The organism is Rubellimicrobium mesophilum DSM 19309, from assembly GCF_000600335.2.
Lineage (GTDB): Bacteria > Pseudomonadota > Alphaproteobacteria > Rhodobacterales > Rhodobacteraceae > Rubellimicrobium > Rubellimicrobium mesophilum.
Map to the genome: position 1 here is coordinate 109205 of NZ_KK088604.1, position 45310 is coordinate 154514.

Consider the following 45310-nt stretch of genomic DNA (forward strand, 5'->3'; position numbering starts at 1 on the left):
CGGGAGGAGCAAAATCGTGAGCGACGCGCCGGGCAACGCGGCGGGAGACGGGGTCGCGGCCGCGCCTTCCCCGGACGTGGAACGCCCCGGAAAGCCGACCCTCAAGACCATCGCGGGGCTGACGGGCCTCGCGGTGGCGACGGTGTCGCGCGCGCTCCACGACGCGCCGGACCTCAGGCCCGAGACCAAGGCGCTGGTCCGCAAGGTGGCCGAGGAGCTGGGCTATGTCCCGAACCGCGCGGGCCTGCGCCTGCGGACGGGGCGCACGCAGGTCATCAGCCTCGTCATGTCGGCCGAGCACGACATGATGAACAACACGGCGCGGCTGATCTCCTCGCTGGCCGGGGCGCTGCGGGGGACGGCGTTCCACCTCAACGTCAGCTACTTCTTCCCCGGCGAGGACCCGATGAAGCCCATCCGGCACATCGTGGAGATGGGCCTCGCCGACGCGGTGATCTTCAACCAGACCCAGCCCGAGGACCAGCGCGTCGCCTGGCTCCTGGGGCGGCACTTCCCCTTCGCCACCCATGGGCGGACCAACTGGGCCGAGCGCCACGCCTGGGCCGACTTCGACAACGCCGCCTTCGGGGAGATCGCGGTGCGGCGGCTCGCCCGCGCCGGGCGCAGGCGGATCGGGGTGATCGCGCCGCCGCTCGACCAGAACTACGCGCGGGACACCGTGGCGGGAGTCGCCCGCGCGGGCCAGGAGACCGGCGTCGAGTCGCAGGTCCTCGCGGGAGTGTCGAGCGACAGCGCCTCGGCCCTGGTGCGCGAGGCGGTGGCGCGGGCGCTGCCCCTGGGGTTCGACGGGCTCATCGCCTGCTCCACCAATTCGGCCATGGCCGCGGTGGCGGCCATCGAATCGCAGGGAATGCGGCTCGGGCGCGAGATCGACCTCGTGGCCAAGGAGGCGATCCCGTTCCTTACCCTGTTCCGGCACGAGATCATGGTCGTGCAGGAGGACGTGGGCCGCGTGGGCGCGGTGCTGGCCCGCGCCGTCATCCGTGCCATAAGGGAGCCCGAGGCGCCTCCGCTCCAGGACCTGGAGGTGCCGCGCGACGATTTCGACAACAAGGACACGACACCATGACGAGCCAGATCAAGGGCCCGGGGATCTTCCTCGCGCAGTTCGCCGGGGACGCCGCGCCGTTCAACTCGCTGAAGGGCATGGCCGAGTGGGCCGCGGGCCTGGGCTACCGGGGCGTGCAGGTCCCCACCATCGACCCGCGCATCCTCGACCTCGACCGCGCGGCCGAGAGCCAGGACTACTGCGACGAGGTGCAGGGCCTCTGCCGCGAGGCGGGCGTGGAGATCACCGAGCTGTCCACGCACCTCCAGGGGCAGCTCGTGGCGGTGAACCCGGCCTACGACATCGCCTTCGACGCCTTCGCGCCCAAGTCCCTCCACGGCAACCCCAAGGGGCGGCAGGAGTGGGCGGTGGAGCAGGTCAAGAAGGCCGCCGTCGCCTCGCGGCGCCTCGGCCTCGACGCCCATGTGGGCTTCTCGGGGTCGCTGGCCTTTCCCTACCTCTACCCCTGGCCGCAGCGGCCCGAGGGGCTGGTCGAGGAGGCCTTCGCGGAGCTCGGGCGCCGTTGGGTCCCGATCCTCGACGTCTATGCCGAGAACGGGGTGTCCTACGGCTACGAGATCCATCCGGGCGAGGACCTGTTCGACGGGGCGACCTTCGAGATGTTCCTCGACGCCGTGGGCGGGCACGTCGCGGCGACGATCAACTACGACCCGAGCCACTTCCTGCTCCAGCAGCTCGACTACCTCGCCTTCATCGACATCTACCACGAGCGGATCACGTCGTTCCACGTCAAGGACGCGGAGTTCAACCCGGACGGGCGGCAGGGCGTCTATTCGGGCTACCAGCCTTGGATCAACAGGGCCGGACGGTTCCGGTCCTTGGGCGACGGGCAGGTGGACTTCAACGGCATCTTCTCGAAGCTCACGACCCACGGCTACGACGGCTGGGCGGTGCTGGAGTGGGAATGCGCGCTGAAGTCGCCCGAGCAGGGCGCGGCCGAGGGGGCGCCCTTCATCGCCGCGCACCTGATCGACCGGGCCGAGCGGGCCTTCGACGACTTCGCCGGGGCGGAGCGGGACCAAGCCACGATCCGGGCGATGCTCGGGCTCTGAGGGGGGTGAGGAACATGGCAGAACGACGCCTGAGGCTGGGCATGGTGGGCGGCGGACGGGGGGCCTTCATCGGCGCCGTCCACCGCATCGCGAGCCGGATCGACGATCGGTGGGAGCTGGTGGCGGGGGCGCTGTCCTCGGACCCCGAGAGGGCGCGGGCCTCCGGGGCCGACCTCGGCATCGCGCCGGACCGGGCCTATTCGGACTTCCGCGAGATGGCGCGGGCCGAGGCGGGCCGCGAGGACGGGATCGACGCGGTCAGCATCGTGACGCCGAATCATATGCACGCGGACCCGGCCATCGCCTTCCTGGAGGCGGGCATCCACGTCATCTGCGACAAGCCGCTGGCCGCCGCGCCCGAGCAGGCGCAGCGGATCGCGGACGCGGTGAAGGCGTCCAGGGCCCGGTTCGTGCTCACGCACAACTACACGGGCTATCCGCTGATGCGGCAGGCGCGCGAGATGATCGCGGCAGGCGACCTGGGGGAGCTCCGGCTCGTGCAGGCCGAATACGCGCAGGACTGGCTGACCGAGAGCGTGGAGGCCACCGGCAACAAGCAGGCCGCGTGGCGGACGGACCCGACACAGGCCGGGGCGGGGGCGCTGGGGGACATCGGCACCCATGCGTTCAACCTCCTCAGCTTCGTCTCTGGACTCAGGCCCGAGGCGCTGCTGGCCGATCTCCAGAGCTTCGGAGCCGGGCGGCTGGTGGACGACAACGCCCATGTGCTGCTGCGCTTCCAGGGCGGGGCGCGGGGGATGCTCTGGGCGTCGCAGGTCGCGCCGGGGAACGAGAACGGGCTGCGGCTGCGCATCTACGGGACCAAGGCGGGCATCGAGTGGGGGCAGGAGAACCCCAACGTGATGACCTTCGCGCCGCTGGGCGAGCCCAAGCGCATCCTGACGCGCGGCGGCGCGGGCCTGGGCGGCGGGTCGAGCCAGTCCACCCGCGTCCCGCCGGGGCATCCCGAGGGCTATCTGGAGGCCTTCGCGACGATCTACACGGACGCGGCGGACCTGATCCTCGGGACGAACGACGGGGCGCTGCTCCCGAACATCGACTCGGGGCTGGAGGGGATGTGGTTCATCAACGCCTGCCAGAGGTCGTCGCAGGCGGGCGGCGAATGGGTCGGACGGTGACGGCCTGACGAGGCGTCGCGGGGCGGGGCCGTCGCGCCCCTGCCCCGCCGTTCCCTGCCTTGCCCGCGGAGGCGAGCCGCCTCCCGGCCCCGCCTAGCTTCCGTCGGCCGGCTGGTCGGGCTGGCCGGGCGCGGGCGCGCCATTGGGCACCACGCGTCCCGGGATCTCCTCGCGCCGCTGGCCCTTGTCGGACCAGGTGCGGATCGCCTCCAGGGCCTCCTCGGCGGTCTCGACGTAGCGGAAGAGGTCGAGGTCCTCGGGCGAGATCGTGCCGGACTCGGCGAGCTTGGGCCAGTTGATGACCTCCTCCCAGTAGGCGCGGCCGAAGAGGAGGAAGGGGACCTTGGCCATGCGGCCGGTCTGGATCAGGGTCAGCGCCTCGAACATCTCGTCCAGCGTCCCGAAGCCGCCGGGGAAGACGCAAACGGCCTCGGCCCGCATGAGGAAGTGCATCTTGCGGATCGCGAAGTAGTGGAAGTTGAAGCACAGGTCCGGCGTCACGTAGGCGTTGGGCGCCTGCTCGTGCGGGAGGACGATGTTGAGGCCGACGCTGCGGCCCCCGGCCTCCTGGGCGCCGCGGTTGCCGGCCTCCATCACGCCGGGGCCGCCGCCGGTGGCGATGACGCCGCGCCGCCCCCGGGTCTCGGCCAGCGACGCCTCGGTGGCGAGCTGGGCGAAGCGGCGCGCCTCCTCGTAGAAGCGGGAGAGCGAGGCCAGCATCGGCGTGGTGGCCTTGTGGGCGTTGGCCGCGTCGGGGATGCGGGCCCCGCCGAAGAGGACGATGGTCGTCTCCACCCCCGCCTCGTCCAGCATGAGCTGGGGCTTGAGGAGCTCGAGCTGGAGCCGCACGGGGCGCAGGTCCTCGCGCAGGAGGAACGCGTCGTCGATGAAGGCCAGGCGGTAGGACGGCGCGCGGGTCTGCGGCGTGGACGGGATCTGGGCGGCGGTCCGGGTGTCCACCACGCTGTCGCGCATCGGATGGGTCCGGGGGGCGGGCTCGGTGACCTCGCGGGTGGGCTGCGCGGCGCCGAGGGCGTCGGCGTCCTGGGCGGCGGATGTGAGGGGGCTTTCGGTCATCGACTCGTCCTTGTCTCTTTGGGGCCACATGGCACGGATCGCGGAAAAACCAAACCCGGGGCGCGGCCGCCATGGTTTCGTCCGGTTCCTGCGGGAGGCTGGGCCGGGGGAGGGCGATGGCGATGGCGGACTGGGAGTTCACGACCGAGGGGTTCCGCGACCCGGAGGAGGTCCGGCGCAGGCACGTCAACGGCCTGGGGGGCGCGAGGCTGGCAGGGGCGCTGCGGGCGCATCTGGACGCCTGGGGCCTGCCCTGCGGCGAGGTCTACCCCGAGGACTTCGGCTGGGCCTTCGAGGCGACGGGGCCGGAGGGCCTCCACCTCTGCGCCGTGGCGCTGGAGCCCGGCGCGGGCGGGGTCCTGACCGGGCACGCGCTGACCGACAAGCGGCGGACGGTGCTGGACCGCCTGCTCGGCCGCCGCCGCGAGGCGCCGGACGAGGCCGTGCCGCTGGCGATCGAGGCGTTCCTGCGTGGCCATCCGGAGATCCGCGACCTCGCGTGATTGCGTGGCGAAGCCCTGGCGCCTATAGGCCGCTCTCGACACGCACCGGAGGTCCTGCCCATGTCCCACGCCGCCCTCGAAGCCGCCATCGACGCCGCCTGGGAGGATCGCGCCTCCCTCACGCCGTCCACGAAGGGCGAGGTCCGCGACGCCGTGGAGACCACGCTGGAGGCGCTGGACTCCGGCTCGCTCCGGGTGGCGGAACGGGGCGCGGACGGGCAGTGGACCGTCAACCAGTGGGCCAAGAAGGCGGTGCTGCTGTCGTTCCGGCTGAACGACATGGCGATGCAGGAGGGGGCGCCGCAGGGGGCCTCGTGGTGGGACAAGGTCGACAGCAAGTTCAAGGGCTGGGACGAGGCGCGCTGGCAGCAGGCGGGGTTCCGCGCGGTGCCGGGCTCCATCGTGCGGCGGTCGGCCTTCATTGCCAGGGGCGCCGTGCTGATGCCGTCCTTCGTGAACCTGGGGGCCCACGTGGGCGAGAACACCATGGTGGACACCTGGGCGACCGTGGGGTCCTGCGCGCAGATCGGGGCGAACGTGCACCTCTCGGGCGGGGTCGGCATCGGCGGCGTGCTGGAGCCCATGCAGGCCGGCCCGACGATCATCGAGGACGACTGCTTCATCGGCGCGCGCTCCGAGGTGGTCGAGGGCTGCATCGTGCGGCAGGGCTCGGTCCTGGGCATGGGGGTCTTCATCGGCAAGTCGACCAAGATTCTCGACCGCGCGACCGGCGAGGTGACCTACGGCGAGGTGCCGCCCTATTCCGTCGTCGTGGCGGGGTCCCTGCCCTCCTCGGGCGGCGTGAGCCTCTACTGCGCGGTGATCGTGAAGCGGGTGGACGCGCAGACCCGCTCCAAGACCGGGATCAACGAGCTCCTACGGGACTGAGCCCGACCCGCGCGACCGACGGCCCGGACTGTGTTACGCTGCGTCAGGCCCGGCACGAGCCGGGCCGGACGTCAGAGGGAGGGCCCATGTCCATGCAGGTGATCGGCGCCGGCCTTGGCCGGACGGGAACGTATTCGCTGAAGCTCGCTCTCGAACGGCTGGGGTTCGGCCCCTGCTACCACATGGAGGAGGTGCTGGCGCGGATGGACGAGCGGGTGCCGCTCTGGACCGCGGCGGCACAGGGGAGGCCCGACTGGGCGACGATCTTCCGGGGCTACGGCAGCGCCGTGGACTGGCCGGTGGCGGCCTTCACCCGCGAGCTGGCCGAGGCCTATCCGGCGGCGCGGTTCGTCCTCACCGTCCGCAGCCCGGAGAGTTGGGTGGCGAGCTTCGGCGAGACGATCGGGAAGCTCATGGACGGGACGCCGCTGCCGCCGCCGATGCAGGACTGGCTGGCCATGGGGCGCGCGGTGCTGGCGAAGAGCGGCGTCCATGCCGGGCTGGACCGCGAGGGGCTGCGGGCAGCCTTCGCCGCGCATACGGAGGCGGTGAAGGCGGCGGTCCCGGCGGAACGGCTCCTGGTCTTCGAGGTCAGGGAAGGCTGGGCGCCGCTCTGCGCCTTCCTGGGCGTGCCGGTGCCGGACGAGCCCTTCCCGCGCACGAACGAGCGGGAGGAGTTCTGGCAGAGGATCGCCGACAGCGCCCCGGCGGCCGCGACGGAAGGCGCGGGGGCGGCCTGAGCCGTCAGCCGGCCAGGACGCGGGATATGACCTCCTGGAGGTCCCGCTCCTGGAAGGGCTTCTGCAGGAGAGGCTGGCCCGTGAAGCCGTCGGGCAGGCCCGCCGCGCCGTAGCCGGTCGCGAAGGCGAAGGGGATGCCGCGACGGCGCAGCTCCTCGGCCACCGGCACCGTGTTCTCGCCCGCGAGGTTCACGTCGAGCAGCGCGGCGTCCACGGTCTCGGTCCCCAGGAGGTCGAGCGCCTTGTTCACGCGGGCGGCGGGACCGACCACGGTGGCGCCGCCGTCCATCAGGATGTCCTCGATCAGCATGGCGACGATCATCTCGTCCTCCACCACGAGGATGCGCTTGCCGGCGAATCCCGCGCCGGTCCCGTCCTGGGTCATCGTTGTCCTCCCCCACCGATGCGGCCAGCCCAACGCGAGCGGGGCCGGAGGTGGAGCCCCCGGCCGTCCCTGCCCGCGATCCTCATGGCCGCCGCTGCCATGCCATGAGGATACAGCATAGGGCCTCGGCGGGGCGGAGCAATCGTTGACCTAGCGTCGACCGATGCGCGGCTCGGTCCCCGCGAGGAGGCGGGCGATGTTGGCGCGGTGGCGGACCAGGATCAGCGCGGCCAGGGCGATGGCGAGGACGACGACCTCGCCGCGTCCGAGGAGGACGGCCCAGAGCGGCGAGAGGACCGCCGCCACCAGGGCCGAGAGCGAGGAGATGCGGAGAAGCGCCGCCGTGGCGGCCCAGGTGGCGCAGGCGGCGAGGCCGACGGGCCAGGCGACCGCGAGGAGCAGGCCGAGGGCGGTCGCGACGCCCTTGCCGCCCCTGAAGCCGAGCCAGACCGGGAAGCAGTGGCCGAGGAAGGCCATGGCGCCCGCGAGCTGGGCCGCGTCCTCGGGCGCGACGGCGCGGGCGAGGAGGACCGCCAGCGCGCCCTTGCCGCCGTCGAGGAGGAGCGTGGCAAGCGCGGCGCCCTTGCTGCCGGTCCGCAGGACGTTGGTGGCGCCGATGTTGCCCGAGCCGATGGAGCGCACGTCGCCCAGGCCCATGGCGCGGGTCACGAGGACGCCGAACGGGATGGAGCCCAGGAGGTAGCCGAGGACGGCCCAGAGGAGGAGCGTCGTGGCGGGGGAGACGATCTCGGGCATCAGGCCCCTCCGACGCGGCGGCCCGCGACCCATGTGCCCCTGACGCGGCCCTGGAGGCGGGCGCCGTCGAAGGGGGTATTCTTGGACTTGGACAGCATCCGCCAGCGGTCGAGGACGAAGGGCGCGTGCAGGTCGAAGAGGACGAGGTCGGCGGGGGCGCCCTTGCGGAGCCGTCCGGTGGGGAGGCCGAGGCAGCGCGAGGGGTTCAGCGACAGGGCGCGGAAGAGCTGCGGGAGCGAGAGGCGACCCGCGTGGACGAGGCGGAGGCTCGCGGGGAGCAGCGTCTCGAGGCCCACGGCGCCGGGGGCGGCGCCCTCGAAGGGGAGGCGCTTCGATTCCTCGTCCTGCGGCGTGTGCATGGAGCCCAGGGTGTCGATCAGGCCGGAGGCCAGGGCCTCCACGGCGGCCTCGCGGTCCTCCTCCTGCCGGAGGGGGGGCACGAGCTTGAAGAAGGTGCGGTAGTCGCCGACGTCGAAGTCGTTGAGCGTCAGGTGGTGGACCGAGATGCCGGCGGTGACGTCGAGGCCCTGCTCCTTGGCGCGCAGGAGCGAGGGGAGCGACGCGGCGGTGGTCACCTGGTCGGCGTGGAGGCGGGCGCGGGTCATCTCGAGGAGCGCGAGGTCGCGTTCGAGGCCGATCCGCTCGGCCATGGGGCTCACGGCGGGGAGGCCGCGGAGGCTCGCGAACTTGCCGCTGGTCATCACCGCCCCGCGCGAGAGGCCGGGGTCCTGGACATGGGTGACGACGAGGGCGCCGAGGCCACGCGCGTAGGTCAGGGCGCGGGCGAGGACGCGGGTGTCCTCGGTCACGCGGTCGCCGTCGGTGAAGGCCACGGCGCCGGCGTCGCGGAGGAAGGCGATCTCGGTCATCTCGCGCCCCTCGCGGCCCTTGGTCAGGGCCGCCATGGGGAGGACGTGGACGGGGCTGTCGGCGGCCGCGCGGCGGGCCACGAACTCCAGCGTCTCGGGCGTGTCGATGGCAGGGAGCGTGTCGGGGCGGGTCACGATGGTGGTGACGCCCCCGGCGGCGGCGGCGAGGCCGGCGGAGCGGAACGACTCCTTGTGACGCTCGCCGGGCTCGGAGACCTTGACGCCCCAGTCGACGATGCCGGGAGCGAGGTGCTTGCCGTTGCCGTCGATCACCTCGTCGAAGTCGCCCTCGGGGTCGGGGGGGAGGAGGTCGGCGATGAGGCCGTCCTCGATGAGGAGGGCGCCGGGCTGGTCCGTGCCGCCCTCGGGGTCGATCAGGCGGACGTCGCGGATCAGGGTCCGTGTCATCGGCCTCTCCTCCCCCTGGCTGGACGCGCCTCCCCTAGCCCCGCGAGGGTTGGGCCGCAAGGCGGCTACTTGGGCGGGAGGGAGGCGACGAAGGCGGTTGCGGCGTCGAGGACGCGGGCCCGGAGCGCGGGGTCGGCGGCGAGGCCCGGCGGGAGGCGGACCCAGCCCTTCATGGAGCGGGTGCCGGACATCGGCGTGGTCACGCCGGGGAGCGCGAGGGCCCAGCCTTCGTTGCCTCGGCCGAGGCGGGCGAGAAGGCCCTCATGGCTCGCGCAGGCGAGGAGGTTGCCCCGGAGGAGGAAGGCGAGGCTGCCGAACATGGTGGTCTCGGTGATGCCGTCGCGGGTGGTGAGGTCGGCGCGGAGACGCTGTTCGAGGTCGCGGTCGCGCATGGCGAGGTCCACGAAGCGGTGAGTCGGCGGAACCTTAGCACGGCGAGAACATTATAGGAACAACAGCATGGAGACAGCATCATGGCGCAGGCCAAGGCGCATCACGACGAGCACAACACCAAGGTCCACCCCGAGGGAAACGCGCAGAAGGACCCGGAGACCTGGGTCACGGGCGACGAGCCGATGACGGGGGCGCAGGCGTCCTACCTGCGGACGCTCTGCGAGGAGACGGGCGAGGAGTTCGACGAGGGGCTGTCGAAGGCCAAGGCCTCGGAGATGATCGACCGGCTGAAGGAGAGGTCGCCGAGGCTGAACGGGGGCTGAGGGGGGCCCTGCCCCCGCGCTGCGCGCTTCCCCGGGTTATTTGGGGTCAGAAGACGGGATGAGGTCCTCGGCCCCCTGCCCCTTGGCCCGGCGGAGTCCGGGCGTGGAGGGACAGGGGGCGTGGACCCCGAGTCGGAGCGTTCTCCGCCCGCCGGGTTGGCACGGCGGGGCGGAGCGGCCTCCGGTCCCACGCCGCCGGGGGCCAACCCGGCCGGCGTGGGGGGCGCGTGTTCGACGCGCGGCGGCCGGGTCTTTGCGAGGCCGTGCCATGACCTCTCCCAGTGGGGCGCGATGCCTAACCGGAGGACGACGCCAGGACCCCCTGGAGGTGTCATCGCCGCTCCCGCCCCTCAAAGAGCTCTCGCCCGGGGGAACCGGTCCCGGGCTTGGTCGGCCATCTGGAGCGAGCCCGCGCGGAGGTCCGACCAACCATGGCCCTCCGCGCGGGGGAGCGGCTTTCAGATGCCTCCGGGAACACCTCGCCGGCCTGCACCCGTGCGGGTGGTCTCGGGTCCGGGAGGATCGGCCGGGGGTGCCGCTCCTGATCTCGTGCCGTCAGGGTGCCGGGGGCGGGTTAACGAATGGTGAATGGGGCGTTCGGTGGGGGGTGGGGCGACGCAACACCCTGGAGGCAAGTCGCTGATCCGGCGAGGGAAGTTGCTCGGCGGGGGTGTTGCGTCGCCCTTGGTGGGTGGGCGCCAACCCACCACGAATCAGTCGATGCGGGACGCTCGATTCGGGTCGGGAATGGTGGGTTGCACCCACCCTACGGGACTACGGCGTTCAGGGCAGGATACCGCGCCAAAGTGGCTCGTGGCTGCCTTGGTGGTTGGGCAGGCCGGGCTTGGTCAGACAGCCCTTAGGCTCGACGTAGCTGTCGATGCGGCGGACGGGTTCCTCGCGCCAGGACAGGTTGAAGGCCCAGTAGGTCGGGAAGAAGAACATTTCTGAATAGGGCAGATGGTCGTGAATCCACCAAGCGAGGCGCTGCCAGTCGCCAGGGGCTTGGAAACGGTCCCAGAAAGATGGGACAACGATACAAGCCGTAGCGCCCATTCGGCCCTCGGCGTCGCGCTGGTCCCAGATATGGGCGGCACGGTTCGCCTCGTTGGAAGCGCAGTTGTAGCCCTTCTTGTTGTCCCTCATCGCCTGGGACCCGAAGCCGTTCACCTCGGGCGAGCGGTAGGCGGAGCGGATGGCGATACGGCCGAAGGCATCTTGAAGAGGCTCGAGGAGTTCCTCGCAGAGCCGGGTGCCGGCGGCGATGGCTAGGTCGGGGTCGTCTGGGACATTGGCGAAGCCATGGATCGCGGCGATGTCCGAGAAGAGGAAGTCGCGCACGAAGAATGATTTCGACAGTCGGACACGACCGAAGTCGCTGAGGGTCTGAACGGAGGTAGGCTTGCGCATGGTCGGACCTGAGGGAGTGATCCCGTTTCCATGCGCCTTTGCCCTCGGTGGGCTGAAGGCTCTGCTTGCAGATCTGACTGATCTAGCGCCCTAGTGGGTTTTGAAGGCCACGCCCTCACCGCCCGAACAGGCACCTACCCCTCCCCCACCGCCTCCCGCCCCCTCGCCTTACGGAGGTTCCGCGCCAGGAGGTCCATCGCGGCCATGCGCACCGCCACGCCCATCTCCACCTGGGTCTGGATCACCGAACGGTTGATGTCGTCGGCCAGCGTGCCATCGATCTCCACGCCCGCGTTCATGGGGCCGGGGTGCATGACGATGGCGTCGGGGCGGCGTGGGCGAGCTTCGCCGCATCCAGGCCGTAGAGGTGGAAATACTCGCGCTCGGAGGGGACGAAGCCGCCGTCCATCCGCTCCTTCTGGAGGCGGAGCATCATCACCACGTCGCAGCCCTCAAGGCCCTCCTCCATGGAGGAGAAGACCTCGCAGCCGAAGGCGTCGATGCCGGCGGGCATGAGGGTCGGCGGCGCGACGAGGCGGATGCGGTTCTCCATCTTGTGGAGGAGCAGGATGTTGGAGCGGGCCACGCGGCTATGGGCGATGTCGCCGCAGATGGCGATACTCAGGCGGTGGAGACGGCCCTTGCGGCGGCGGATCGTGAGGGCGTCGAGGAGCGCCTGGGTCGGGTGCTCGTGCCGCCCGTCGCCGGCGTTGAGGACGGCGCAGTTCTGGACCTTCTGGGCGAGGAGGTCCACGGCGCCGGACATGGGGTGACGGACCACGAGGAGGTCGGGGCGCATGGCGTTCAGCGTCAACGCGGTGTCGATCAGGGTCTCCCCTTTCTTCACCGAGGAGGCGGCGACGCCCATGTTCATCACGTCCGCGCCGAGCTTGCGGCCGGCGAGCTCGAAGCTCGACTGCGTGCGGGTCGAGGGCTCGAAGAACATGTTGACCTGGGTGAGGCCCGAGAGCGCGTCCCCGGCGGGGAGGCCCTTGCGGTTGCGCTCCGCGTAGGAGTCCGCGAGGTCGAGGAGGGTGGTGATCTCCTGCGGGTGGAGGGGCTCGATGCCGAGGAGGTGGGACTGGCGGAACATGGGCGGCACCTCCTGAGGATCGGGGGTCGTTTACGTCAGGCGCTCCAGGCCTGCCAGAGGAGGCGGAGGGCGAGGGCCACGGAGGTGACGACGAGGAGCGGGCGGATCACGCGGGCGCCCACCCGGACGGCGAGGCGGGAGCCGACCTGCGCGCCGGCGAACTGCGCGACGCCCATCGAGAGGCCGACGATCCACCAGGGCTGGGCCACGAGGGCGAAGACCAGCATGGAGCCCACGTTGGAGGCGAAGTTGAGGAGCTTGGTGTGGGCGGTGGCCTTGAGGAGGCCGAAGCCGCGCAGGGTCACGAAGCCGAGCATGAAGAACGAGCCCGTGCCCGGCCCGAGGACGCCGTCGTAGAAGGCCATGCCGGGGACGAAGGTGGCGTCGAAGGTCCCCTCGCTCATCCGCTGGTGCCGGTCGTCGTCGTTCAGGCCCTTCTTGAAGGCGAAGTAGAGGGCCACGCCGATCAGCAGGATGGGAAGGACGGCGCGGATCGCCTCGGCGGGGAGGTGGGAAGCGACGAGCGCGCCGCCGCCGCCCGCGAGCAGGGCCAGGAGCGCGGGGAAGGCCTGGGTGCGGGGCTCGACCTGACCGGCGCGGGCGTAGTGGAGCACGGCGGAGGCGGTGCCGAACATCCCTTGCAGCTTGTTGGTGGCGAGCGCCGTCACGGGGGGCGCCCCGGCGAGGAGGATCGCGGGGAGGGCGAGAAGGCCGCCGCCGCCCGCGATGGAGTCGATGACGCCCGCGATGAAGGCCGCGAGGACGAGGAGCAGGAGGATCTCGGGGCCGATGGGGAGCATCAGGCGAACTCGTCGCGCGCGTAGCCCTGGAGGTAAAGGAGTGCCGTGAGGTCACCGTGGTTGACGCGGAGGCGGCACTCGGCCTGCACGGCGGGCTTGGCGTGGAGGGCGACTCCGGTCCCGGCGAGGCGGAGCATCCCGAGGTCGTTCGCGCCGTCGCCCACGGCGAGGACGTCCTGGGGGGCGAGGCCGAGGCGGCTCGACACCTCGGTCAGGGTGGCGACCTTGGCCTCGCGGCCGAGGATGGGCTCCTGCACCTCTCCGGTGAGGCGGCCGTCGGCGGAGAGGAGCGTGTTGGCGCGGGCCTCGTCGAAGCCGAGATGGGCGGCGACGGGACGGGCGAAGCTCAGGAAGCCGCCGGAGACGAGGACGGCATGGGCGCCGTGGGCCTTCATGGTGGCGAGGAGCGTGGCCCCGCCGGGCATGTAGGTGATGCGGTCGCGGAGGACCTCCTCGATGACGGCCTCGGGGAGGTCCTTGAGGAGGGCCACGCGCTCGCGAAGCGCGCCCTCGAAGCCGATCTCGCCGTTCATGGCGCGGGCGGTGATGGCGGCGACGTGCTCGCCGACCCCGGCGACGACGGCCAGCTCGTCGATGCACTCCTGCTGGATCATGGTGGAGTCCATGTCGGCGAGGAGCATCCGCTTGCGCCTGTTGGCGGCGGGCTGGAGGAGGAGGTCGATGCCCTCGGCCTGCAGCTCCTCCCACAGGTCCCGGAGGTCGGCGGGCTCCTCGGGCAGCGGGAGCTCGGCGGCCTCGCCCGGGGCCAGCCAGCGGACCTCGCCGCCGGACCAGCGGGCGCGGATGGCCTCGGGCAGCGCGCGGGGCAGGCCGCCGGGGGCGGCGATGAGGGTGGCGGCGAGCATAAGTTTCCGATCGTAGTCGCGGCCCCCGCAGCAGGGGCGCGTTCGCGGCGGATTAGACCCATTTGGCGACTTGCGGAACCCCGGCGGGGCGCTCTACCCCTTGCGGCGGGACACCCCTCCCCAACGAGGGGCTTTTACCTGGAAGGGTAGCACATGACGCTGCAAGAGCCGCAGGCCAAGCCTGCGAACCCGCGTTTTTCCTCGGGCCCCTGCGCCAAGCCCCCCACCTGGAGCACCGACGCGCTGAAGGACGCCAGGCTCGGCCGGTCGCACCGCGCCGCCGAGGGCAAGGCGCGGCTGAAGCGCGCCATCGACCTCACGCGAGAGGTGCTGGCGGTGCCGGACACGCATCGCATCGGGATCGTGCCGGCCTCGGACACGGGCGCCGTGGAGATGGCGATGTGGACCATGCTGGGCGAGCGGCCCGTGGAGATGGTCGCCTGGGAGTCGTTCGGCGAGGGTTGGGTCACGGACGCCGTGAAGCAGCTCAGGCTCGACGCGCGGGTGCACCGGGCGGATTACGGTAAGATCGTCGACATGGCGTCCTTGGACTACGACCGCGACGTGGTCTTCACCTGGAACGGCACGACCTCGGGCGTGCGGGTGCCGTCGGGGGACGTGATCCCGGCCGACCGCAAGGGGCTCACGATCTGCGATGCGACCTCGGCGGCCTTCGCGCAGGAGCTGCCGTGGGACAGGCTCGATGTGACGACGTTCTCCTGGCAGAAGGTCATGGGCGGCGAGGCGGCGCATGGGGTTCTCGTGCTCGGTCCGCGCGCGGTGGAGCGGCTTGAGAGTTACGTGCCCGACCGGCCGCTGCCGAAGATCTTCCGGCTCACGAGCAAGGGAAAGCTGATCGAGGGGATCTTCCAGGGCGAGACGATCAACACGCCCTCGATGCTCTGCGTCGAGGACTGGATCGTGGCGCTGGAGTGGGGGAAGTCGGTCGGGGGCCTTGAGGGGCTGATCGCGCGGGCGGATGCGAACGCCAAGGCCGTCTGGGACTTCTGCGACGCGCGGCCTTGGGTCGCGAACCTCGCGGAGGACGCAGGCACGCGGTCGAACACCTCGGTGTGCCTCAGGTTCACCGATCCGCGCATCGCGGACGGGGCGGCGTTTGCGAAGGCCGTGGCCAAGCGGCTGGAGCAGGCGGGCGCGGCTTGGGACGTGGGCGCGTATCGCGATGCGCCTCCGGGCCTGCGGGTCTGGTGCGGGGCGACGGTGGAGCTGGCGGACGTGCAGGCGATGCTGCCGTGGCTCGACTGGGCATTCCATGCCGAGATCGAGAAGGTCGCGCAGGCGGCATGAGGTGCATGGCGGGGTGAACCCCGCCCTACGGGTGCGAGATCGCGCGCCCGGTTCCCCCTTCGTAGGGCGGGGTTCACCCCGCCACCCCCAAAATCAGGATTCATGGAGCCCCACATGGCCCCCCGCGTGCTCATCTCGGACGAACTCTCGACCGCCGCCGTGCAGATCTTCAAGGATCGCGGCGTCGAGGTGGACTACCAACCCAAGCTCGGCAAGGACAAGGACGCCCTCCTCGCCATCATCGGCGACTACGACGGCCTCGCCATCCGGTCGGCCACCAAGGCGACCGAGAAGCTGATCGCCGCCGCGGCGAACCTCAAGGTCATCGGGCGGGCGGGGATCGGGGTGGACAACGTGGACATCCCGGCGGCGTCGAAGAAGGGCGTGATCGTGATGAACACGCCCTTCGGGAACTCCATCACCACCGCCGAGCACGCCATCGCCATGATGCTGGCGGTGGCGCGGCAGATCCCGGAGGCGAACGCCTCGACCCATGCCGGCAAGTGGGAGAAGTCCCGCTTCATGGGCGTGGAGCTGACCGGCAAGACGCTGGGCGTGATCGGCGCGGGCAACATCGGCGGGATCGTCTGCGACCGGGCGCGGGGCCTCAGGATGAAGGTGATCGCCTACGACCCCTTCCTGTCGGAGGAGCGGGCGGACCAGCTCGGCGTCGAGAAGGTGGAGCTGGAGGACCTGCTGCACCGGGCGGACTTCATCACGCTGCACGTGCCGCTGACGGACCAGACCCGCAACATCCTGTCGCGCGAGGCCATCCAGAAGCTGAAGCCGGGCGTGCGCATCGTCAACTGCGCGCGGGGCGGCCTCGTGGACGAGGAGGCGCTGGCCGAGGCGCTGAAGTCGGGGCACGTCGCCGGCGCGGCCTTGGACGTCTTCGCGGTGGAGCCCGCGACGGCCTCGCCGCTGTTCAACCTGCCGAACGTGGTCTGCACGCCGCACCTCGGCGCCGCGACGACCGAGGCGCAGGAGAACGTGGCGCTCCAGGTAGCCGAGCAGATGTCGGACTATCTGCTGACCGGGGCGGTGACGAACGCGCTCAACATGCCCTCGGTGACCGCCGAGGAGGCCAAGGTGATGGGGCCGTGGATCCGGCTCGCGGGGCATCTGGGCAACTTCGTGGGGCAGATGACCGACGAGCCGATCAAGGCGATCAACGTGCTCTATGACGGGGTCGCGTCGACGATGAACCTCGCGGCGCTGAACTGCGCGGTGATCGCGGGGATCATGCGGCGGGCGAACCCGGACGTGAACCTCGTCTCCGCGCCGGTGATCGCGCGCGAGCGGGGCATCCACGTGAGCACCACGCGGCAGGACCAGACCGGGATGTTCGAGGGCTACGTCAAGGTGACGGTCGTCACGGACGCGCGCGAGCGGTCGGTGGCGGGGACGGTCTTCTCGGACGGGAAGCCCCGGTTCATCCAGATCAAGGGCATCACCGTCGATGCCGAGATCGGGGCGAACATGGTCTACACGACGAACGAGGACGTGCCGGGGATCATCGGGACGCTCGGTCAGACGATGGGCGAGAACGGGGTCAACATCGCGAACTTCACCCTGGGGCGGAGCCAGCGCGGCGGCGAGGCCATCGCGATCCTGTATGTGGACGACCCGGTGCCGGAGCCGATCCTCGACAAGCTGCGGCGGACAGGGATGTTCCAGCAGGTGAAGGCGCTGGCCTTCGACATGGCGTGACCGCGGCCTAGGCCAGCGCGAGCGGCGATTCGTTGTAGCATTCGAGCAGGTGGGCGGGGTCGCGGTAGACGGCGACCGCGCCCGCCGACTTGAGGGAGGCCTCGGTGAAGCCCCCGAGAGGACGCCGAGGAACGGGTAGCCCGCCGCGCGGGCGGCCTCGGCGTCGTAGGGGGTGTCGCCGATCACGATGGCCGTCGCGGGGTCGGAGAGGCCCAGCTTCCGGAAGGCCGCCTGGAAGATGTCGGGGAAGGGCTTGGACCGCTCGGCCTCCTCGGAGGTCGTCTCGGCGTCGAGGAGGTCCTTGATGCCGAGCAGTTCCTTGTGGTGGGCGACCTCCTCGGGCTTGCCGGAGGTGGCGAGGGCAGTCCTGAGGCCGTCGACGCGGAGGCGCTCGAAGAGGTCGCGGACCCTGGGAAAGGGCTGGACGCGGGGCATGTAGTCGCGGGTGAAGAGCTCGGCGCGGGCCTTCTCCATCTCTTCCTGGCGTTCGGCGAGGAACTCCGGCGGGACGAGGCCGGGGAGGAGCTGGTCGCTGCCCTTGCCGATGTGGCGGCGGATCTCGTCGTAGGTGGCGGAAAGGCCGAACCACTGGAAGATGTCGAGCCAAGCCTGGGCGTGGAGGTCGACGGTGTCCACGAGCGTGCCGTCCACGTCGAAGATGACGGCCTGGGGTCGGGGCATGATGGGTCTCCGGGGCTGGTAGGCAGCCCAACCGCCGGGCGCGCGGGCTGTTCCCGTCAGTAGCCGGTCATTTCGAGGTAGCCCACGCCCTTGTGGGAGCCGGTGATGGTGATGGGGCCCTCCCAGTAGGGGACGGAGGTCGCCATCCAGCTCTGCGGATTGAGGGCCTCGACCGTCACGTCGAGGCCGTGGTCGGGGAGCGTGACGTGCCAGCGGGTCGGGACCTCGCGGCCCTCGACCTCGGTGGTGTCCTCGGGCTCGGCGGTGAAGGCGCCGTTCGGGTAGGGCGTGGGGGTGCCGTCGGCGGCGATCCAGGTGGCGACGGCGTAGGGCTCGCCTTCGGTGGCGCGCAGGCGGTAGCCCATGACGCGCTCGCCCCCGTCGAGGACGAGGGCGAACCAGTCCCAGCCGACCTGCCGGTCGGTGAGCGGCTGGGAGGACCATTCGCGGTCGAGCCAGGCGGTGCCGGTGACGGGCACGTCGCCTTGGGGGAGGTGCAGGGTCCCCTGGATCGCGAAGAAGGGCTGGGAGTAGTAGTGGCTGGCCTGCCCGTCCTCGGACTTGACGGAGTAGCCGTGGTCGCCCTGGAGAACGACGGGGCCCTTGGCCGTCAGGTCCATGTCGTAGCCGATGTCGGTGCCTTGGGCGGTGAGGGTGGCGGTTTCGAGGTCGTCGCCGGTGAGGCGCCATTCGTCGATCCAGGCGTCGAAGGGGTCGAGCGCGACGCCCGCCTGCCCGGTGCCGCCGCGCGCGAGGCGCTCGGCGACGTAGTGATGGTCGGGCGTGGTGACGGCGGCGTGGGCCATCCAGAGCTGGTCCGTGTCGGCCTCGCCGGGGGCGAGGGCGGAGCGGAACAGCGTCCATTGCAGGCCGTAGGGAGTGCCATCCTCGGCGGAAAGGTTGGCCGTGACGTACCACCACTCGATGCGGAAGTCGGGGTGGGGGCCGTGGTCCCTGGGGAAGCTGAACTCGTAGGCGGGGTCGGGGAGCGCGTAGCCCTCGGCGCTCTGGCCGAGGCCGGCGAAGCCCTGCCCCTGGGCGGCGAGGGGCCAAAGGGCGAGGAGGGCTCTTCGTAGGGTGCGCTTCAGCGCACCGGGCCAGCGAGCGCGGCGGGCGGCGGATGGTGCGCTGAAGCGCACCCTACGGGGGCGCAACGGGTCAGCGCTCATCCGAGAACACCTTGAGGAGGAGCGAGGGCGGGACCCTCGCGAGGCGGATCGCGGGCCAGAGGGCAGCCGCCGCCGCGGCGAGGAGGGCGAGGCCGAGGAGGCGGAGCCAGTCCAGCGGGAAGAGGAACATCGGGAGCTTCCAGCCGAAGGCCTCGACGTTGACCACCGCGAGGAGGACCCAGGCGAGGGCGAGGCCGAGGGGGAGCGCGGCCAGCGCCGTCAGCGCGGAGAGGCCCACGGCGCGGAGGAGCTCCAGCCGCCCCAGCGTGGCGCGGCGGGTGCCGAGAGCCCAGACCGGCGCCAGTTGCGGCAGGCGGATGGCACCGAGGGTGAGCAGCGACATCAGGAGCGCGAAGCCCGCGACGGCGAGGGTCAGGACGTTGAGGGCGGCGGTGACGGTGAAGGTGCGCTCGAAGATGGCGAGGGAGATCGCCTTGAGGCGGGACTGGTTCACCACGCGCTCGGGCGCGAGGCCGAAGTCCCGCACGAGGCGCTGCGCGAGGGCGGGGACGTCGTCGGGCGGGACGCGGAGGGCGAAGCTGAGGGGGTCCACCTCGGGGAAGGTCCGGTGGAACAGGGACTCGGCGATGATCGCCTGGCCCACGGGGTTGCCGTAGTCGCCGTAGATGCCGAGGACCGGGAGGGTCACGGTTTCGGTGAGGGCGAGCGGGTCGCCCACTGAGAGGCCGGCGCGGCGGGCGAGCTGCTCGTTGACGACGGTCCCTTGCCCTTCGGCGAGCTTGTCCCAGGCGTCCGGCACGGCGGAGAGGAAGCGCCAGTTCTCGCGGTAGGTGGGGTCGTCGCGCAGGAGCCGGACCTCGCCGGGCTGGCCTTCGAGCGGACGCTCGACGGCGGCGATGGGGAGGGCGCGGGTGCCATCGGGCAGGGCGGCGAGGACGCGCGCGGCGGCGGGGGCGTCGGGGACCTCGATGTAGAGCTCGGAGGCGAGGCGCTGGTCGAGGAAGTCCGTGAAGGTCTGGCGGAAGGAGGAGACCATGGTGGAGACGCCGACGTTGGCCGCCATGGCGAGGAGGAGGGCCATCAGGGCCAGGGAGAGGCCGGGGAGCTCGGCCCTCGTGTCGGCCCAGACCCATTGGGGCAGGGCCTCGCGGGCGAGGCGCTGGCCGAGCGACAGGACGCGGTCGAGGAGGAGCGGCAGGAGGAGCGCGCCGCCGATCATCAGGGCGCCCAGCATGGCGAAGCCGGCGGTCAGGCCGTGGCCCCAGAGGCCGAGGGCGAGCGCGAGGGCGAGGAGCGCGAGGCCCGCGAGGCCCTGGGTCCTGGCGCGGCGGGCGGCCCAGCGCGCGCCCGCGCGGCGGGTGCCTCCGGCGAGGAGCGGCTGGGTGGCGAGGCGGCGGAAGGCGCTCGCGGCGGCGACGGCGGTGCCGCCCAGCACGATCAGGAGGCCGGAGAGCGCCCAGAGGGGGCGGAAGGTGAGCGTCCCGGCGACCTCGGCGCCGTAGAGGCCGCGCAGAGTGCCGGCCACGTCCGGCAGCAGCGCGGCGGCGATCAGGTAGCCGAGGATCAGGCCCAGGGCGCCCGAGGCGAGGGCGAGGAGCGCCAGTTCAAGGGCCATGAGGAGGATGAGCGTGCCGAGCGGCATCCCCATGGCGCGCAGCGTGCGGACGGTGCCGCGCCGCTGCTCGAAGGCGAGGCCCACGGCGCCATGGACGATGAAGAGGCCCACCGCGAAGCTCAGGAGCCCGAAGGCGGTGAGGTTGAGGTGGAAGGAGTCGGTCAGCGCGCCGATGTCGGTCCCCTGGCCCGGCTGCTCGATGCGGAGGTCGGGGGCGACCTGCGCGAGAGGGGTCTGGCGGCGGGGCTGGTCGGGGGCGAGGAGGAGGCTGGTGAAGCCCTGGACGTCGAGGAGGCGCTGGGCGGTGCGGAGGTCGGTCAGGACGGTGCCGGGGGCGACCTCCTCGGAGTGGAGGAGCGTCGCCCCGGTGTCGGGGAGGGTGGCGAGCGTCTCCGGCCGCCCGAGGAGGGCGCCGTTCGGGGCAGGAAGGCCTGGAGGTCCGTGAGCGAGCCCTCCTCGAGGGAGCCGATGCGGACGGGGGAGGTCAGGGGATCGAGGCCGATCAGGCGCGCCTCGCCCAGGCGGCCCTCGACGACGGGGCTGGCGAGCCAGCCGGCGCGGCGCAAGCGCACCCATTCGGATTCGGGGATGGTGGCGCCCTCGGGCGGGCGGAGGCGGGAAAGGGTGCCCTCGCCCAGGGTATTGGCGGCCTCGGCGTAGGAGGCGCGGGCCTCGGCGTTGATGGCCTGGACGCCGGACCAGAGGGCGGTGGCCAGCGCCAGGCCGGCGACGAGGGTGAAGAGCTGGAGCCAGTGGCGGCGCCAGTGGGAGAGGAGGGCGGCGAGGCCGGCGGCGATCATGGGGCGACTTGGCCGCCGCGCAGATGCACCCGGGCGTCCATGCGGGCGGCGACCTGCTCGGAGTGGGTGACGCAGAGGAGGCTCGCCCCGGTCTGGCGCACGAGGTCGAGCATCAGGTCGAGGACCGCCGAGGACGAGGCCTCGTCGAGGTTGCCGGTGGGCTCGTCGGCGAGCACGAGGCGCGGCCGGGCGGCGAGGGTGCGGGCGATGGCGACGCGCTGCTGCTGGCCGCCGGAGAGCTCCTCGGGGAACTTGCGGAGATGGGGGGCGAGGCCGAGGCGGCTCGCGAGTTCGTTTTCCCAGGCGGGGTCGCGGGCGCCCTTGAGGCGGGCCTGGAAGGCGATGTTGGCGGCGGCGTCGAGCGAGGGGATCAGGTTGAACTGCTGGAACACCACGCCGACCGCGTCGCGGCGGAGCCTCGCGCGGCCCCGGTCGTCGAGCCGCGTCACCTCGGTGCCGCCGAGGCGGATGCTCCCGCTGTCGGGGCGGTCGAGGCCGCCGATGAGGTGGAGGAGGGTGCTCTTGCCGCTCCCCGACTCGCCGGTGAGCGCGAGGGTGCGGCCCTGCGCGAGGTCGAGCGAGGCGCCGCGCAGGACGGGGACGAGGCCGTCGGGCCCGGCGAAGCCCTTGTGGACGTCGCGGACGGTCAGGAGAGGGGTCATGGGGGCGGCAAGCGCCTCAGGCGCGGCAGCAGGGCCGCCACGGCCACCGTCAAAAGGGCTCCGAAGACCGACAGGATCCAGAACAGGCTCTCCACTCCGACCGCCCCGAGGATAGGGCGCAGCGCGAGCGGGCCAAGCGTGCCGCCGGTGAGGCCCGCCGCCAGGATCGCGGCGCCGAAGCGCGGGTCGGGGCCGAGGAGGCGGCTCGACCAGACGAAGAAGGCGGGGAAGCAGATGCCGATGAAGGCCCCCGAGGGGACCAAGCCCCAGGCGGGCGAGACGAAGGCCGCGACGAGGAGGCAGGCGGTCGTGCCTGCGAGCCCGAGGAGGAAGATCAGGTCGGGCGCCAGGCGGTGCGTGACGAAGGCGAGGCCCAGCCGCGCGGCCACGAAGGTCGCGAAGAACGCCGAGACGAGGCGGGCGGCCTGCGCCTCCGGGGCGCCGAGGTCCACGAGGGCGGAGGCGCCGAGGCCGATGAGGCTCGCCTCGATGACCACGGCGGCGAAGTTGAGGAGGATGATCGAGAGGCGCGGCGAGAGCGGCGGCAGGCCGGGCGAGGCGCCGCGGAAGGGCTCGGGCCGGCTCAGCGCCATGGCGACGGCGGCGAGGACGGCGGTGATCCAGAGGACCGGGCCGGGTCGGCTGCCGACCGCGAGGAAGAGGAGCGGCGCGAGGATGGCGCCCAGGCCGAAGATGCCGTTGACGAGCGCCACCATGCCGGGGCCGCGCGGGCCGAACTCCGCGAGGAAGCGACGGTTGATGGCGACGGCGAGGACGCCGAAGCCCAGCCCCGCGACGAGGGCGCAGGCGAGGAGGAGGCCCCAGGCCGCCCCCAGCGCCAGCCCGGCCGCCCCGAGCGCCACCAAGGCCGAGGCAGGGCGCATGGAGAGGCCGGGCACCCCGGCGACCCCGGCGAGGACGGCGATGGCCGCTCCGGCGTTGTAGAGGGCGACCAGCGTGCCCCCCTGCCCCTCGGCGAGGCCGAAGGCGCCGGACCAGACCGGCAGCGCCACGCCGAAGAGAGCGGGGAGCATCCCGAGGAGGAAGAACGCGAGCGCGCCGGAGGCGAAGAGCGGGGACCGGAGGCCGTGGCTCGGGGCGGGGAGGACGGTCATGGCGGGGGCCTCAGGCGGGGACGGGGGCGCGGCCCTTGAGGAGGGCGAAGAGGGCGGCGAGGCTCAGGGCGGCGAGGGTGACGATCCAGAAGAGGCCCGCCTCGCCCGTCATGCCGAGGAGGGGGCGGAGGACCAGAGGGGCGAGCGTGCCGCCGAGGAGCGCCACGGCGAGAATGGCCGAGGTCATGCGCGGGTCGTCGCCCAGGATGCCGGTCGCCCAGACGTAGTGGGCGGGGAAGATCATGCCGACGAAGGCCCCCGCGAGGACGAAGCCCGGCGCGGGGGCTCCGAGCGCCGCGACCGCCATGCAGAGGCCCGCGCCGCCAGCGCCGAGGAGGAACAGGCGATCGGAGCCGACATGGCGGGCGAGCCAGTAGAGCGAGAGGCGCGACAGCAGGTAGGCCGCGAAGAAGGCCGAGGTGAGGCGCGCGGCGGTGTCGGCCGCGATGCCCGCGTCGATCAGGGCGGAGGCGCCGAAGCCGGCCGAGGCGCCCTCGATCAGCCCGTTGCCGAAGATGAAGAGGGTCACGAGGAGGCGGCGGCTCCTCAGGTCGGGGAGCCCGCGCGGGGCCGGGTTGGGATCGGGCCGGGCGAGGAGGAGCGCCAGGACGGCGAGGGCCGCGATGGCGAGGTAGACGGCGGTGGGGCGGCTCCCCGCCCAGAGGAAGAGGAGCGGCGAGAGGATGGCGCCCAGGCCGTAGATGGCGTTGACGAGGCCCACCATGCCGGGGCCGCGCTCGCCGAAGCCACCGAGGAAGGCGCGGTTCACGGCGGCGATGATCTGGCCGAAGCCCAGGCCGGTGACGAATCCCGCCGCGAGGAGGAGCCCCCAGGAGGGCGCGAGCCCGAGGAGCGCCGCGCCCAGGGCGAAGGTGCCGAGGCCGAGCCGGAGCCCGATCCCCGGCAGGCCGGCGAGGCCCAGGAGGAGCGCGGTCAGGGACCCGGCCCCATTCGCGGCGAGGAGCGCGCCGCCCTCGCCGGGCCCGAGATGGAAGGCCTCGGACCAGACGGTCAGGGACACGCCGGTCAGCGCGGGGCCGGCCCCGGCTGCGAGGAAGGCGAGCGTGCCGGACAGGAACAGGCGGGAGGCGAAGCCGGGGGGCGTCGAACGGGCGGCGATGGTCACGATGGGGCTTCCGGAGGGGGTCGCGGCGGGATGTCTGGCGCATCGCGCGCGGGAGTTCCAGATGGGTCGGGGCCTCTCCGCGTCCAGCCGGGACCGGAACGGTCGGGCGCGCGGGGCGTTTCGTCAAGGTCCCTGCCCCGCCGGGGCGGCAGCGAGGAGGACGGCGAGATGGCAACCCAAGAGCGTCCCGGGCGGCTGCCCGGCCGGCAGACCGAGGTCCCCAACGCGGGCGACGACTTCCCGGCGGAGCACGACCTCAAGCGCGCCAAGGAGGTGCCGCAGAGCATCCGCGAGCGCATCGACGAGACGGGCCTCGATCGCGAGACCCCGGGCCTGAGGGAGACGGGCGACCTCCGCGCGCCGCTGGGCGACGACCAGGACAGCCGCGGGCGGGGCACGACCCAGGAGAAGGACGTCTACCAGAAGAAGGGCTGAGGGGTGGGCCGCCGTAGGGTGGGGCTTCACCCCACCATGCAAAGATTCCAAGGATGCCCGGCCAGGATGGTGGGGTGAAACCTCACCCTACGGGTCTCCTAGCCCCGCGAACCACTCGGCGTAGGGCGTCGTCCGGGCCATGCGGCGGTTGAGGTCGGGGGCGCCGTCGGTCCACCAGACGGGTCCCCTCTCTCCGAGCGCCTGCTTGGCGGCGTCCACGCGGGCGCGGGCCTCGAGCTGCCGCTTCGGGTCGCCTTTGGCGTCACGCACCGCGCGGCGGGCGGACATGAGGTCGCGGACGAGGCCCTCTCGCGTGGCCGGGTCGAGCGCGGGGTTCGCCATGCGCCAGAGGCGGCCCCGGACGACGAAGTAGCGTCCGTCGGGGGTGACGGGGTATCTCACGCCCAGTCGAGGACGACCTTGCCCGACTTCCCCGACAGCATCGCCTCAAAGCCCTCGCGGTAGTCGCTGACCGGGAAGCGATGGGTGATGACGCGGCGCACGTCGAGACCGTTCTCGAGCATCGCGATCATCTTGTACCAGGTCTCGAAGATCTCGCGGCCGTAGATGCCCTTGAGAGTCAGGGACTTGAGGACGATGCGGCTCCAGTCCACGGGGCTCTTGCCCGGGGGGATGCCGAGGAGGGCGATGCGGCCGCCCATGACGAGGGACTCGACCATCTGGTCGAGCGCGGCCTGGGAGCCCGACATCTCCAGCCCCACGTCGAAGCCTTGGACCATGTGGAGGCGGGACATGACCTCCTTGAGATCCTCGGTGGCGACGTTCACGGGCACCACGTCGGCGACCTTGGCGGCGAGGTCGAGGCGCAGGGGGTTCACGTCGGTGATGACGACGTGGCGGGCGCCCACATGGCGGGCGACGGCGGCGGCCATGATGCCGATGGGGCCCGCGCCCGTCACCAGCACGTCCTCGCCGATCAGGTCGAAGCTGAGGGCGGTGTGGACCGCGTTGCCGAGCGGGTCGAGGATGGCGCCGATCTCGTCGTCGATGGTGTCAGGAAGGGGCACGGCGTTGAAGGCGGGAAGGCGGAGGTAGTCGGCGAAGGCGCCGGGCTCGTTGACCCCGATGCCGCGCGTCTCGGGGTCAAGGTGGAATTTCCCCGACCGGCTCTGGCGGGAGGTCTTGCCGATCAGGTGGCCCTCGCCCGAGACGCGCTGGCCCACGCGGAGGTCGTGGACGTTGGCGCCGAGCTCCACGATCTCGCCGGCGAACTCGTGCCCGGTCACGAGGGGGTGGGCACGGTGCGGGCGGCCCAGGCGTCCCAGCTCCAGATGTGGATGTCGGTGCCGCAGATGCCGGTCCGGTGGACGCGGATGAGGACGTCGTCGGGGCCGATCTCGGGCTCGGGCACGTCCTTGAGGGTCAGGCCCTCGCCGGGGGCCTCCTTCACCAGGGCTCTCATGCGGCCAGCACTCCCGTCTCGCGCCCGGCCCGGTCGAAGGCCTCCAGCGCCTGGTCGAGGTCTTGGGGCGTCAGGGCCGCGCTCATCTGCGTGCGGATGCGCGCCTTCCCTTGCGGGACGACCGGGTAGAAGAAGCCCGTCGCCAGCACCCCCTGAGCGAGGAGGCCCCGCGCCATGTCCTGCGCCCGGCGGGCGTCGTGGAGCATGACCGGGACGATGGGGTGGCTGCCGGGGAGGAGCTCGAAGCCGAGGCCCTCCAGCCCCTTGCGCCAGTGGTGGGCATTCGCAGCGAGGCGGGAGCGGCGCTCGTCGCCCTCCGGCCCCTCCACGAGGTCGAGGGCGGCGAGCGTGGCGCCGGTGACGGCGGGGGGGAGCGCGTTGGAGAAGAGGTAGGGGCGCGCGCGCTGGCGGAGGAGGTCGATCACGGGGCCGGGGCCGGCGACGAAGCCGCCCAGCGCCCCGCCCAGCGCCTTGCCGAAGGTGCCGGTGACGATGTCGGCCCGGACGCCCGCGCGGGAGGGCGTCCCCCTCCCCTTCTCGCCCACGAAGCCGGTCGCGTGGGCATCGTCCACCATGAGCTGGGCGCCGTAGCGGTCGGCGAGGAGCCGCATCGAGGCGAGGTCGGCGAAGCTCCCGTCCATGCTGAAGACGCCGTCGGTGGCGATCAGGACGTGGCGGGCGCCGCCGTCGCGGGCCTCGCGCAGCCGGGCCTCCAGCTCGTCCATGTCGTTGTTGGCGTAGCGGTAGCGCCGGGCCTTGGAGAGGCGGATGCCGTCGATGATCGAGGCGTGGTTGAGGGCGTCCGAGACGACCGCGTCCGCGTCGGTCAGCAGCGGCTCGAAGAGGGCGCCGTTGGCGTCGAAGGCGGCGGCGAAGAGGATGGCGTCGTCGAGGCCGAGATAGGATGCGACCCGCGCCTCCAGCGCCTTGTGGAGGTCCTGCGTCCCGCAGATGAAGCGGACGGAGGCGAGGCCGTAGCCGCGCTCCTCCATGGCGGCGGATGCTGCGGCTTTCAGCGCGGGGTGGTTGGCGAGGCCGAGATAGTTGTTGGCGCAGAGGTTCAGCACCTCGCGCCCGTCCACGGTGACGCGGCCGCCCTGGGGCGAGGCGATCACCGCCTCGCGCTTCCACAGCCCCTCGGCCCGGATCCCGTCGAGCCGGGCGCGGATCTCGTCGAGGAAGTCGCTCATGGCCGATCCTTCGTGAAACCCTGGATGCAACCTAGGGGCACGGAGGCCAGGGTCCAAGGCCCATGACGGACGCGTCATTTCGGCCCTTTTTTCGCAACCGAAAACCCCTATGTGCACCCATCCCCGCGGGCCAGCCTTCGGGGAGCCAAGGGCCTTGCTGGACGACATCCCGGCTCGCGCCGTCACATTCACATCCAGGAGACACCCGATGTCGATCACCGCCGAAGACAAGGCCCGCATCCTCAAGGACTTCGCCACCAAGCCCGGCGACACCGGCTCGCCCGAGGTGCAGGTCGCGATCCTGAGCTCGCGCATCGCGACGTTGACCGAGCACTTCAAGACGCACACCAAGGACAACCACGGCCGCCGTGGCCTCCTGATGATGGTGGCGCAGCGCCGCAAGCTGCTCGACTACGTCAAGGGCAAGGACGAGGCCCGCTACCAGTCGCTGATCGAGCGCCTGGGCCTCCGCCGCTAAGAGACCGGGCCGCGCCCCTCCGAACCACAACGGGGGGCGCGGTTCTTCCATCCAAAGGACGGCGCCGGCCGGGCTCGACCGGCGCTTCGCATACAGAGAGCCAGGGGCAATGCGGCCCCTCCGAAAACCCGCCCCCTCGGACGAGAGAATGAACGGGGGCAAGAGGGCCGACACGCGGCCCGGAAGGACATCCGATGTTCAACGAAGTGAAGAAATCGATCCAGTGGGGCAACGAGACGCTCACGCTGGAAACGGGCAAGGTCGCCCGTCAGGCGGACGGCAGCGTCATCGCCACGCTGGGCGAGACCTCGGTCATGGCCAACGTGACCTTCGCCCGCGAGGCGAAGCCGGGCCAGGACTTCTTCCCCCTGACCGTGCACTACCAGGAAAAGTTCTACGCGGCCGGCAAGATCCCCGGCGGCTACTTCAAGCGCGAGGCGCGCCCCTCCGAGAAGGAGACGCTGACCTCGCGGCTGATCGACCGCCCCATCCGCCCGCTCTTCGTCGATGGCTTCCGCAACGAGGTGCTCGTGATGTGCACCGTGCTGAGCCATGACCTCGTCAACGAGCCCGACGTGGTGGCGATGATCGCGGCCTCGGCGGCGCTGACGCTGTCGGGCGTGCCCTTCCGTGGGCCCATCGGCGCCGCGCGCGTGGGCTTCGTGGACGGCAAGTACGTCCTGAACCCCGCCGTGGACGACATCCAGGACCTCCGCTCCAAGCCCGAGCAGCGGCTCGACCTCGTGGTCGCGGGGACCAAGGACGCCGTGATGATGGTGGAGTCCGAAGCCTACGAGCTCTCCGAGAAGGAGATGCTGGGCGCCGTGACCTTCGCGCACGAGCAGATGCAGCCGGTCATCGACCTGATCATCGACCTCGCCGAGGAAGCCGCCAAGGAGCCCTTCGACTTCCAGCCGGTGGACTACTCGGGGCTGAAGGCCCGCGTGGCCGAGCTGGGCACGACGGCGATGCAGCAGGCCTTCGCCAACCGGGTCAAGCAGGACCGCGTCGCCGCCATCGACGCCGCCGTCGAGACGATCAAGGCGGGCCTTACCGAGGAGGAGCGGGCCGACCCGAACCTTCGCGCGGCTCTCAAGGACCTCGAGTCGAGCGTGCTGCGCGGCGACATCGTCAAGGGCGGCAAGCGGATCGACGGGCGCGCGCTCGACGTGGTGCGGCCGATCACCAGCGAAACGGGGCTCCTGCCCCGGACCCACGGCTCGGCGCTGTTCACGCGCGGCGAGACGCAGGCCCTGGTCGTGACCACCCTGGGCACCGGCGACGACGAGCAGTTCATCGACGCGCTCCATGGCAACTTCAAGTCCAACTTCCTGCTGCACTACAACTTCCCCCCCTACTCCGTGGGTGAAGTGGGCCGCGTGGGCAGCCCGGGCCGCCGCGAGATCGGCCACGGCAAGCTCGCCTGGCGGGCGCTGCAGGCGGTGCTGCCGCCGGCGACCGAGTTCCCCTACACGATCCGCGTCGTGTCGGAGATCACCGAGTCGAACGGCTCCTCCTCGATGGCCTCCGTCTGCGGCGGCTCGCTGTCGATGATGGACGCGGGCGTGCCGCTCAAGGCCCCCGTGGCCGGCGTGGCGATGGGCCTCGTGCTCGAGGACGACGGCCAGTGGGCCGTGCTGACCGACATCCTGGGCGACGAGGACCACCTCGGCGACATGGACTTCAAGGTCGCGGGCACCGAGGCCGGGATCACCTCGCTCCAGATGGACATCAAGGTCGCCGGCATCACGCCCGCGATCATGGAGAAGGCGCTGGAGCAGGCCCGCGCCGGCCGGATGCACATCCTGGGCGAGATGGCCAAGGCGCTGACCAGCGCCAACGCCTTCAGCGTCCATGCCCCGCGCATCGAGACCATGACCATCCCGACCGACAAGATCCGCGAGGTCATCGGCTCGGGCGGCAAGGTCATCCGCGAGATCGTCGAGGTGTCGGGCGCCAAGGTCGACATCAACGACGATGGCACCATCAAGATCGCCTCGGCCAACGCCGATTCGATCAAGAAGGCCTACGACATGATCTACTCGATCGTGGCGGAGCCCGAGGAAGGCGGCATCTACAAGGGCACGGTCGTCAAGATCGTGGACTTCGGCGCCTTCGTGAACTTCTTCGGCAAGCGCGACGGCCTCGTGCATGTCTCGCAGATCGAGAACAAGCGCCTGAACCACCCCTCGGACGTCCTCAAGGAGGGCCAGGAGGTCTGGGTGAAGCTGCTGGGCTTCGACGACCGCGGCAAGGTGCGGCTGTCGATGAAAGTCGTCGACCAGGCGACCGGCAAGGAGATGGCCAAGGAGGAGGCTCCGGCGGCCGAGTGAGGCTTCGGAGCCACGTCCCGCGACATCAGGGCCCCGGCAGCGATGCCGGGGCCCTTTGTTATCCGATGACGGCGGTTTTCCCGCCCTTCCGCGAGGATCGCTCGTGCCCTACTTTGGTCACGACGGCGGCCGACACTCGAATCGCCGCCCAGAGGAACATCGCCCATGCTGACCCGACGCCGTTTCGTCGCCGCCTCCGCCATGACTCTCGCGGCGGGCCCCGCCCTTGCGCAGCAACTCGTCTCGGCCGAGACCCCGCTGATCGAGGACCCCGGCCCGCTGCGGCTCGACATCGGGCCGGAGGCCATCGACGCCTCGCTGGGCCTGCCGCCCACCATCGAGGGCGACTACCCGATCCCCGAGCGCTACCAGGCCAAGGTGGTGCAGGTGGCGCCGGGCCTCGTGCCCAACGACATCCACATCGTCCCGGACAGCTACCATCTCTACTTCATCCTGCCCGGCGACTACGCCATCCGCTACGGCGTCGCCGTGGGCCAGGAGGGGCTGGGCTGGCACGGGCAGGCCACCATCGGCCGCAAGGTCGAGTGGCCCTCGTGGCGCCCGACCGACGACATGATCGAGCGTCACCCGGAGCGTTACGAGAAATACGCCGACGGGATGCCCGGCGGCCCGGACAACCCGCTGGGGGCCCGGGCGCTCTACCTCTTCCAGGGCGACCACGACACCGCCATCCGCATCCACGGCACCATCGACCCGAGCTCGATCGGCCACCGCGCCTCGAACGGCTGCTTCCGGATGTACAACAGCCACGTGATCGACCTCTACAACCGCGTGCCCCTGGGAGTCCGGGCCTTCGCCTACTGAGGGCACCGCCGCGCTCGGCGGAAATCGGCAGGGCGGCAGGGCGACCTGCTGCCCTTTTCCGTCCGGGCTGCTAGGGTCCTCCCAAAACGACGACCTGGGACAGGACCCCGCCATGACGACCCGCCGACGCTTCCTCGCGGCTGCCGCCGCGAGCCTTCTCGCCACGCCCGCGCTCGCGCAGCAGACCGTGGTCTTCCCGCGTGACTGGCTGCCCACCGACGTGGAGGTGGGGCCGAGCCTGCCGGCGGGCACGATCTACGTGAACGTGGAGGACACCTGGCTCTATCTCGGCCTCGGGGACGGGATGGGGCGGCGCTACAAGATCGCGGTGGGCGCGCCGGGCCGGACCTTCTCGGGCGAGGCCACTGTCGCCCGCAAGGCCGAGTGGCCGCGCTGGATCCCCACGCGCGACATGATCGCCAAGGAGCCCGAAGTCTACGGTCCCTTCGCGGCCGGGCTGCCGGGCGGGCATCCCTACAACCCGCTGGGGGCGCGGGCGCTCTACCTCTACCAGGGGCGCCGGGACACGATGTTCCGCATCCACGGCACGCCGCAGCCCTGGACGATCGGCCAGAGCTTCTCCTCGGGCTGCATCCGCATGGCGAACGAGCACGCCATCGACCTCTACGACCGGGTGCCGGTCGGCACGCGGGTGGTCTCGGCGTAGGGGACCCCGGGAAGGGTCCCCTGCCGGCCCGGTCAGGCCGGGAGCTTGGCCTTGCGCAGGTAGGGCAGGACGGTGGTGAAGTCGCCGAACTTCTGGCGGGCCTCGTCGTCCTTGACGGCGACCGGGATGATGACGTCGTCGCCCGGCTTCCAGTCGGCGGGCGTCGCCACGCCCTTGCTCACGGTGGTCTGCAGCGCGTCCACCGCGCGCAGGATCTCGGAGAAGTTGCGGCCCACCGACATCGGGTAGGTCATCGACAGCTTCACCTTCTTGTCCGGCCCGATGATGTAGACCGTCCGCACCGTCGCCGTGTCGTTGGGCGTGCGCCCCTCGGGCAGGTAGGCCTCGGCCGGGAGCATGTCGAAGGCCTTGGATATCTCCAGCCCATGGTCGGCGGCGATGGGGAAGTTGGGCTCGGCGTTGCCGGCGAGCTTGATGTCGGACTTCCACTTCACGTGGTCCTCGACGCCGTCCACCGAGACGCCCAGCACCTTCACGCCGCGCTTCTTCCACTCGGCGTCGAGCTGCGCCACGGCCCCGAACTCGGTGGTGCAGACGGGGGTGAAGTCCTTGGGGTGGGAGAAGATCACGGCCCAGCCGTCGCCCACCCAGTCGTGGAGGTTGATCGTGCCCTGGTCGGTCTCGACGGTCAGGTTCGGGATCGTGTCGTTGATGCGCAAGGCCATGTCGTGGCTCTCCCTGGTCATGTCGCCGCCCGGTCTTGGCCCGGCGGTCGCGGGGTCAATATAGTCGCGGGAGCAAGGGGACGCCACGGCGCGCAGGGAAGGACGGCCATGATCGACAAGCGAGGCTTCTACATCGGCGGGGCCTGGGTGGAGTCGGAGGACGGGCGCGAGCACGTCGTCATCGACCCCTCGACCGAGGAGGGCGCCGTCCGGATCACGCTCGCCGGGCCGCAGGACGTGGACCGGGCCGTGGCAGCCGCGAAGGCCGCCCTGCCCGCCTGGGCCGCGACCGAGCCCCGGGAGCGCAAGGCGCTGGTGGAGCGCATCCTCCAGGAATACCACCGGCGCGAGGGGGACTTCGCGGCGGCCATCAGCCAGGAGATGGGCGCGCCCATCGACTTCGCGCTCTCGGAGCAGGCGCCGAGCTTCTCGTGGCACACCGAGAACTTCCTGACCGCCTTCGACCGGGTCGAGTGGCTGCGGCCCCTTGGCCCCCAGGCCAAGGGCACGATGATCGCCATGGAGCCGATCGGCGTCGTAGGCCTCATCACGCCGTGGAACTGGCCCGCGAACCAGATCGCGCTGAAGGTCATCCCGGCGCTGCTGGCGGGCTGCACGATGGTGCTGAAGCCCTCCGAGCAGGCGCCGCTCTCGGCCGTGGTGGTGGCCGAGATGCTGGACGCCGCCGGGGTGCCGCCGGGCGTGTTCAACATGGTGCAGGGCGACGGGGCGGGCGCGGGGACGCGGCTTTCGACGCATCCGGACGTGGAGATGATCTCCTTCACCGGCTCCACCCGCGCGGGGCGGGCGATCACGGTCGCCGCCGCCGACACCTTCAAGCGGGTGACGCTGGAGCTGGGCGGCAAGGGCGCGAACCTCGTCTTCGCCGACGCCGACGAGAGGGCGGTGGAGCGCGGGGTGCGGCACCTGATGAACAACGCGGGCCAGAGCTGCAACGCGCCCTCGCGGATGCTGGTCGAGCGGCCGATCTACGAGTTGGCCATCGAGAAGGCGCGCGAAGTGGCGGAGTCCACGCGGGTCGGCCCGGCCTCCGAACGCGGCGACCACATCGGCCCCGTCGTCAACGCCCGCCAGTGGGATCACGTCCAGGGCCTGATCCAGAAGGGGATCGAGGAGGGCGCGCGGCTCGTCACCGGCGGACCGGGGCGGCCCGAGCACCTGAACCGCGGCTTCTTCGTGCGGCCCACGATCTTCGCCGACGTGACGCCGGGCATGAGCATCGAGCGGATCGAGGTCTTTGGGCCGGTCTTGTCCATGCTGCCCTTCGACACCGAGGAGGAGGCGCTGCGGATCGCCAACGACACGGACTATGGCCTGACGAACTACGTCCAGACGCAGGACGAGGACAGACGGCACCGGCTGGCGCGGCAGCTCAAGGCCGGGATGGTGGAGATGAACGGCAAGTCCCGTGGGCGCGGCGCCCCGTTCGGAGGCACCAAGGCCTCGGGGCGGGCGCGCGAGGGCGGAGTCTGGGGGATCGAGGAGTTTCTGGAGGTCAAGGCGATCTCCGGGTGGTAAGCTCCGGGTTCACGCACGACTGACGCCGGGTCCCTCCCGCAGATTCGCACAGATCGGGTTCGGCGCCGGGGACTTGGGCAGGCCGGTCGCGGGCGCCTATCTCGGCGCCGGATCACCACGGAGGACGAGATGGACCAGATCAACGGCCTGCACCATGTCACGATGCTCGCGTCGAAGGCCGGCGCGAACAACGCCTTCTACACCGAGGCGCTGGGGCTGCGTCGGGTCAAGACCACGGTCAACTTCGACGCGCCGGACGTCTACCACCTCTACTTCGGGGACGAGCTGGGGCGGCCCGGGACGGTGATGACCTCCTTCCCCTTCCCGAACGCCGCGCGCGGCCGGCGCGGCGCGGGCGAGGCCTCGATGACCGCCTTCGCCGTGCCCGAGGGCAGCCTGAGCGCCTGGGAGGAGCGGCTCGCCCCCCTCGGGCCGACGACGCGCGAGACCTTCCTCGGCGAGGAGCGGCTGCTGACCGAGGGGCCGGACGGCGAGAGCCTGGCGCTCGTGGAGGTGGCGGGCGACGCGCGGACGCCCTGGACCGGCGGCAACGTGGACGCCGGGATCGGCATCCGGGGCTTCCACTCGGTGACGCTGGCGCTGCGCGACGCCCGCGCGACCGCCGACCTCCTGCGGATCATGGGCTATCGGGAGGAGGGCCGCGAAGGAGCGGTGACGCGGATGCGGCTGCCCAAAGGCAACGGCGCCGAGGTCGTGGACCTGCACGAGGACGCCTCGGCGCCCCCGGCCGTCCAGAGCGCGGGAAGCGTCCATCACGTCGCCTTCTCGGTCGCCGACAAGGCCACGCAGGACGAGGTCCGGCGCGAGCTGGCGCAGGCCGGCTTCCAGACCACGCCCAATATCGACCGCGACTACTTCTGGGCGATCTACTTCCGCACGCCCGGCGGGGTGCTGTTCGAGGTGGCCACCGACGAGCCCGGCTTCGCCCGCGACGAGCCGGTCGAGCGCCTGGGGACCACGCTGCGGCTGCCCCGCCAGCACGAGCACCTGCGGGACGCGCTCAAGGGGCGGCTCGAGCCGCTGGAGGGCGTGTCGTTCGAGCCTTTGGAGAAGATCTCGTGATCGCAGCGCGGACCGAGGGGGAGGCGGACGCGCCTCTCCTCCTGACCTTCCACGGCACGGGCGGGGACGAGGGGCAGTTCCACGGGATCGGCCCCCAGCTCCTGCCCGGGGCCCATGTCGTGTCGCCTCGGGGCGAGGTGAGCGAAGGCGGGATGCTCCGCTTCTTCCGCCGCAAGGACATGGGCGTCTACGACATGGAGGACCTCGCCCTCCGGACCGCCGCGATGAGCGATTTCGTGGCGGGGGAGATCGCGCGGACAGGGGCGGCCCGCGTCGTGGGCCTGGGCTACTCCAACGGCGCGAACATCCTCGCCTCGGTGCTGGCCGCGCGGCCGGAGCTGTTCACCGACGCGGTGCTGCTGCATCCGCTGATCCCCTTCACGCCGCCCGACGCGCCGGGCCTCTCGGGGCGGCGGGTGCTCATCACCGCCGGGCAGCGGGACCCGATCTGCCCGCCGCAGCTCACCATGCGCCTCTCGGACTGGCTGGAGACGCAGGGCGCGCAGGTGACGCTCCACTGGCACGGCGGCGGGCACGAGGTCGTGGCCTCGGAATGGCAGGCGGCGCAGGCGTTCCTGGGCTGAGGGCAGGCTTCAGTCCGCCACGCGACCTCGGTCGGCGGCGCGCATTTGTCTGGCACAGCTTGGCGGGCTGAAGCCTGTCCAACGGAGCCCTGCCATCCTGCAACCGGGCCGGAGAGTGCGCTTTCTCGCAGTTCCCCTTCTGTCGTTAACCGTTCCCTAACCTTTCCGTGCCAAGGTGATTCCTGTCCCTGGGTCGCCGCCCGGTGGGGTAGGGGAAGCTGCGTCCTCGGCCTGGGCCGCAGCCGCGATCCGTTTGTCCGCCATTCCGGAACCCGTAGGATGCGCTTCAGCGCACCCTACGAAACCTCCGTGCCCGTAGCCTCTACAGGACCACCTTGGGCTCGGGGACGGCCTTGAACCCCGTCTCGACGGCGAAGGTACGCCCCGTCTCCGGCGTCATGGCGAGGTCGTATTGCGGGATGCCGGCGGCTGCGGTCGTGACGAACAGGGTGGAGAGCCCCTCGCCCCCGAAGGCCGGGCAGGTGCTCTGCGTGGCGGGGACGGCGAACTCCTCGACCGGGCGCCCGTCACGCCCGTAGCCCGCGACCTTGCCCGAGCCCCAGAAGGCGATCCAGACGTTGCCGTCCGCGTCCGTGACCGCGCCGTCCGGGTAGAGTTCGGTGCCCCGGAAATCGAGGAACTGTTCCCGCTCGCCGGTCGGAAAACCGTCCTTGTCGGAGAGTGGCTGGCGCCAGACGATCTGGACTTCGGTGTCCGTATAGTAGGCGTGGGTGCCATTCGGGTCGAAGCAGATGGCGTTGGGGATCGTCACCTTGGGGACGAGCTGCCGGACCTCGCCCCGGTAGTAGCGCCAGATCGCGCCCGCTTCGGGATCGTCCCCGCCCCTCAGGCCCATGGTGCCGATCCAGAAGCCGCCCCAGGGGTCGGCGCGCCCATCGTTGGAGCGGACGTCCGAGTTGCCCTCCTCCAGGCCCGCCACCCGCTCCCCCTGCCCCGTGCTGAGGTCGAAGCGCAGCAGCGCCCCCCTCTGGGCCATCAGCACCGTGTCGCGGTCGATCCAGCCGGCGGCGGTGGACAGCTCGTTCAGGCGATGCCGCTTGTCCCCGACGAAGAGCAGGCGCCCGAGGATGTCGAACCAGAGAAGCTCGCTCCGCTCGGGGTGCCAGAGCGCCCCCTCGCCCAGGAGGCACACCGTCTGGTCATGGACCCGCGCCGTCGTCATGCCGTTCCCCCCTTGGCGGCGTCGAAGGCCGCGACGATCACCCTGGCCCGCTCGCTCACATCGGCGGCGGACAGGCCCGGCGTGTAGAGCGCCGTGCCGATGCCGAAGCCGTCGGCGCTGGCCTTGATCCAGGCCGCGAAGTTGTCGGCGCTGGCCCCGCCCACGCCGTAGACCAGCGTCCCCTTGGGCAGCACCGCCCGGATCGCCTTGAGCCCGTCGGGGCCGAGCAGGCTGCCAGGGAAGATCTTGAGGCCCGTGGCCCCGGCCTTGAGCGCGGCGAAGCACTCGGTCGGGGTCATCACGCCCGGCCAGCTCTCCATCCCGGCGGCGCGGGTGGCGCGGATGACCTCCGGGTCGCAGTTGGGCGAGACGACGATCCGGCCGCCCACGTCGCGCACGTAGCCCACGTCCTCGGTCGTCAGCACCGTCCCGGCGCCGATCTTGGCGCGGTCGCCGAACTCCCGGACCATGGCGCCGATGGAGACGAAGGGGTCCGGCGAGTTGAGCGGGACCTCGATGGTCGTGATCCCGGCCTCGACCAGGGCGCCCGCGATGGGGAGGGCCTCGGCAGGGGTGACGCCCCGCAGGATGGCGATGATGGGTCTCACTGGCTTCTCCTCCAGGCTTCGACAAGGCCCGCGAGGGTGGCCTCGGTGGCGTCGGCGGTCTCGGGCGCCGCGCCTTGGGCGGCCAGCGCGGCGGTCCAGGTCCGCAGCAGCTCCCCGGCCCCCAGCACCGCGACGCGGGCGCCGAGCCACCAGCCGCGCGCGCCGGCAAGGTCGGTCCCGATCAGGAGGCCCGAGAGGCGCGCCTTGGCCGCCGGCGGCTGGAGCCCCTTGAGGAGCGACTCGGCGCGGATCGCGAAGAGGCGGTTCATCAGCGCCTCGGGGCGGGCAAGGCCCTCCGAGACGCCCGCAAGGAAGGCGTCCTCGTCCCACCCGTCCGTGGTGACGCTGTGGCGCAGGACGGTGTGGCCCGACAGCGCCGCGAACAGTTCCCCGGTCAGCGAGGTGCGGAAGGCCACCACCTCGCCCGCGCTGACGCTGATCCACTTGGGATGCGTGCCGGGGAGAAGCAGGGTGCCGTCCCAATCGGGATTGAGCGCGAGGAAGCCCGCGACCTTGGTCTCCTCGCCGCGCATGACGTCGGCGGGATCGGACTGCGCGAGGCCGGGGATGATGCCGACGTTCAGGTCGGGTCTGGAGGGCGCGTGGGTCAGCCCCTCGGGCAGCGGCGGCCCGGGGACGCGGGCGTAGGGCGCCTCGATCCAGCCCTGCCGGGCGCCGACCATGCCGCAGGCGATCACCCGGATGGGGCCTTGAGTCCAGCCTGCGGTCAGCTCGCGCAGGGCGGGTTCGAACTCGTCGGGCTTGAGTTGGCCCATGCCCTTGTCGGAGGTGGCCTCGTCGAGGACGCGCCCCTCGGCCGTCATGGCCCAGGCGCGAAGGTTCGAGGTCCCCCAGTCGACGGCGACCCAGTCGGGCGTCTTGTCCATCCTCTGCCCTTCACCTGGCTTCAAGCATCGTGCGGCGGTCCGGGGGCGCAAAGCCGCCGAGGCCGGCCCCGGAACGCGGGCACACTTTGGGGGCCGAGCCGGGAAAGGCAAGGGGCGACCCATCAGCGCCCGTGATGACCCGCCGCACAATCCGGCCGGTTGACACATGGGAAGGCGGGCGCGAGACAGGCCTGTCATGACCCAGCGCGCGCCCCTCCTCACCCCCGTCCTCCTCGCCGGCAGCTTCGTGGTGCTGATGGGCTTCGCCATCCGCGCCTCCTTCGGCGTCTTCCAGCTTCCCATCGCCGGGGAGTTCGGCTGGCCGAGGGCCGAGTTCAGCCTCGCCATCGCGATCCAGAACCTCGCCTGGGGCTTCGGCCAGCCGCTCTTCGGCGCGCTGGCCGAGAAGATCGGGGACCGGAAGGCCATCATCCTGGGCGCGATCTGCTATGCGGCGGGCCTCGTGCTGTCGGCGGGCGCGACCCTGCCGGTGCAGCACCAGTTCTACGAGGTGCTGGTGGGCCTTGGCATCGCCGGGACGGGATTCGGCGTGGTGCTCGCCGTCGTGGGCCGGGCGTCGAGCGCCGAGAACCGCTCCATGTCGCTCGCCATCGTCACCGCCGCCGGCTCCGCCGGGCAGGTTCTCGGGCCGCCGCTGGCCGAGGGGCTGCTGGCGCTGATGCCCTGGCAGGGGGTGTTCCTGGTCTTCGCGGCGCTGATCCTCGCGACGCTCATGGTCCTGCCCTGGATGCGCACGCCCGCCCCGGCCTCCAGGGCCGAGCTGCAGGAGAGCATGGGGGCCGTCGTCCTCGGCGCGCTCAGGGACCCGAGCTTCGCGCTGATCTTCCTGGGTTTCTTCTCCTGCGGCTACCAGCTCGCCTTCATCACCGCGCACTTCCCGGCCTTCGTGTCCGAGATGTGCAGCCCGATCATGGCTGGGGGATGCTGGCCTCGCTGGGGATCACGACGACCAGCGCGCTGGGGGCGGTGGCGATCTCGATCATCGGGCTCGGCAACATCGCGGGGACGCTGGCCGCGGGCTGGCTCGGCAAGCGCTACACCAAGAAATACCTGCTGGCCGGGGTCTACACGGGCCGGACCATCGCGGCGGCGTGGTTCATCCTGACGCCGATGACGTCGGTCACGGTGCTGGTGTTCTCCGCCGTGATGGGCTCTCTGTGGCTGGCCACCGTGCCGCTGACCTCGGGGCTCGTCGCGCACCTCTATGGGCTGCGCTACATGGGGACGCTCTACGGCATCGTGTTCCTGAGCCACCAGATCGGCGCCTTCGTCGGCGTCTGGCTGGGCGGACGGCTCTACGACGCCTTCGGCAGCTACGACGCCGTCTGGTGGATCGGCGTGGGCGTCGGCGCCTTCAGCGCGGTCGTCCACCTGCCGATCCGCGAGGTCGCCCGGCCGGTGGCGGCGGTCCCGGCCGAGTAAGGGTCAGGTCCGCGCCGCCCTCCAGGCGGTCAGGACGTGGCGGCTCACCATCAGGTCGAGATGGGCGCCGCCGCCGTTCTTGTAGAGCGTGATCTCGTCGGGCGACCCGCGCCGCATCGCGTCGATCTCGTAGAGGTCCGCCACGACCGCATCCGGCCCGATGGCGCCGGACTCGATGGGCCGCAGGAACTCCCCCGTCTCGCCGGCCGTCTTGCGCGAGTCGCAGAACAGCCGGGCGCGGGCGAGCGCGGCGTCGTCGGCCTCGCGCATGTCGGGGCGGTAGGCGCCGATCATGTCGAGATGGGTGCCGGGCCGCAGCCAGTCGCCCCGCACGATGGGCTCGGTCGCCATGGTGCAGGTCGTCACGATGTCGGCGGCGCGCACGGCCGCCTCCAGATCATCCGCGACGGTCACGCCGGGGCATTCGGCCGCCAGAGCCTCGGCGCTGGCGCGGGTGCGGCTCCAGACGGTGAAGCGGGCACCGGGGAAGCCCGCGCCGTACGCATCCACCAGCGTCCGCGCGACCGTGCCGGCGCCGACGATCAGGACGTTGTGCGAGTCGGGCCGGGCGAGCTTCAGGGCGCCGAGAAGCGAGTCGCCCGCCGTCTTCCACTTGGTCACGAGGGCGAAGTCGATGACGGCCTCGAGCGTCCCGTCCTCGTCGGACATGAGGTTCACGGCGCCGCCGATGGTGGGAAGTCCCTTGGCCCCGTTCCCCGGGAACACCGTCGCGGCCTTCACCGCAATCCCGAGTCCGTCGATCCAGGCCGAGCGGTTGAGGAGCGTGTCCGGCCCCCGCCGCAGGATCACGTCCTCCATGATCGGCCTCGGGAGGCGATGCGCCTCCTCGATGGCGCGGGCGACGGAGAGCCAGTCGAGGACGGCCTCGCCCTCCTCGAAGGAGACGATGTCGATGCTCATGCTGCGTCTTCCAGAGTGAGGAGCCCCTCGGCCACGAGCCGCTCCGCGAAGCCCTCGGGTCCGGTGAAGAGATGGGTCCGCCAGCCCCGGGCCCGCGCGGCCTCGATGTTCTCGGGCCGGTCGTCGGCGAAGAGGAGCGACCCGGGCGCCACGCCGCTGTCCCGCTCCACGGCCTCGTAGATGGCGGCATCGGGCTTGGCGAGCGCGAGGTGGCCCGAGACGAAGGCGCGGTCGAACTCCCCCAGGAAGGGGTAATGCGCGAGCGCGTGGGCGAAGGTCTCGCGTCCGAAATTGCTCAGGGCGAAGACGGGAACGCCCCGCCCCCGCAGCGCGCGCAGGAGGCGGACGGAGCCGGGGATCTCGGGGCTCGCCATCTCGATCCAGCGGTGGTGCCAGTGGGAAATGGGCTCGGCCCAGTCCGGGTGCCGGGCGGCCAGCGCCGCGACCTCGTCGGCCCAGACGGCGCCGAGGTCCACGCGCTCGTTCATGGCGAGGATCGGCACGGCCTCGAACATCGCCCGCCGGCGCTCCTCCCCCAGGGTGGCGTCGTAGAACCGCTCCGGGTTCCACTCGATCAGCACGTTGCCGATGTCGAAGACCACCGCCTGCACCGTCACCGCGCTTCCTCCATCGCTCCGCCCGCGGGCTCGGCCGCCACGGCGCGGCCCAGGCGCGTCTCGCGCCAGAGCGTATAGAGACCCGCCCCGCCGATGAGCGCAATCCCCGTCCAGCCGACGGCGTCCGGCCAGGTGCCGAAGATCAGCACGCCCCAGAGCACCGCCATGGGGATCGCCGCATACTCGAAGGGCGCCACCAGCCCCGCCTCGCAGAGCCGGTAGGCCTGCGCGATCATGATGGCCCCCCGTGGACACCGCGAGGCCGGTGGCGAGGAAGAAGGGCCAGTCCCCCGGCGCGGGCCAGTGCCAGGCGCGCAGCAGGAAGGCCAGCGAGGCGTTGTCCGACTGGCCGTACTGCCCGCCCCCGACGGTGAGGCCCATGGCGCAGGACACGGCGATGAAGCCCACCTGCGTCCAGAAGCTCATGGCCAGCGCGCCCTCCGTGGGCGCCATGCGCCTGGTCAGGATGTGCATGAGCGCGTAGGCCAGGGCCGAGAGCAGCACCAGGATCGCGGCGGGCTGGATGACCCCAGCGCCCGGCCGCATCATCACGAGGACGCCGAGGAGCCCCGCCCCCACGGCGACCCAGCGGCGCGGCCCGACTTTCTCGCCCAGGAGCGGCACCGACAGGGCGGTCAGGAGCAGCGGGGCCACGAAGAAGGTCGCGACCCCGTCCGCGAGGGGGAGCGCGGCGAGGCCCAGGAAATAGGTGATGTTCGACAGAAGGACGCAAAGCACCCGCAGCGCATGGAGCCCGGGGCGCCGGGTCGTCACGCCGGAGCGGAGGCCGCGTGCCCGCGCGAGCGCGAGGAGCGCCAGCACCACGCCCATGCCGATGATGGAGCGGGCGAGCACCACCTCATGCAGCGGATAGGTCCCCGACAGGGCCTTCACGGCCATGTCGTTGACCGACAGCACGAGGCTGCCGCCGAGGGCCAGGAGGATGCCCCAGAGGACCGTCCGCGAGGATTGCATGGCGCGACCCTTGGGCGGACGAGGCTGGGACGTCTGTTCCGTCCCCGACGCGCGAAGACGGGTCCGCGCCCCTGCCCTGGCGTCAGCGCGCCCGGAGGACGCGGTCGAGGGCGTCGAGGAAGCGGCTCCGGTCGGCGTTGGAGAAGGCCCGGCCGCCGCCCTGCCGGAAGGGGTCGGCCGCCCGCAGGTCCGCCGCGAGGTCGCGGGCGGCCAGCGCCGGGCCGATGTTGCGGGCCGTCAGCCCCTCGCCATTGGGCTTCACGACCGCGCCCCCGGCCTCGATCACCCGGGCCGCGAGGGGGAGGTCGGAGGTCACCGTCACGTCGCCGGGCTGGACCCTCTCGGCGATCCACTTGTCCGCGATGTCGGCGCCCTCCGGGACCACGACGACCTCGGCGCCCGGATAAGCCGAGGGACGGATGCCGCCGTTCGAGACCATCACGACCTTGGCGCCGTGGCGCAGGCCCACGCGCAGCGCCTCGGCCTTCACGGGGCAGGCGTCGGCGTCGACGAAGAGCGTCGCCATCACCCGCCCCCGATCAGCGCGCCCGCCGCGAAGACCAGCGCGCCGCCCAGCACCACCTGGAAGGCGGCGCGGAGGAAGGGCGTCTCCATGAAGCGGTTCTGGATCCAGGTGATGGCCCAGAGCTCGAGGAACACGACGATCATGGCGACGGTCGTCGCGGTCCAGAAGTGCGGGATCAGGTAGGGCAGTGCGTGCCCGAGCCCGCCCACCGCCGTCATGAGGCCCGAGGCGAGGCCCCGCTTCCACGGAGAACCCCGGCCCGAGATGACGCCGTCGTCGTGCGCGGCCTCGGTGAAGCCCATGGAGATGCCCGCGCCGACCGACGCCGCGAGGCCCACCTGGAAGGTCGTCCAGGTGTTCTCCGTGGCGAAGGCGGTGGCGAAGATCGGCGCCAGCGTGGACACCGAGCCGTCCATCAGCCCCGCGAGGCCCGGCTGCACCCAGGTCAGGATGAACTGCCGCCGCGCGCCTGCGTCCTCGGCCGCGCGCACGTCCTCGGGGAGGTGCCTCGCCTCCAGCGCGTCGGCGGCCTTCTGGTGCCCCGCCTCGGCGGCGGCGAGATGGCCCAGGAGGTCCCGGGTCCGCGCGTCGGTCGTGCGCTTCGCCGCGGCGGCGTAGAAGTGGGCGGCCGCCTCCTCCATCTGCCGTGCCACGGCCCGGATGCGGTCCAGCCCGAGGTCGGGGTCGAGCCAGACGGGCTCACGTGCGTAGTAGCCCGCGACGTGCTCGCGCCGGATGAGGGGGATCACCTCGCCGAAGCGCCGGCGAAAGGCCTCGATCAGGCGGCTGCGATGACCGTCCTCCTCCTCGGCCATGCCGTCGAAGACGGCGGCGGAGGCGGGGTAGCCTTCGCGGAGGCGGGCCGCGAAGGTCCGGTAGATGCGCGCGTCGTCCTCCTCGGAGGAGATGGCAAGGGCGAGGATCTCCTCCTCGGACAGGTCGTCGAAATGGCGGCGGGAGGAGAAGCGGCTCAGCATGGGCGCAGTCTTAGAACCGTTCTAAGAAGGTGCAACCCCCGTCAGTCGAGCCGCCGGATCATGAGCTGGTTGGCCGCGTCGCGCTTGGTCTCGAAGATCCTGAGGTCCTGCACGAGGTCCGAGAGCTTCTTCCTCCCATAGGTGCGGGTGTCGAAGTCGGGGTTCGCCGCCGTGATGTACTGGCCGAGAGGGCCCAGCGCGAACCACTCGTCGTCCTGGCCGATGGCGTCCATGGCGCGCAGGATGATGTCGCGCGCCTCGGTCAACGGCGCCTTGGGCTTGGCGACGGGGGCCTCGGGCTTTTCGGCGGGCGCGGGCTTCTCGCCGGGGGGCGTGGGCTTGGGCGCGGCGTTGCCGAGGTTCTCGAGGAAGATGAATCGCTTGCAGACCTTGCGGAAGGCCTCGGGCGTCTTGTGCTGGCCGATCCCGTAGACGTCGAGCCCCTGCTCGCGGATGCGGCTCGCCAGACGGGTGAAGTCGCTGTCCGACGACACCAGCACGAAGCCGTCGAAGCGCCCCGTGTGCATGAGGTCCATGGCGTCGATGACGAGGGAGATGTCCGAGGAGTTCTTGCCCACCGTGTAGGCGGGCGAATGCAGCGGCACGAGCCCGTGCTCGGCCTGGATCTTGTTCCAGCCGGCCATCTGCTGAGAGGAGAAGTCGCCGTAGCAGCGGCGGACCGAAGCCTCGCCGATGGCGGCGATCTCCTCGAAGATGGCGCCGGCGAACTTGGGCGAGGTGTTGTCCGCATCGATCAGGACGGCGAGGAGGGGACGGTCGGTGTCGGGCATGGGACCTCCTTCGGCTCGGGGCTTGCCCCCATCGGCGCCGATTGGCAAGGCGGGATTCAGGAGCGGGCCCCTTGGGGGAGGAGCGCGTCGATGGCCACGCCGCCTCCTTCGGGCATCATGCGGGCCAGCGGCTCGAACGAGCCCTCGCCGAACATGGCGCGGGCGGCGTCCACGATGACGCGGTGGGTGGCGCGGGCGAGCGCCGAACCAAGGCTGATCCGGGCGACGCCGGCCGCCGCGAACTCGGCGCGCGCGTGGCGGGCGAAGGGGCCGGCGGCCAGCGCATTCACCGGGCGCGAGACGGAGCGGCAGATCAGCGCCACCTCGTCGAGACTCGCGGGCAGCGGCAGGTAGAGGCAATCGGCGCCGGCGGCCTCGAAGGCCCGGAGCCGCCGGAGCCCCTCGGTGAGGTCGTAGGCCCCGGTCATCACGCCATCGGCGCGGGCGACCAGAACCATGTCGCGGCGGCGCGCACGGGCGGCCGAGGCGGCGGCGCGCACCCGCTCCACCGCCAAGTCGAAGGCATAGGCCCCCTCTCCCGGCAGGTCGGTGTCCTCGATGGAGAGGCCGGCGAGGCCCGCCTCCTCCGCGAGGCGCACGGTCTCGGCCAGGCCCTCGGGGTCGGCGGCGTAGCCGTTCTCGAGGTCGGCGCTGACTGGGAGGGGCGTGGCGGCGACGAGGTCCTGGGCATGAGCCAGGGCCTCGTCCCGGGTGATCCGGGCGCCGTCCGGCAGGCCGCGCGTGAAGGCGAAGCCTGCCGAGGTCGTGCCGATGGCCTCGGCCCCGAGCGCGGCGAGGAGCCGGGCCGACCCCTTGTCCCAGGCGTTCGCCAGGATGAAGGGATCGCCCGGGCGGTGCAGCGCGCGAAAGGCGGGGCCGGGGTCGTGCATGGCGGTCAGTACACCACCACTGACCGGATGCTCTCCCCCCGGTGCATGAGGTCGAAGCCCTGGTTGATCTGGTCGAGGCTGAGGGTGTGGGTGATCATCGGGTCGATCTGGATCTTGCCGTCCATGTACCAGTCGACGATCTTGGGCACGTCGGTGCGCCCGCGCGCGCCGCCGAAGGCGGTGCCCTTCCACACCCGCCCGGTGACGAGCTGGAAGGGGCGCGTGCTGATCTCCGCCCCCGCCGCCGCCACCCCGATCACCACCGACACGCCCCAGCCGCGGTGGGCGCATTCCAGCGCCTGGCGCATCA

The 45310-nt window shown here is 71.7% G+C and carries 43 protein-coding genes and 5 pseudogenes; 18 read left to right on the top strand and 30 right to left on the bottom strand.

Features of this window, described 5'->3' with window-relative positions:
- Positions 1 to 16 precede the first annotated feature (16 nt).
- Genes RUMESO_RS18915 through RUMESO_RS18925 form a run of 3 tightly spaced genes read left to right on the top strand, consistent with a single transcriptional unit; the run spans position 17 to position 3281 of the window.
- Positions 17 to 1090 carry a LacI family transcriptional regulator gene (locus tag RUMESO_RS18915; RefSeq protein ID WP_245639339.1) on the top strand — a complete coding sequence of 358 codons (1074 nt, stop codon included), beginning with the start codon at positions 17 to 19 and terminating at the stop codon, positions 1088 to 1090.
- On the top strand, positions 1087 to 2142 hold the full coding sequence (locus RUMESO_RS18920) for a sugar phosphate isomerase/epimerase family protein (RefSeq protein ID WP_037282360.1): 1056 nt from the start codon (positions 1087 to 1089) through the stop codon (positions 2140 to 2142). Before RUMESO_RS18915 ends, RUMESO_RS18920 begins: the two co-directional genes overlap by 4 nt.
- 14 nt (positions 2143 to 2156) lie before the next feature.
- On the top strand, positions 2157 to 3281 hold the full coding sequence (locus RUMESO_RS18925) for a Gfo/Idh/MocA family protein (protein ID WP_037282363.1): 1125 nt from the start codon (positions 2157 to 2159) through the stop codon (positions 3279 to 3281).
- A gap of 93 nt (positions 3282 to 3374) precedes the next feature.
- Here the strand turns inward: RUMESO_RS18925 and RUMESO_RS18930 are convergent, their stop codons facing one another.
- Positions 3375 to 4256, bottom strand: a complete 882-nt coding sequence (locus RUMESO_RS18930) for an LOG family protein (protein WP_051521498.1) — start codon at positions 4254 to 4256, stop codon at positions 3375 to 3377.
- A 224-nt stretch (positions 4257 to 4480) separates the two neighbouring features.
- Here RUMESO_RS18930 and RUMESO_RS18935 point away from each other — a divergent pair, with 224 nt between their 5' ends.
- From RUMESO_RS18935 to RUMESO_RS18945, 3 genes are all read left to right on the top strand, one after another.
- Entirely contained in the window at positions 4481 to 4861 is a 381-nt protein-coding gene (locus tag RUMESO_RS18935) for a hypothetical protein (protein ID WP_169791204.1), read from the top strand.
- Positions 4862 to 4921: 60 nt separating this feature from the next.
- A complete protein-coding gene (dapD, locus tag RUMESO_RS18940) occupies positions 4922 to 5749 on the top strand; it encodes a 2,3,4,5-tetrahydropyridine-2,6-dicarboxylate N-succinyltransferase (protein ID WP_037282369.1) in 828 nt (275 codons plus the stop codon).
- 86 nt (positions 5750 to 5835) lie between these two features.
- Complete coding sequence (locus RUMESO_RS18945) at positions 5836 to 6489, top strand: sulfotransferase family protein (RefSeq protein ID WP_037282371.1); 654 nt, start codon at positions 5836 to 5838, stop codon at positions 6487 to 6489.
- Positions 6490 to 6493: 4 nt separating this feature from the next.
- Here RUMESO_RS18945 and RUMESO_RS18950 read toward each other — a convergent pair whose 3' ends face one another.
- From RUMESO_RS18950 to RUMESO_RS18965, 4 genes are all read right to left on the bottom strand, one after another.
- Positions 6494 to 6874, bottom strand: a complete 381-nt coding sequence (locus tag RUMESO_RS18950) for a response regulator (RefSeq protein ID WP_051521493.1) — start codon at positions 6872 to 6874, stop codon at positions 6494 to 6496.
- 150 nt (positions 6875 to 7024) lie between these two features.
- Positions 7025 to 7630, bottom strand: a complete 606-nt coding sequence (gene plsY / locus RUMESO_RS18955; RefSeq protein ID WP_037282373.1) for a glycerol-3-phosphate 1-O-acyltransferase PlsY — start codon at positions 7628 to 7630, stop codon at positions 7025 to 7027.
- Positions 7630 to 8907, bottom strand: coding sequence for a dihydroorotase (pyrC, locus tag RUMESO_RS18960; protein WP_037282376.1), 1278 nt, complete (start codon positions 8905 to 8907; stop codon positions 7630 to 7632). Before pyrC ends, plsY begins: the two co-directional genes overlap by 1 nt.
- A gap of 65 nt (positions 8908 to 8972) precedes the next feature.
- Positions 8973 to 9299 carry a TfoX/Sxy family protein gene (locus RUMESO_RS18965; protein WP_037282378.1) on the bottom strand — a complete coding sequence of 109 codons (327 nt, stop codon included), beginning with the start codon at positions 9297 to 9299 and terminating at the stop codon, positions 8973 to 8975.
- A gap of 81 nt (positions 9300 to 9380) precedes the next feature.
- On the opposite strand from RUMESO_RS18965, the gene RUMESO_RS18970 reads away from it, so the two are divergent.
- Entirely contained in the window at positions 9381 to 9623 is a 243-nt protein-coding gene (locus tag RUMESO_RS18970) for a DUF3072 domain-containing protein (protein WP_037282381.1), read from the top strand.
- A 783-nt stretch (positions 9624 to 10406) separates the two neighbouring features.
- On the opposite strand, the gene RUMESO_RS18975 is transcribed toward RUMESO_RS18970, so the two are convergent.
- The 4 genes and pseudogenes from RUMESO_RS18975 to serB all read right to left on the bottom strand — a co-directional run bounded on the left by RUMESO_RS18975 (position 10407) and on the right by serB (position 13792).
- On the bottom strand, positions 10407 to 10964 hold the full coding sequence (locus tag RUMESO_RS18975) for a hypothetical protein (protein ID WP_245639340.1): 558 nt from the start codon (positions 10962 to 10964) through the stop codon (positions 10407 to 10409).
- 203 nt (positions 10965 to 11167) lie between these two features.
- A pseudogene (locus RUMESO_RS18980) lies at positions 11168 to 12126 on the bottom strand (aspartate carbamoyltransferase catalytic subunit).
- 35 nt (positions 12127 to 12161) lie between these two features.
- The gene (locus RUMESO_RS18985; protein WP_037282385.1) at positions 12162 to 12926 is read right to left on the bottom strand and encodes a TSUP family transporter; all 765 of its coding nucleotides are present in this window, start codon (positions 12924 to 12926) and stop codon (positions 12162 to 12164) included.
- Complete coding sequence (serB, locus tag RUMESO_RS18990) at positions 12926 to 13792, bottom strand: phosphoserine phosphatase SerB (RefSeq protein WP_037282387.1); 867 nt, start codon at positions 13790 to 13792, stop codon at positions 12926 to 12928. The genes RUMESO_RS18985 and serB overlap by 1 nt, the downstream gene beginning before the upstream one ends.
- A gap of 153 nt (positions 13793 to 13945) precedes the next feature.
- Between serB and RUMESO_RS18995 the strand changes: the two genes are divergently transcribed.
- The gene (locus tag RUMESO_RS18995; RefSeq protein ID WP_037282390.1) at positions 13946 to 15100 is read left to right on the top strand and encodes a phosphoserine transaminase; all 1155 of its coding nucleotides are present in this window, start codon (positions 13946 to 13948) and stop codon (positions 15098 to 15100) included.
- Positions 15101 to 15214: 114 nt separating this feature from the next.
- The gene (serA, locus tag RUMESO_RS19000; protein WP_037282393.1) at positions 15215 to 16810 is read left to right on the top strand and encodes a phosphoglycerate dehydrogenase; all 1596 of its coding nucleotides are present in this window, start codon (positions 15215 to 15217) and stop codon (positions 16808 to 16810) included.
- Positions 16811 to 16915: 105 nt separating this feature from the next.
- Here serA and RUMESO_RS28650 read toward each other — a convergent pair.
- From RUMESO_RS28650 to RUMESO_RS19030, 7 genes and pseudogenes are all read right to left on the bottom strand, one after another.
- Positions 16916 to 17491 (bottom strand): annotated as a pseudogene (locus RUMESO_RS28650) (HAD family hydrolase); the annotation flags it as partial.
- Positions 17492 to 17547: 56 nt separating this feature from the next.
- On the bottom strand, positions 17548 to 18660 hold the full coding sequence (locus tag RUMESO_RS19010) for a lipocalin-like domain-containing protein (protein WP_082484307.1): 1113 nt from the start codon (positions 18658 to 18660) through the stop codon (positions 17548 to 17550).
- The gene (locus RUMESO_RS19015; RefSeq protein ID WP_342670803.1) at positions 18650 to 20347 is read right to left on the bottom strand and encodes an FtsX-like permease family protein; all 1698 of its coding nucleotides are present in this window, start codon (positions 20345 to 20347) and stop codon (positions 18650 to 18652) included. Before RUMESO_RS19015 ends, RUMESO_RS19010 begins: the two co-directional genes overlap by 11 nt.
- Positions 20348 to 20553: 206 nt before the next feature.
- The gene (locus tag RUMESO_RS28225) at positions 20554 to 21036 is read right to left on the bottom strand and encodes a hypothetical protein (protein WP_342670804.1); all 483 of its coding nucleotides are present in this window, start codon (positions 21034 to 21036) and stop codon (positions 20554 to 20556) included.
- Positions 21033 to 21698, bottom strand: a complete 666-nt coding sequence (locus tag RUMESO_RS19020) for an ABC transporter ATP-binding protein (RefSeq protein WP_037282398.1) — start codon at positions 21696 to 21698, stop codon at positions 21033 to 21035. Before RUMESO_RS19020 ends, RUMESO_RS28225 begins: the two co-directional genes overlap by 4 nt.
- On the bottom strand, positions 21695 to 22813 hold the full coding sequence (locus RUMESO_RS19025; protein ID WP_037282400.1) for an MFS transporter: 1119 nt from the start codon (positions 22811 to 22813) through the stop codon (positions 21695 to 21697). Before RUMESO_RS19025 ends, RUMESO_RS19020 begins: the two co-directional genes overlap by 4 nt.
- A gap of 10 nt (positions 22814 to 22823) precedes the next feature.
- On the bottom strand, positions 22824 to 23939 hold the full coding sequence (locus RUMESO_RS19030; protein WP_037282402.1) for an MFS transporter: 1116 nt from the start codon (positions 23937 to 23939) through the stop codon (positions 22824 to 22826).
- Positions 23940 to 24107: 168 nt separating this feature from the next.
- Between RUMESO_RS19030 and RUMESO_RS19035 the strand changes: the two genes are divergently transcribed.
- Positions 24108 to 24374 carry a hypothetical protein gene (locus RUMESO_RS19035; protein ID WP_037282404.1) on the top strand — a complete coding sequence of 89 codons (267 nt, stop codon included), beginning with the start codon at positions 24108 to 24110 and terminating at the stop codon, positions 24372 to 24374.
- Between the two features lie 87 nt (positions 24375 to 24461).
- Here the strand turns inward: RUMESO_RS19035 and RUMESO_RS19040 are convergent, their stop codons facing one another.
- The 3 genes and pseudogenes from RUMESO_RS19040 to kbl all read right to left on the bottom strand — a co-directional run bounded on the left by RUMESO_RS19040 (position 24462) and on the right by kbl (position 26987).
- Positions 24462 to 24776, bottom strand: a complete 315-nt coding sequence (locus RUMESO_RS19040; RefSeq protein WP_037282406.1) for a hypothetical protein — start codon at positions 24774 to 24776, stop codon at positions 24462 to 24464.
- Positions 24773 to 25797, bottom strand: a pseudogene (gene tdh / locus RUMESO_RS19045) (L-threonine 3-dehydrogenase). The gene RUMESO_RS19040 and the pseudogene tdh overlap by 4 nt, the downstream one beginning before the upstream one ends.
- Entirely contained in the window at positions 25794 to 26987 is a 1194-nt protein-coding gene (gene kbl / locus RUMESO_RS19050; protein ID WP_037282408.1) for a glycine C-acetyltransferase, read from the bottom strand. Before kbl ends, tdh begins: the two are co-directional and overlap by 4 nt.
- Positions 26988 to 27195: 208 nt before the next feature.
- On the opposite strand from kbl, the gene rpsO reads away from it, so the two are divergent.
- The 4 genes from rpsO (at position 27196) to RUMESO_RS19070 (ending at position 31290) form a co-directional block, all read left to right on the top strand.
- On the top strand, positions 27196 to 27465 hold the full coding sequence (gene rpsO / locus RUMESO_RS19055; protein ID WP_037282410.1) for a 30S ribosomal protein S15: 270 nt from the start codon (positions 27196 to 27198) through the stop codon (positions 27463 to 27465).
- A gap of 194 nt (positions 27466 to 27659) precedes the next feature.
- The gene (gene pnp, locus RUMESO_RS19060; protein WP_037282413.1) at positions 27660 to 29798 is read left to right on the top strand and encodes a polyribonucleotide nucleotidyltransferase; all 2139 of its coding nucleotides are present in this window, start codon (positions 27660 to 27662) and stop codon (positions 29796 to 29798) included.
- A gap of 165 nt (positions 29799 to 29963) precedes the next feature.
- Positions 29964 to 30623 carry a L,D-transpeptidase gene (locus tag RUMESO_RS19065; protein ID WP_037282415.1) on the top strand — a complete coding sequence of 220 codons (660 nt, stop codon included), beginning with the start codon at positions 29964 to 29966 and terminating at the stop codon, positions 30621 to 30623.
- Between the two features lie 112 nt (positions 30624 to 30735).
- Positions 30736 to 31290, top strand: a complete 555-nt coding sequence (locus tag RUMESO_RS19070) for a L,D-transpeptidase (RefSeq protein ID WP_037282418.1) — start codon at positions 30736 to 30738, stop codon at positions 31288 to 31290.
- A gap of 32 nt (positions 31291 to 31322) precedes the next feature.
- Here RUMESO_RS19070 and RUMESO_RS19075 read toward each other — a convergent pair whose 3' ends face one another.
- Positions 31323 to 31976, bottom strand: a complete 654-nt coding sequence (locus RUMESO_RS19075) for a peroxiredoxin (RefSeq protein WP_037282421.1) — start codon at positions 31974 to 31976, stop codon at positions 31323 to 31325.
- A gap of 108 nt (positions 31977 to 32084) precedes the next feature.
- Here RUMESO_RS19075 and RUMESO_RS19080 point away from each other — a divergent pair, with 108 nt between their 5' ends.
- From RUMESO_RS19080 to RUMESO_RS19090, 3 genes are all read left to right on the top strand, one after another.
- On the top strand, positions 32085 to 33515 hold the full coding sequence (locus tag RUMESO_RS19080) for an aldehyde dehydrogenase family protein (protein WP_037282424.1): 1431 nt from the start codon (positions 32085 to 32087) through the stop codon (positions 33513 to 33515).
- A 129-nt stretch (positions 33516 to 33644) separates the two neighbouring features.
- The gene (locus RUMESO_RS19085) at positions 33645 to 34598 is read left to right on the top strand and encodes a ring-cleaving dioxygenase (protein ID WP_037282425.1); all 954 of its coding nucleotides are present in this window, start codon (positions 33645 to 33647) and stop codon (positions 34596 to 34598) included.
- Positions 34595 to 35182: an alpha/beta hydrolase gene (locus tag RUMESO_RS19090; RefSeq protein WP_037282427.1), complete on the top strand. Its 588-nt coding sequence runs from the start codon at positions 34595 to 34597 to the stop codon at positions 35180 to 35182. Before RUMESO_RS19085 ends, RUMESO_RS19090 begins: the two co-directional genes overlap by 4 nt.
- 322 nt (positions 35183 to 35504) lie before the next feature.
- On the opposite strand, the gene RUMESO_RS19095 is transcribed toward RUMESO_RS19090, so the two are convergent.
- The 3 genes from RUMESO_RS19095 to RUMESO_RS19105 are packed head-to-tail and all read right to left on the bottom strand — an operon-like array spanning position 35505 to position 37860.
- On the bottom strand, positions 35505 to 36365 hold the full coding sequence (locus RUMESO_RS19095; protein ID WP_037282429.1) for an SMP-30/gluconolactonase/LRE family protein: 861 nt from the start codon (positions 36363 to 36365) through the stop codon (positions 35505 to 35507).
- Positions 36362 to 36973 carry a 2-dehydro-3-deoxy-6-phosphogalactonate aldolase gene (locus RUMESO_RS19100; protein WP_037282431.1) on the bottom strand — a complete coding sequence of 204 codons (612 nt, stop codon included), beginning with the start codon at positions 36971 to 36973 and terminating at the stop codon, positions 36362 to 36364. Before RUMESO_RS19100 ends, RUMESO_RS19095 begins: the two co-directional genes overlap by 4 nt.
- On the bottom strand, positions 36970 to 37860 hold the full coding sequence (locus tag RUMESO_RS19105; RefSeq protein ID WP_037282433.1) for a 2-dehydro-3-deoxygalactonokinase: 891 nt from the start codon (positions 37858 to 37860) through the stop codon (positions 36970 to 36972). The genes RUMESO_RS19100 and RUMESO_RS19105 overlap by 4 nt, the downstream gene beginning before the upstream one ends.
- Before the next feature lie 196 nt (positions 37861 to 38056).
- On the opposite strand from RUMESO_RS19105, the pseudogene RUMESO_RS19110 reads away from it, so the two are divergent.
- Positions 38057 to 39303 (top strand): annotated as a pseudogene (locus tag RUMESO_RS19110) (MFS transporter).
- Positions 39304 to 39306: 3 nt separating this feature from the next.
- On the opposite strand, the gene RUMESO_RS19115 reads toward RUMESO_RS19110, so the two are convergent.
- The 7 genes and pseudogenes from RUMESO_RS19115 to RUMESO_RS19145 all read right to left on the bottom strand — a co-directional run.
- Positions 39307 to 40224, bottom strand: coding sequence for an ornithine cyclodeaminase family protein (locus tag RUMESO_RS19115; RefSeq protein ID WP_037282435.1), 918 nt, complete (start codon positions 40222 to 40224; stop codon positions 39307 to 39309).
- The gene (locus RUMESO_RS28230; protein ID WP_342670805.1) at positions 40221 to 41816 is read right to left on the bottom strand and encodes an HAD-IA family hydrolase; all 1596 of its coding nucleotides are present in this window, start codon (positions 41814 to 41816) and stop codon (positions 40221 to 40223) included. Before RUMESO_RS28230 ends, RUMESO_RS19115 begins: the two co-directional genes overlap by 4 nt.
- Positions 41817 to 41898: 82 nt before the next feature.
- On the bottom strand, positions 41899 to 42342 hold the full coding sequence (locus RUMESO_RS19125) for a YaiI/YqxD family protein (RefSeq protein WP_037282437.1): 444 nt from the start codon (positions 42340 to 42342) through the stop codon (positions 41899 to 41901).
- Positions 42342 to 43319, bottom strand: coding sequence for an iron exporter MbfA (gene mbfA, locus RUMESO_RS19130; protein ID WP_037282439.1), 978 nt, complete (start codon positions 43317 to 43319; stop codon positions 42342 to 42344). Before mbfA ends, RUMESO_RS19125 begins: the two co-directional genes overlap by 1 nt.
- Before the next feature lie 41 nt (positions 43320 to 43360).
- Positions 43361 to 44110: an NYN domain-containing protein gene (locus tag RUMESO_RS19135; RefSeq protein WP_037282440.1), complete on the bottom strand. Its 750-nt coding sequence runs from the start codon at positions 44108 to 44110 to the stop codon at positions 43361 to 43363.
- Between the two features lie 56 nt (positions 44111 to 44166).
- Positions 44167 to 45000, bottom strand: a complete 834-nt coding sequence (locus RUMESO_RS19140; protein WP_037282443.1) for an isocitrate lyase/PEP mutase family protein — start codon at positions 44998 to 45000, stop codon at positions 44167 to 44169.
- Positions 45001 to 45005: 5 nt separating this feature from the next.
- Positions 45006 to 45310 (bottom strand): annotated as a pseudogene (locus RUMESO_RS19145) (S-(hydroxymethyl)glutathione dehydrogenase); the annotation flags it as partial.

Bases quoted from the DNA above. Each gene is read 5' to 3' on its own strand.
- RUMESO_RS19035 (WP_037282404.1), top strand. From the start codon at position 24,108: ATGGCAACCCAAGAGCGTCCCGGGCGGCTGCCCGGCCGGCAGACCGAG.
- RUMESO_RS19070 (WP_037282418.1), top strand. From the start codon at position 30,736: ATGACGACCCGCCGACGCTTCCTCGCGGCTGCCGCCGCGAGCCTTCTC.
- RUMESO_RS19095 (WP_037282429.1), bottom strand. From the start codon at position 36,365: ATGACGACGGCGCGGGTCCATGACCAGACGGTGTGCCTCCTGGGCGAG.
- RUMESO_RS19065 (WP_037282415.1), top strand. From the start codon at position 29,964: ATGCTGACCCGACGCCGTTTCGTCGCCGCCTCCGCCATGACTCTCGCG.
- RUMESO_RS19125 (WP_037282437.1), bottom strand. From the start codon at position 42,342: ATGGCGACGCTCTTCGTCGACGCCGACGCCTGCCCCGTGAAGGCCGAG.
- rpsO (WP_037282410.1), top strand. From the start codon at position 27,196: ATGTCGATCACCGCCGAAGACAAGGCCCGCATCCTCAAGGACTTCGCC.
- pyrC (WP_037282376.1), bottom strand. From the start codon at position 8,907: ATGACACGGACCCTGATCCGCGACGTCCGCCTGATCGACCCCGAGGGC.
- RUMESO_RS18965 (WP_037282378.1), bottom strand. From the start codon at position 9,299: ATGCGCGACCGCGACCTCGAACAGCGTCTCCGCGCCGACCTCACCACC.
- RUMESO_RS18970 (WP_037282381.1), top strand. From the start codon at position 9,381: ATGGCGCAGGCCAAGGCGCATCACGACGAGCACAACACCAAGGTCCAC.
- RUMESO_RS18920 (WP_037282360.1), top strand. From the start codon at position 1,087: ATGACGAGCCAGATCAAGGGCCCGGGGATCTTCCTCGCGCAGTTCGCC.
- RUMESO_RS19020 (WP_037282398.1), bottom strand. From the start codon at position 21,698: ATGACCCCTCTCCTGACCGTCCGCGACGTCCACAAGGGCTTCGCCGGG.
- RUMESO_RS18950 (WP_051521493.1), bottom strand. From the start codon at position 6,874: ATGACCCAGGACGGGACCGGCGCGGGATTCGCCGGCAAGCGCATCCTC.
- RUMESO_RS18995 (WP_037282390.1), top strand. From the start codon at position 13,946: ATGACGCTGCAAGAGCCGCAGGCCAAGCCTGCGAACCCGCGTTTTTCC.
- RUMESO_RS18925 (WP_037282363.1), top strand. From the start codon at position 2,157: ATGGCAGAACGACGCCTGAGGCTGGGCATGGTGGGCGGCGGACGGGGG.
- pnp (WP_037282413.1), top strand. From the start codon at position 27,660: ATGTTCAACGAAGTGAAGAAATCGATCCAGTGGGGCAACGAGACGCTC.
- plsY (WP_037282373.1), bottom strand. From the start codon at position 7,630: ATGCCCGAGATCGTCTCCCCCGCCACGACGCTCCTCCTCTGGGCCGTC.
- RUMESO_RS19080 (WP_037282424.1), top strand. From the start codon at position 32,085: ATGATCGACAAGCGAGGCTTCTACATCGGCGGGGCCTGGGTGGAGTCG.
- RUMESO_RS19010 (WP_082484307.1), bottom strand. From the start codon at position 18,660: ATGAGCGCTGACCCGTTGCGCCCCCGTAGGGTGCGCTTCAGCGCACCA.
- RUMESO_RS19075 (WP_037282421.1), bottom strand. From the start codon at position 31,976: ATGGCCTTGCGCATCAACGACACGATCCCGAACCTGACCGTCGAGACC.
- RUMESO_RS28230 (WP_342670805.1), bottom strand. From the start codon at position 41,816: ATGCAATCCTCGCGGACGGTCCTCTGGGGCATCCTCCTGGCCCTCGGC.
- RUMESO_RS18930 (WP_051521498.1), bottom strand. From the start codon at position 4,256: ATGCGCGACAGCGTGGTGGACACCCGGACCGCCGCCCAGATCCCGTCC.
- serA (WP_037282393.1), top strand. From the start codon at position 15,215: ATGGCCCCCCGCGTGCTCATCTCGGACGAACTCTCGACCGCCGCCGTG.
- RUMESO_RS19135 (WP_037282440.1), bottom strand. From the start codon at position 44,110: ATGCCCGACACCGACCGTCCCCTCCTCGCCGTCCTGATCGATGCGGAC.
- RUMESO_RS18935 (WP_169791204.1), top strand. From the start codon at position 4,481: ATGGCGGACTGGGAGTTCACGACCGAGGGGTTCCGCGACCCGGAGGAG.
- RUMESO_RS19105 (WP_037282433.1), bottom strand. From the start codon at position 37,860: ATGGACAAGACGCCCGACTGGGTCGCCGTCGACTGGGGGACCTCGAAC.
- RUMESO_RS19025 (WP_037282400.1), bottom strand. From the start codon at position 22,813: ATGACCGTCCTCCCCGCCCCGAGCCACGGCCTCCGGTCCCCGCTCTTC.
- RUMESO_RS18945 (WP_037282371.1), top strand. From the start codon at position 5,836: ATGTCCATGCAGGTGATCGGCGCCGGCCTTGGCCGGACGGGAACGTAT.
- RUMESO_RS19115 (WP_037282435.1), bottom strand. From the start codon at position 40,224: ATGAGCATCGACATCGTCTCCTTCGAGGAGGGCGAGGCCGTCCTCGAC.
- kbl (WP_037282408.1), bottom strand. From the start codon at position 26,987: ATGAGCGACTTCCTCGACGAGATCCGCGCCCGGCTCGACGGGATCCGG.
- RUMESO_RS19140 (WP_037282443.1), bottom strand. From the start codon at position 45,000: ATGCACGACCCCGGCCCCGCCTTTCGCGCGCTGCACCGCCCGGGCGAT.
- RUMESO_RS19085 (WP_037282425.1), top strand. From the start codon at position 33,645: ATGGACCAGATCAACGGCCTGCACCATGTCACGATGCTCGCGTCGAAG.
- dapD (WP_037282369.1), top strand. From the start codon at position 4,922: ATGTCCCACGCCGCCCTCGAAGCCGCCATCGACGCCGCCTGGGAGGAT.
- mbfA (WP_037282439.1), bottom strand. From the start codon at position 43,319: ATGCTGAGCCGCTTCTCCTCCCGCCGCCATTTCGACGACCTGTCCGAG.
- RUMESO_RS18985 (WP_037282385.1), bottom strand. From the start codon at position 12,926: ATGCTCCCCATCGGCCCCGAGATCCTCCTGCTCCTCGTCCTCGCGGCC.
- serB (WP_037282387.1), bottom strand. From the start codon at position 13,792: ATGCTCGCCGCCACCCTCATCGCCGCCCCCGGCGGCCTGCCCCGCGCG.
- RUMESO_RS28225 (WP_342670804.1), bottom strand. From the start codon at position 21,036: ATGATCGCCGCCGGCCTCGCCGCCCTCCTCTCCCACTGGCGCCGCCAC.